Source organism: Lysinibacillus sp. JNUCC 51 (assembly GCF_015999525.1).
Classification (GTDB): Bacteria; Bacillota; Bacilli; order Bacillales_A; family Planococcaceae; genus Lysinibacillus; species Lysinibacillus xylanilyticus.
This window is the reverse complement of the sequence record NZ_CP065545.1, coordinates 4,045,867-4,102,773: the sequence shown is the minus strand read 5'-3', so window position 1 is coordinate 4,102,773 and position 56,907 is coordinate 4,045,867. Positions and strand designations below refer to the sequence as shown.

At 35.7% G+C, this 56,907-nt stretch carries 69 protein-coding genes and 1 riboswitch (2 of these 70 cut by a window edge); of the genes, 12 read left to right on the top strand and 57 right to left on the bottom strand.

Annotation, left to right across the window (positions count from 1 at the left end):
- From JNUCC51_RS19785 to ccpN, 13 genes are all read right to left on the bottom strand, one after another.
- A protein-coding gene (locus JNUCC51_RS19785) for a PhzF family phenazine biosynthesis isomerase (RefSeq protein ID WP_337989413.1) crosses the window boundary here: on the bottom strand, positions 1-572 show its 5' portion. It extends 319 nt beyond the left edge of the window; the window shows 572 of its 891 coding nt (coding positions 1-572); the start codon lies at positions 570-572; the stop codon falls past the left edge of the window.
- A gap of 60 nt (positions 573-632) precedes the next feature.
- The gene (lepB, locus tag JNUCC51_RS19780; RefSeq protein ID WP_337989412.1) at positions 633-1,199 is read right to left on the bottom strand and encodes a signal peptidase I; all 567 of its coding nucleotides are present in this window, start codon (positions 1,197-1,199) and stop codon (positions 633-635) included.
- A 291-nt stretch (positions 1,200-1,490) separates the two neighbouring features.
- A complete protein-coding gene (locus tag JNUCC51_RS19775; protein ID WP_337989411.1) occupies positions 1,491-2,027 on the bottom strand; it encodes an NADPH-dependent FMN reductase in 537 nt (178 codons plus the stop codon).
- A 216-nt stretch (positions 2,028-2,243) separates the two neighbouring features.
- Entirely contained in the window at positions 2,244-2,492 is a 249-nt protein-coding gene (locus JNUCC51_RS19770) for a DUF2164 domain-containing protein (RefSeq protein WP_100545980.1), read from the bottom strand.
- Positions 2,493-3,053: 561 nt separating this feature from the next.
- Positions 3,054-3,278: a hypothetical protein gene (locus tag JNUCC51_RS19765; RefSeq protein WP_100545974.1), complete on the bottom strand. Its 225-nt coding sequence runs from the start codon at positions 3,276-3,278 to the stop codon at positions 3,054-3,056.
- A gap of 15 nt (positions 3,279-3,293) precedes the next feature.
- Positions 3,294-4,415: a Nif3-like dinuclear metal center hexameric protein gene (locus JNUCC51_RS19760; RefSeq protein ID WP_337989410.1), complete on the bottom strand. Its 1,122-nt coding sequence runs from the start codon at positions 4,413-4,415 to the stop codon at positions 3,294-3,296.
- Position 4,416: 1 nt separating this feature from the next.
- Positions 4,417-5,109: a tRNA (adenine(22)-N(1))-methyltransferase gene (locus JNUCC51_RS19755; protein ID WP_337989409.1), complete on the bottom strand. Its 693-nt coding sequence runs from the start codon at positions 5,107-5,109 to the stop codon at positions 4,417-4,419.
- A 180-nt stretch (positions 5,110-5,289) separates the two neighbouring features.
- Positions 5,290-5,637: a c-type cytochrome gene (locus JNUCC51_RS19750; RefSeq protein WP_100545971.1), complete on the bottom strand. Its 348-nt coding sequence runs from the start codon at positions 5,635-5,637 to the stop codon at positions 5,290-5,292.
- A gap of 445 nt (positions 5,638-6,082) precedes the next feature.
- Positions 6,083-6,646 carry a hypothetical protein gene (locus JNUCC51_RS19745; protein WP_337989408.1) on the bottom strand — a complete coding sequence of 188 codons (564 nt, stop codon included), beginning with the start codon at positions 6,644-6,646 and terminating at the stop codon, positions 6,083-6,085.
- Between the two features lie 303 nt (positions 6,647-6,949).
- Complete coding sequence (gene rpoD / locus JNUCC51_RS19740; RefSeq protein ID WP_049663796.1) at positions 6,950-8,077, bottom strand: RNA polymerase sigma factor RpoD; 1,128 nt, start codon at positions 8,075-8,077, stop codon at positions 6,950-6,952.
- Positions 8,078-8,109: 32 nt separating this feature from the next.
- Positions 8,110-9,945 (bottom strand): DNA primase, encoded by a 1,836-nt coding sequence (gene dnaG / locus JNUCC51_RS19735; protein ID WP_337992265.1) that lies wholly within the window; start codon positions 9,943-9,945, stop codon positions 8,110-8,112.
- A 206-nt stretch (positions 9,946-10,151) separates the two neighbouring features.
- Positions 10,152-10,964: a pyruvate, water dikinase regulatory protein gene (locus JNUCC51_RS19730; RefSeq protein ID WP_337989407.1), complete on the bottom strand. Its 813-nt coding sequence runs from the start codon at positions 10,962-10,964 to the stop codon at positions 10,152-10,154.
- Positions 10,965-10,983: 19 nt separating this feature from the next.
- Complete coding sequence (gene ccpN, locus JNUCC51_RS19725; RefSeq protein ID WP_337989406.1) at positions 10,984-11,616, bottom strand: transcriptional regulator CcpN; 633 nt, start codon at positions 11,614-11,616, stop codon at positions 10,984-10,986.
- Between the two features lie 625 nt (positions 11,617-12,241).
- On the opposite strand from ccpN, the gene JNUCC51_RS19720 reads away from it, so the two are divergent.
- The gene (locus JNUCC51_RS19720; protein ID WP_100545967.1) at positions 12,242-13,627 is read left to right on the top strand and encodes a glycine--tRNA ligase; all 1,386 of its coding nucleotides are present in this window, start codon (positions 12,242-12,244) and stop codon (positions 13,625-13,627) included.
- Positions 13,628-13,677: 50 nt separating this feature from the next.
- Here the strand turns inward: JNUCC51_RS19720 and JNUCC51_RS19715 are convergent, their stop codons facing one another.
- The 14 genes from JNUCC51_RS19715 to rpsU all read right to left on the bottom strand — a co-directional run bounded on the left by JNUCC51_RS19715 (position 13,678) and on the right by rpsU (position 27,490).
- A complete protein-coding gene (locus tag JNUCC51_RS19715; RefSeq protein WP_337989405.1) occupies positions 13,678-15,423 on the bottom strand; it encodes an HD-GYP domain-containing protein in 1,746 nt (581 codons plus the stop codon).
- A 753-nt stretch (positions 15,424-16,176) separates the two neighbouring features.
- Positions 16,177-16,971 (bottom strand): DNA repair protein RecO, encoded by a 795-nt coding sequence (gene recO / locus JNUCC51_RS19710; protein WP_268636913.1) that lies wholly within the window; start codon positions 16,969-16,971, stop codon positions 16,177-16,179.
- Positions 16,972-17,102: 131 nt separating this feature from the next.
- Positions 17,103-18,020, bottom strand: a complete 918-nt coding sequence (gene era, locus JNUCC51_RS19705; protein WP_337989404.1) for a GTPase Era — start codon at positions 18,018-18,020, stop codon at positions 17,103-17,105.
- Positions 18,007-18,420 (bottom strand): cytidine deaminase, encoded by a 414-nt coding sequence (locus JNUCC51_RS19700; RefSeq protein WP_337989403.1) that lies wholly within the window; start codon positions 18,418-18,420, stop codon positions 18,007-18,009. Before JNUCC51_RS19700 ends, era begins: the two co-directional genes overlap by 14 nt.
- A 107-nt stretch (positions 18,421-18,527) precedes the next feature.
- The gene (locus JNUCC51_RS19695; protein WP_049663782.1) at positions 18,528-18,878 is read right to left on the bottom strand and encodes a diacylglycerol kinase family protein; all 351 of its coding nucleotides are present in this window, start codon (positions 18,876-18,878) and stop codon (positions 18,528-18,530) included.
- Positions 18,879-19,352, bottom strand: a complete 474-nt coding sequence (gene ybeY / locus JNUCC51_RS19690) for an rRNA maturation RNase YbeY (protein WP_337989402.1) — start codon at positions 19,350-19,352, stop codon at positions 18,879-18,881.
- Positions 19,353-19,360: 8 nt separating this feature from the next.
- The gene (locus JNUCC51_RS19685; protein WP_337989401.1) at positions 19,361-21,481 is read right to left on the bottom strand and encodes an HD family phosphohydrolase; all 2,121 of its coding nucleotides are present in this window, start codon (positions 21,479-21,481) and stop codon (positions 19,361-19,363) included.
- Positions 21,482-21,795: 314 nt separating this feature from the next.
- Positions 21,796-22,752 (bottom strand): PhoH family protein, encoded by a 957-nt coding sequence (locus tag JNUCC51_RS19680; RefSeq protein ID WP_337989400.1) that lies wholly within the window; start codon positions 22,750-22,752, stop codon positions 21,796-21,798.
- Between the two features lie 2 nt (positions 22,753-22,754).
- Positions 22,755-23,873: a sporulation protein YqfD gene (locus JNUCC51_RS19675; protein WP_337989399.1), complete on the bottom strand. Its 1,119-nt coding sequence runs from the start codon at positions 23,871-23,873 to the stop codon at positions 22,755-22,757.
- Positions 23,863-24,123 carry a hypothetical protein gene (locus JNUCC51_RS19670; protein WP_337989398.1) on the bottom strand — a complete coding sequence of 87 codons (261 nt, stop codon included), beginning with the start codon at positions 24,121-24,123 and terminating at the stop codon, positions 23,863-23,865. The genes JNUCC51_RS19675 and JNUCC51_RS19670 overlap by 11 nt, the downstream gene beginning before the upstream one ends.
- Positions 24,124-24,177: 54 nt before the next feature.
- Positions 24,178-24,654 carry a YqfB family membrane protein gene (locus tag JNUCC51_RS19665; RefSeq protein ID WP_337989397.1) on the bottom strand — a complete coding sequence of 159 codons (477 nt, stop codon included), beginning with the start codon at positions 24,652-24,654 and terminating at the stop codon, positions 24,178-24,180.
- Positions 24,655-24,680: 26 nt separating this feature from the next.
- A complete protein-coding gene (floA, locus tag JNUCC51_RS19660) occupies positions 24,681-25,685 on the bottom strand; it encodes a flotillin-like protein FloA (RefSeq protein WP_337989396.1) in 1,005 nt (334 codons plus the stop codon).
- A 3-nt stretch (positions 25,686-25,688) separates the two neighbouring features.
- Positions 25,689-27,017, bottom strand: a complete 1,329-nt coding sequence (locus JNUCC51_RS19655; protein ID WP_337989395.1) for an NfeD family protein — start codon at positions 27,015-27,017, stop codon at positions 25,689-25,691.
- Positions 27,018-27,316: 299 nt separating this feature from the next.
- Complete coding sequence (gene rpsU / locus JNUCC51_RS19650) at positions 27,317-27,490, bottom strand: 30S ribosomal protein S21 (RefSeq protein ID WP_004227078.1); 174 nt, start codon at positions 27,488-27,490, stop codon at positions 27,317-27,319.
- 245 nt (positions 27,491-27,735) lie between these two features.
- Positions 27,736-27,878, top strand: a riboswitch (cyclic di-AMP (ydaO/yuaA leader).
- A 142-nt stretch (positions 27,879-28,020) separates the two neighbouring features.
- Here rpsU and JNUCC51_RS19645 point away from each other — a divergent pair.
- Together JNUCC51_RS19645 and JNUCC51_RS19640 are read left to right on the top strand one after the other, a co-directional pair.
- Positions 28,021-29,358: a TrkH family potassium uptake protein gene (locus tag JNUCC51_RS19645; RefSeq protein WP_337989394.1), complete on the top strand. Its 1,338-nt coding sequence runs from the start codon at positions 28,021-28,023 to the stop codon at positions 29,356-29,358.
- Positions 29,359-29,382: 24 nt separating this feature from the next.
- Positions 29,383-30,042, top strand: a complete 660-nt coding sequence (locus JNUCC51_RS19640) for a potassium channel family protein (protein WP_337989393.1) — start codon at positions 29,383-29,385, stop codon at positions 30,040-30,042.
- Positions 30,043-30,090: 48 nt separating this feature from the next.
- On the opposite strand, the gene JNUCC51_RS19635 is transcribed toward JNUCC51_RS19640, so the two are convergent.
- The 4 genes from JNUCC51_RS19635 to JNUCC51_RS19620 all read right to left on the bottom strand — a co-directional run bounded on the left by JNUCC51_RS19635 (position 30,091) and on the right by JNUCC51_RS19620 (position 31,898).
- Positions 30,091-30,660 (bottom strand): manganese catalase family protein, encoded by a 570-nt coding sequence (locus JNUCC51_RS19635; RefSeq protein ID WP_100545952.1) that lies wholly within the window; start codon positions 30,658-30,660, stop codon positions 30,091-30,093.
- A 100-nt stretch (positions 30,661-30,760) separates the two neighbouring features.
- Positions 30,761-31,024 (bottom strand): spore coat protein CotJB, encoded by a 264-nt coding sequence (locus JNUCC51_RS19630; protein ID WP_049663760.1) that lies wholly within the window; start codon positions 31,022-31,024, stop codon positions 30,761-30,763.
- On the bottom strand, positions 31,017-31,244 hold the full coding sequence (locus JNUCC51_RS19625; protein ID WP_337989392.1) for a spore coat associated protein CotJA: 228 nt from the start codon (positions 31,242-31,244) through the stop codon (positions 31,017-31,019). The genes JNUCC51_RS19630 and JNUCC51_RS19625 overlap by 8 nt, the downstream gene beginning before the upstream one ends.
- A gap of 168 nt (positions 31,245-31,412) precedes the next feature.
- The gene (locus tag JNUCC51_RS19620) at positions 31,413-31,898 is read right to left on the bottom strand and encodes a DedA family protein (RefSeq protein WP_337989391.1); all 486 of its coding nucleotides are present in this window, start codon (positions 31,896-31,898) and stop codon (positions 31,413-31,415) included.
- Between the two features lie 579 nt (positions 31,899-32,477).
- Here JNUCC51_RS19620 and JNUCC51_RS19615 point away from each other — a divergent pair.
- The 4 genes from JNUCC51_RS19615 (at position 32,478) to JNUCC51_RS19600 (ending at position 36,266) form a co-directional block, all read left to right on the top strand.
- Positions 32,478-32,690, top strand: coding sequence for a helix-turn-helix domain-containing protein (locus JNUCC51_RS19615; protein ID WP_337989390.1), 213 nt, complete (start codon positions 32,478-32,480; stop codon positions 32,688-32,690).
- A gap of 560 nt (positions 32,691-33,250) precedes the next feature.
- Positions 33,251-34,960, top strand: coding sequence for a methyl-accepting chemotaxis protein (locus tag JNUCC51_RS19610; protein ID WP_337989389.1), 1,710 nt, complete (start codon positions 33,251-33,253; stop codon positions 34,958-34,960).
- A gap of 515 nt (positions 34,961-35,475) precedes the next feature.
- Positions 35,476-35,964: a tyrosine-type recombinase/integrase gene (locus tag JNUCC51_RS19605; RefSeq protein WP_337989388.1), complete on the top strand. Its 489-nt coding sequence runs from the start codon at positions 35,476-35,478 to the stop codon at positions 35,962-35,964.
- Positions 35,961-36,266, top strand: coding sequence for a tyrosine-type recombinase/integrase (locus tag JNUCC51_RS19600; protein WP_337989387.1), 306 nt, complete (start codon positions 35,961-35,963; stop codon positions 36,264-36,266). The genes JNUCC51_RS19605 and JNUCC51_RS19600 overlap by 4 nt, the downstream gene beginning before the upstream one ends.
- 400 nt (positions 36,267-36,666) lie before the next feature.
- On the opposite strand, the gene JNUCC51_RS19595 is transcribed toward JNUCC51_RS19600, so the two are convergent.
- From JNUCC51_RS19595 to JNUCC51_RS19560, 8 genes are all read right to left on the bottom strand, one after another.
- A complete protein-coding gene (locus JNUCC51_RS19595; RefSeq protein WP_337989386.1) occupies positions 36,667-37,752 on the bottom strand; it encodes a hypothetical protein in 1,086 nt (361 codons plus the stop codon).
- Positions 37,721-39,016, bottom strand: a complete 1,296-nt coding sequence (locus tag JNUCC51_RS19590) for a hypothetical protein (protein ID WP_337989385.1) — start codon at positions 39,014-39,016, stop codon at positions 37,721-37,723. Before JNUCC51_RS19590 ends, JNUCC51_RS19595 begins: the two co-directional genes overlap by 32 nt.
- Positions 39,017-39,250: 234 nt before the next feature.
- Entirely contained in the window at positions 39,251-39,358 is a 108-nt protein-coding gene (locus tag JNUCC51_RS19585) for a terminase small subunit (RefSeq protein WP_337989384.1), read from the bottom strand.
- 152 nt (positions 39,359-39,510) lie between these two features.
- Positions 39,511-40,005, bottom strand: coding sequence for a hypothetical protein (locus JNUCC51_RS19580; protein ID WP_337989383.1), 495 nt, complete (start codon positions 40,003-40,005; stop codon positions 39,511-39,513).
- Positions 40,006-40,156: 151 nt separating this feature from the next.
- Positions 40,157-40,444, bottom strand: a complete 288-nt coding sequence (locus tag JNUCC51_RS19575; RefSeq protein WP_337989382.1) for a YjcQ family protein — start codon at positions 40,442-40,444, stop codon at positions 40,157-40,159.
- A 177-nt stretch (positions 40,445-40,621) separates the two neighbouring features.
- Positions 40,622-40,993: a hypothetical protein gene (locus tag JNUCC51_RS19570; protein WP_337989381.1), complete on the bottom strand. Its 372-nt coding sequence runs from the start codon at positions 40,991-40,993 to the stop codon at positions 40,622-40,624.
- Positions 40,994-41,132: 139 nt separating this feature from the next.
- On the bottom strand, positions 41,133-41,444 hold the full coding sequence (locus JNUCC51_RS19565) for a S24/S26 family peptidase (RefSeq protein WP_337989380.1): 312 nt from the start codon (positions 41,442-41,444) through the stop codon (positions 41,133-41,135).
- Positions 41,445-41,458: 14 nt separating this feature from the next.
- Positions 41,459-41,737, bottom strand: coding sequence for a hypothetical protein (locus JNUCC51_RS19560; RefSeq protein WP_337989379.1), 279 nt, complete (start codon positions 41,735-41,737; stop codon positions 41,459-41,461).
- A gap of 473 nt (positions 41,738-42,210) precedes the next feature.
- Between JNUCC51_RS19560 and JNUCC51_RS19555 the strand changes: the two genes are divergently transcribed.
- A complete protein-coding gene (locus JNUCC51_RS19555; RefSeq protein ID WP_337989378.1) occupies positions 42,211-42,423 on the top strand; it encodes a helix-turn-helix domain-containing protein in 213 nt (70 codons plus the stop codon).
- Between the two features lie 102 nt (positions 42,424-42,525).
- Here JNUCC51_RS19555 and JNUCC51_RS19550 read toward each other — a convergent pair whose 3' ends face one another.
- Positions 42,526-43,104: a GIY-YIG nuclease family protein gene (locus JNUCC51_RS19550; protein ID WP_337989377.1), complete on the bottom strand. Its 579-nt coding sequence runs from the start codon at positions 43,102-43,104 to the stop codon at positions 42,526-42,528.
- A 597-nt stretch (positions 43,105-43,701) separates the two neighbouring features.
- Here JNUCC51_RS19550 and JNUCC51_RS19545 point away from each other — a divergent pair.
- Positions 43,702-44,349, top strand: a complete 648-nt coding sequence (locus tag JNUCC51_RS19545; RefSeq protein WP_337989376.1) for a hypothetical protein — start codon at positions 43,702-43,704, stop codon at positions 44,347-44,349.
- Positions 44,350-44,610: 261 nt separating this feature from the next.
- On the opposite strand, the gene JNUCC51_RS19540 is transcribed toward JNUCC51_RS19545, so the two are convergent.
- The 9 genes from JNUCC51_RS19540 to JNUCC51_RS19500 form a co-directional block, all read right to left on the bottom strand.
- Positions 44,611-44,904 carry a hypothetical protein gene (locus JNUCC51_RS19540; protein ID WP_337989375.1) on the bottom strand — a complete coding sequence of 98 codons (294 nt, stop codon included), beginning with the start codon at positions 44,902-44,904 and terminating at the stop codon, positions 44,611-44,613.
- Between the two features lie 58 nt (positions 44,905-44,962).
- On the bottom strand, positions 44,963-45,391 hold the full coding sequence (locus JNUCC51_RS19535; protein ID WP_337989374.1) for a hypothetical protein: 429 nt from the start codon (positions 45,389-45,391) through the stop codon (positions 44,963-44,965).
- Positions 45,369-45,587: a terminase small subunit gene (locus tag JNUCC51_RS19530; protein ID WP_337989373.1), complete on the bottom strand. Its 219-nt coding sequence runs from the start codon at positions 45,585-45,587 to the stop codon at positions 45,369-45,371. The genes JNUCC51_RS19535 and JNUCC51_RS19530 overlap by 23 nt, the downstream gene beginning before the upstream one ends.
- A gap of 67 nt (positions 45,588-45,654) precedes the next feature.
- Positions 45,655-46,212, bottom strand: a complete 558-nt coding sequence (locus JNUCC51_RS19525) for a YfbU family protein (RefSeq protein WP_337989372.1) — start codon at positions 46,210-46,212, stop codon at positions 45,655-45,657.
- Between the two features lie 194 nt (positions 46,213-46,406).
- Positions 46,407-47,225 (bottom strand): hypothetical protein, encoded by an 819-nt coding sequence (locus tag JNUCC51_RS19520; RefSeq protein WP_337989371.1) that lies wholly within the window; start codon positions 47,223-47,225, stop codon positions 46,407-46,409.
- A gap of 55 nt (positions 47,226-47,280) precedes the next feature.
- Positions 47,281-47,907, bottom strand: a complete 627-nt coding sequence (locus JNUCC51_RS19515) for a hypothetical protein (protein WP_337989370.1) — start codon at positions 47,905-47,907, stop codon at positions 47,281-47,283.
- 7 nt (positions 47,908-47,914) lie between these two features.
- Entirely contained in the window at positions 47,915-48,346 is a 432-nt protein-coding gene (locus JNUCC51_RS19510; protein ID WP_337989369.1) for a hypothetical protein, read from the bottom strand.
- A gap of 249 nt (positions 48,347-48,595) precedes the next feature.
- Entirely contained in the window at positions 48,596-49,204 is a 609-nt protein-coding gene (locus tag JNUCC51_RS19505; protein ID WP_337989368.1) for a BRO-N domain-containing protein, read from the bottom strand.
- Positions 49,205-49,578: 374 nt separating this feature from the next.
- Positions 49,579-49,872: a hypothetical protein gene (locus JNUCC51_RS19500; protein WP_337989367.1), complete on the bottom strand. Its 294-nt coding sequence runs from the start codon at positions 49,870-49,872 to the stop codon at positions 49,579-49,581.
- 180 nt (positions 49,873-50,052) lie between these two features.
- Here JNUCC51_RS19500 and JNUCC51_RS19495 point away from each other — a divergent pair, with 180 nt between their 5' ends.
- A complete protein-coding gene (locus tag JNUCC51_RS19495) occupies positions 50,053-50,331 on the top strand; it encodes a group-specific protein (protein WP_337989366.1) in 279 nt (92 codons plus the stop codon).
- Positions 50,332-50,424: 93 nt separating this feature from the next.
- Here JNUCC51_RS19495 and JNUCC51_RS19490 read toward each other — a convergent pair whose 3' ends face one another.
- The 6 genes from JNUCC51_RS19490 to JNUCC51_RS19465 all read right to left on the bottom strand — a co-directional run bounded on the left by JNUCC51_RS19490 (position 50,425) and on the right by JNUCC51_RS19465 (position 53,143).
- Positions 50,425-50,946 carry an ERCC4 domain-containing protein gene (locus JNUCC51_RS19490; protein WP_337989365.1) on the bottom strand — a complete coding sequence of 174 codons (522 nt, stop codon included), beginning with the start codon at positions 50,944-50,946 and terminating at the stop codon, positions 50,425-50,427.
- Complete coding sequence (locus JNUCC51_RS19485; RefSeq protein WP_337989364.1) at positions 50,947-51,198, bottom strand: hypothetical protein; 252 nt, start codon at positions 51,196-51,198, stop codon at positions 50,947-50,949.
- A gap of 126 nt (positions 51,199-51,324) precedes the next feature.
- Positions 51,325-52,224, bottom strand: coding sequence for a hypothetical protein (locus JNUCC51_RS19480; protein ID WP_337989363.1), 900 nt, complete (start codon positions 52,222-52,224; stop codon positions 51,325-51,327).
- 65 nt (positions 52,225-52,289) lie between these two features.
- Positions 52,290-52,607, bottom strand: a complete 318-nt coding sequence (locus tag JNUCC51_RS19475; protein ID WP_337989362.1) for a hypothetical protein — start codon at positions 52,605-52,607, stop codon at positions 52,290-52,292.
- A 59-nt stretch (positions 52,608-52,666) separates the two neighbouring features.
- Positions 52,667-52,936: a hypothetical protein gene (locus JNUCC51_RS19470; protein WP_337989361.1), complete on the bottom strand. Its 270-nt coding sequence runs from the start codon at positions 52,934-52,936 to the stop codon at positions 52,667-52,669.
- Positions 52,937-53,143 (bottom strand): helix-turn-helix domain-containing protein, encoded by a 207-nt coding sequence (locus JNUCC51_RS19465; protein ID WP_337989360.1) that lies wholly within the window; start codon positions 53,141-53,143, stop codon positions 52,937-52,939.
- 223 nt (positions 53,144-53,366) lie between these two features.
- On the opposite strand from JNUCC51_RS19465, the gene JNUCC51_RS19460 reads away from it, so the two are divergent.
- Positions 53,367-54,023, top strand: coding sequence for a helix-turn-helix domain-containing protein (locus tag JNUCC51_RS19460; RefSeq protein WP_337989359.1), 657 nt, complete (start codon positions 53,367-53,369; stop codon positions 54,021-54,023).
- A gap of 73 nt (positions 54,024-54,096) precedes the next feature.
- A complete protein-coding gene (locus JNUCC51_RS19455) occupies positions 54,097-55,317 on the top strand; it encodes a site-specific integrase (RefSeq protein ID WP_490356151.1) in 1,221 nt (406 codons plus the stop codon).
- A 44-nt stretch (positions 55,318-55,361) separates the two neighbouring features.
- Here the strand turns inward: JNUCC51_RS19455 and deoC are convergent, their stop codons facing one another.
- A complete protein-coding gene (gene deoC / locus JNUCC51_RS19450) occupies positions 55,362-56,033 on the bottom strand; it encodes a deoxyribose-phosphate aldolase (RefSeq protein WP_337989357.1) in 672 nt (223 codons plus the stop codon).
- Positions 56,034-56,235: 202 nt separating this feature from the next.
- Positions 56,236-56,907, bottom strand: the 3' portion of a protein-coding gene (gene mtaB, locus JNUCC51_RS19445; RefSeq protein WP_337989356.1) for a tRNA (N(6)-L-threonylcarbamoyladenosine(37)-C(2))-methylthiotransferase MtaB. The gene runs 678 nt beyond the window's last position; only the last 672 of its 1,350 coding nucleotides appear in the window; its start codon lies beyond the right edge, outside the window — the gene reads right to left on this strand; the stop codon is at positions 56,236-56,238.

The window sequence follows — 56,907 nt, the reverse complement described above, 5'->3', positions numbered from 1 at the left end:
ATTTCGTCAAGGACATCCGGAAAATTTGCAGTTTGCGGAGTCATTTTTTCAAAGTATGATAAATTTTTTATAGGTACTATCAATGTCCAAATTCCTGTACTTCCATAGACTATCGGTAATTCAGGATGTATCGCTTCCTCTGTTAGTCCAATAGATTGTGCAAGCTTAGTTTTTGAACCGTTAAAGGCTTTAAATTGGGGTGTTGCATGTTGCATAGTAATATGAATTTTTCCTTTCTGTTCCTTTATCTCAATTGGGAGAATTTCTGCTTTCGTTTCAATAGTCAGTTTTGACTTATCTTCTAGTAAACCTTTTGTTTTAAGAGCATAAATCGTTGCCATTGTTGCATGTCCGCACAAATCCATCTCATGCCCTGGCGTGAAATAACGTATACGTAAATCTGCTTTATCAGATTTTTGCGCAAAGGCTGTTTCATTGAAGCCCACCTGCTTAGCAATAGCCTGCATTTCTATTTCACTATATTGATCTCCCTCTACGACGACACCTGCTGGATTCCCCATATTAGGTATCGTACTAAACGCATCATAATGATGGACGGTAACAATTTTCATTTACTTTTCCCTTCCTTTTATAAAGTCTAATGTAAGCCATGTACATAAAAGCTAATTTAACTAGCGTGTACTACCAAGCCTTTCGAATGGCCACAATACAAAGCCTGCAGTTCCTAAAATTTTATTCTGCGAAACAAATCCAACATCTGGACTCCTACTATCTATGCTTCGTCGACGATTATCCCCAAGAACGAAAAAATGCCCCTCTGGTACAGTTATTTCTCCTAATTGTTCCTCTAGTGTGAAATCATATGTAAAATCACCTTTATCAAGTAATTCTTCTTTATACTCAGTTAAATAAGGCTCATCAAAAGCCTTCCCGTTTATATATAAAACGTCATCTTTATAGGCTATATGATCTCCTGGTAAACCGATGATTCTTTTAATATAATTTTTATCTTCTTTTGTTTCAAAGACAATAACATCGAAGCGGTTATAATCGGAAATTCGCGGTCCCACTTTATTCACAATGACTTTATCTCCATTTTCAAAAGTCGGCTCCATTGAAGCACCTTTTACAACTACAGGAGATAGAATAAAATAACGTACACCCATTGTAAAAATGATTGCTAGCCCAATTGCTTTAAACCATGCCCAAAATTCACTCTTAGTTTGTTTTTGCGTCACACTTTACGCTCCCATCCTTCTTCTCTAATATCAATCTCCCTTACATTAATACATACGAACCAATACCAGAAAAGTTCCATAATTAAGAATCCTATTTATTATTTTGAATTATTTTCTCTATCATAAAAAGAATTAGCACAGAGAGTTTTTCAACAATAGAGAATATTAGAAAATCAACACTCTATTAAATATCATCTATTTAAATTCAGGGAAACAACTACCCAGCCATACGTCTCTATATGCATAAAAAGAGCAATATGCACTTTTTACTGTACATATTGCTTAAGGTCTTTATCGAATTGTTTTTAATGCAGTTGCCCAAGGGATAAGTTGATCTAGCATTTGATTTACTGAATCTGCTTGCACTTCCTTTGGTTTAAATACTGTGCCGTTTTCGAAATCTGTAAATAAGGATAAAGCAGGATGGACGCGAACATCAGCTACTAATAATTCACCAAGAATTCCACGTAAATGTTCAGCCGCTCTTGCACCGCCAACAGAACCGTAAGAAACAATACCTGCCGCCTTATTATTCCATTCCACGCGTAAGAAATCTAATGCATTCTTTAATGCCCCAGTAATAGAATGATTATATTCCCCAACGATAAATACAAAACCATCACATGCAGCAACTTTTTGTGACCATGTAGCTGCTCCTGAAGCATCTCCACCTGGCTCACCTAGAAGTGGTAATTTAAAATCTGCGATATCAATAATTTCATATTCTGCATCACCGCGTTTTTCAGCTACTGCCTTTACCCATTCGCCAACTTGTGGGCTTAAACGACCCTCACGCGTACTACCTAATATTACCCCTATTTTCAACATGTTGTTCCTCCTTCACTCATCCCTCAAATTGTGACCAAATCTTTCATTTGAACTAAAAGTGGTTCTCTTAGCCATGATGTACAGGAATCCATTTCTTAATTCCATACATGGATGGTTAATGAAACCATTGTTTTTACTTCGAATTAAATTATCTTTAATCCAAGATAAAAATATCATATATTTTTAAAAATTTCCAATAATTTAATTCAGATTAAATTATTTTATTTTAATCGGTCTTTCTAATGCTGCAAGTTCATCCTCAATCGATGCATATTGTCTTTCTACAACATATTTTGCATCCGAGATAGCCGCATTATAAATATGTGGAGCAATATTTTCCTTTACAAAGTCTAATACTCTTTCTGCTTCGAATTCCGTTATATCCTCATCACGATTATTATAGAAAAATCGTTGAATATCAGCTATTATTGTTTCTTGTTGTTCTTTTGTTAATCGAATAAACAATCCAAAACTCTCCTCTCATAGCAATTTATACTCACCTATCATAACATTCTAAAATTAATCCATGCATACACAAAAAGACTGAATTATATTTCACGATGTTGAAGTACTAATATGTCAATGAAGTTAAGGTGTCTTATTATATATAGCTCAATGGCAAAACGAGGGGCTGATTTCCGTTCCGACTTGGCGCTTTCCTGGGGGCGTCCGATGAGCCGCTTCACTCGCGTTGCTCGCTCCAGGGTCTCATCTGTGACGCTAATCCCCAAGGAGTCGCCAAGCCTCCACTCCAATCAACTACTTCACATAGCATAAATTTTCTAGCATGTCTCTCTTATTTATAGTGATAAAACTAAACCTTAGCAATAGGGTTATATCTGTGCGAAAGCAACAACAAAAGCAAAGGAAGCCACTCGACGCTCGCTCACAGGAGAGCAAGTAGCCCGGAACGGAAATCGCCCTTATTTAAAAGCACAACATTCACCAAGGTTTCCTTGAACATATTGTTTTTTTACATTAAAAAGACTGAATTATATTTAATACTATAATTCAGTCTTGTTATAATTACTGCTTACATTTAAATGAATAGTTTGTTGATAGAAAACTCTTTTCCTTTGACACTATGGCTTCTCCACCGTCTGATTCACATTGCTCGGTCATAGCATCAATTTTTTTGGCATTCATCGTATTTGTCATAAATGTCATCCCTACCCCAAACACAGCAATCAGCAAACCAATCATTATCCATAACTTGCCGGCTTTATTGCCAGCAGGTCTTTCACTTGCCACAACTATTCCCCTCTCTTACACGAATAAAAACGGTTCTGTATGAATAGTAGATTGTACAAAATCAACAGAATATTTTTTATCCTCACACATTCTTGCCATCTTTTTAGCTACTCCTGCAATCATCACTTTCTCCACATGATGTCCTGGATCTACGATTTGTAGACCAATTGCTTGAGCATCCTGGGCAGTATGGAAATACATATCTCCTGTTAAAAATACATCTGCCCCAGCACGTTTCGCAGAATAGATATATTTATTGCCGTCGCCACCAACAAGCGCAACTTTTTTCACCTTCGATTGTAAATCACCAACAACGCGGACAGCAGGCACGTCTAGCTGCTGTTTCACGAATTGCGTAAATTCATGAAGAGTCATTTCTTGTGGTAAATAACCAACTCGTCCTAAGCCCATTACATTTGTTTGCTGGTCTAAACGGATGATATCATAGGCAGGTTCTTCATATGGATGTGCATTTAACATTGCCTTTAACACACGATTTTTTATAGATTCCGGAAATACTACTTCTACCTTTACTTCTTCTTCAACATGTAATTCACCAATAGAACCTACATGTGGATTTGCACCTTCTAGTGCACGGAAACGTCCTTCTCCCAATGTAGTATAGCTACACGCTTCATAATCTCCAATGCGGCCAGCTCCTGCCTTTGCTAATGCCTCCCGTAAATCATTGGCATTTGCAGTCGGTATAAAAACTGCCAGCTTCAACATATTTTCCGCATATGTTTCTTCTAAAATAGAACGGTTTTCAAGCTGTAGAGCATCTGCTAGTAAGTCGTTAACACCGCCTTCAGCCACATCTAGATTCGTATGCGCTGCATAAACGGCAATATCATTTTTTATAAGTTTTTCATATAAACGCCCGGCTGGATTGTCAGTACGAATATTGGAAAGGCGTCTAAAAATAGGTGGATGATGCGCTATTATTAGCTCGCATCCTTGAGCAATAGCCTCGTCTGCTACTGCTTCATTAACATCTAATGTGACTAATACTTTACTTACAGGTTTATTTAATGTGCCGATTGCTAGACCAATTGGGTCATTTTCCATACAGGCTAGCTTTTTAGGCGACCATGATTCGAACAATTGTATAACTTCTTGACCGTTAACTACTTTCATCTCACAGAACCCCTTCCACTAAATTGAGTAGAGCTACTAATTCTGCACGTTTTTCTTCAATTTCAGGTGTTTGATCTGCCCCTTCAATGGACTTTAATACACGTTGCCAATTTTCTTTTTCACGCGACCATTTTTTAATAAATGCTGCTGATTTTCGTTGCATTAATTTCGGCCCAAATAAAATATCCGATTCCGTTAACGTCATTGTGCTTCTTTGCAATACAAGAATTTCATAAATTTTTTCGTCTTCCTCTAAAATCTCTTCATCCTGTATTGCCCAATTATGTGCTAACGCCCATTCGCGAATCACTTTTGCATGAATATTAGGCTGCAAAATAAGCCTTGTTACACCATTTAATTTTTCTGGATGCTTCTCTAAAATGGAGACAATAAGAGGTCCACCCATTCCAGCTATAGTAACAGTATCTACATGATCAGCTTCTTCAACAGCCGCTAAACCATTCGCAAGTCTTACTGTAATTTTTTCTGTTAAGCCTTCCTTTTGCACTTGTCCAACTGCTGATTCAAATGGTCCTTTCACAACTTCCCCTGCTATTGCATATGAAGCAATACCTTTATGAATTAAGTAGCATGGTAAATATGCATGGTCGCTGCCAATATCGGCTACAACCGCACCAGTGGGAATAAATTTTGCTACTGTTTCTAATCGTTTTGATAATTTTTGTGCATTCATTTTTTTACCGCCTGTCTAAAATAGTGTCCATCCTTAGTATGTATGATGTCGTGAAAAAAAACAAATGGAGTTGTCTCAAAAATTTTGAGCAACTCCATTTTTCATTTACTGAATGAAGATAAATAAATTGTAGCTGTACCGATTACGATTAAACGCTTTCAGTACAGCTATTTTTTCAGACTATTTTAGAGTTGAAATGTACTTAGCGATTGCTTTAGCTTCCGCTTCGTTTTTCATGCCAGGCTCCATTGGAGTTCCTGGGATCCCGTTTGTTAAAACATCTACGATACGCGCTTCATCTAAGCCGTGTAGATTAGGACCAAAAGCACCACTTAAGTCAGCACCGTGACAACTAATACAAGTTTGTACTAATGCAGAATCATCGGTAGCTTCTGTTTTTTCGCCACCACCCTCTTTTTCAGCAGCGATTTCCTTTTTGTTCTCTGCGCCTGTTAAAGACATGAAGAAAATAAGACCAATACCAAATGCTAAAATTAGAATGTAAGGAACGACTGGATTGTTTTTCATATGTTTCCCCTCCTCATTTAAATCTACTTCTATGATAATATAGAATCAGTCAACATCTAATATTGTACTTCATTAACCATGAAACGAAAAGCATATTCGCTAAGTTTTCCTTTGTTTGTAACAATTTCGACATTTCTGTAACTACTGGATAAAATATGTCTTGAAATCCCCAATATTTGCACATTCCAGTATTTTTTTAATAATTACATCCTTACTCGCTGTTATCTTTCCACTCTTTGCGCATTCATATACCAAGGAAATCAAAATATCTTTTTTTATATGTGTAGCTAAAAAGCTATACGATTATAGTCTTCACTAATAGAGCGTTTAAGTTAATGTTAGATAAATTACAGACACATTTTGATACAAAAAAAGAATCTGTTAGCTAATTGAAAGCAAACAGATTCTTATCATTGTTAGCGAAACTTTTTTACAAAATAAATTCTTATAATAAGTTTATGATATAATAGCTAATCAGTGCCAGTAAACCTAGGACACCTGAGACCGTGAAATAAAGTAGCTTCATTTTTAAACCTGACCAAAGCCAAACCCCACAGTTTGCTGCAATCAAGCAAAACAATGCAATATTATTTCCATTAAAATATGTAGTGTAAATTCGAATAGACATACTAAACAACAGAATAGCACCCAATAGATGGAAAATAGGGGCTAATAAATCATTTTTACGTGCCATTCTAAACGCCGTCAGAAATAATATCACAGCAGCTATTCCAACGACAACAGTTAAAATTATCATTAAGGATGATATTGTAAAATAAATAGACAGCAGTGTAATCATTGCAATACATATACTTGCAATTACAAGTAATTGCCTTCTCTTTTCTGCAGGCAAAATAGCCTGTTTATGATGCACCGGTTCTAACTCTTCTACATCTGACCCCTCTGCATATAGAGCCGCTAAAAAATCACAGTAATGCTCTGGTAATAGCTTATTCTGCTTCCAAAACAATATCTCATTCAAGATTATTTTTTTCCGAGGATTTGTCATAGTGTATACTCCAAACATTGCTTAATAATGGTTGTTATTACAATTTTATCTTAAAATCGTTCATAACACATCTGTATAAAGTAGCAAAAATAATACTGTCTCATTCTAATTACTCGATATAACATTTATCGAAATAATATCTACTATGTTTAGTATGACCCAGGGAAAAAAATGAAAAATTTTGTGTCGATATTAACTTCGCTCTCACAGGTATTCTCCTATTTCATATGAAATATAATAGGAGCCAGAAAAAAGGGCTATCCAATTAGTCATCACTAATTAGATAGCCCCAATTTTTTATCTTTATTCTAGGAAGTCTTTTAAACGTTTGCTACGAGAAGGATGACGGAGCTTTCTAAGCGCCTTAGCTTCAATTTGGCGAATTCGTTCACGTGTTACACCAAATACCTTCCCTACCTCTTCTAAAGTACGCGTGCGACCATCATCTAAACCGAAACGTAAGCGAAGGACATTTTCTTCACGGTCAGTTAATGTATCTAACACATCCTCTAATTGCTCTTTTAATAATTCATAAGCTGCATGGTCAGATGGAGATTGAGCTTCAGAATCCTCAATAAAGTCCCCTAAATGTGAATCATCTTCTTCTCCAATTGGTGTTTCAAGAGATACTGGTTCTTGTGCAATTTTTAAAATTTCACGTACTTTTTCTGGTGTTAAATCCATTTCCTCGCCAATTTCTTCTGGAGATGGCTCACGACCTAAGTCTTGTAGTAATTGGCGCTGTACGCGAATTAATTTATTAATTGTTTCTACCATGTGCACTGGAATACGAATTGTACGTGCTTGGTCCGCAATTGCACGCGTAATCGCTTGGCGAATCCACCATGTTGCATAAGTGGAGAATTTAAAGCCTTTACGGTAGTCAAATTTCTCAACAGCCTTGATAAGCCCCATATTCCCCTCTTGAATTAAGTCAAGGAATAGCATTCCACGACCAACATATCGCTTTGCAATAGATACAACAAGACGTAAGTTCGCTTCTGCTAGGCGTTTACGTGCTTCTTCGTCACCTTGCTCAATACGCTCAGCTAATGCAATCTCTTGCTCGGCAGAAAGTAAATCAACTCGACCAATTTCTTTTAAATACATACGAACAGGGTCATTAATTTTAACGCCTGGTGGTACACTCAAATCATTTAAATCGAAAGTCTCTTCGTTAGCTTCTTCTTTCATTAAGCTTTCTTCTTCAAACTCTTCTTTTCCAATGATTTGAATGTCTTTAGCCTTTTCAAGATCCTCAGCAAAGTGGAAAATCTCTTCGTTCTCCAATTCATAAGGCGCTAGTTTCTCTGAAATTTCTTTCATTGAAATTTCACCTTCTGTTTTTGCTTTTTCTTGTAGTATTTTTTTTGCTTCATCTAATGTAATTTCTACTTCTACCTCTTTTGAACGTTCTGACTTGTCCGCCATAAACCTTCCTCCTTCTAAACAACCGAATCGGGTTAAATCGCCGATAACGATTTTCTTAAATGAATAATCTGTTGGGCGATTTCAAGTGCACGCGTATACTCATGCATCTTCTCCGCTTCCTTTGACTCATGCATCTTTTGTTGAATTTCTTGCTCAATTCTATATTTTTGCAGCTGACGTATTGAATCTGTGACCTCTGCCTCTGCTTGGTCGGGATCCCGTTCCGCTAAAGCCGCTTCCATTACAATCTTGCGTAATTCAGAGTCATCTAATATCTCAACAAAACGCTGATAATCAGGATGACCATATTCCTCATAAAATCCTACTAAGCGAACAAAAACTGCCATATAGGCATCTCGTACAAATGGATCTTTTTGCTCACTACGTAATACCCTGTCCACTACATCTATATTATGAAGCATATGAGCCAGTAATAAACGTTCGGCGCGTTCAGCTGCGTCCATAGGCTTATGTTGTTGCTGAGTGACCGGCATCGAAGGCGTTTGAACAGGCACTTCTACTTTTGCAGAACGAACCTGATTTGCCTCTAGCTTTCGGAATTGAGCATAAATCGCTTCTTCCGAGATGTTTGTTTCATTCGATAGCTGTCTTATATACAAATCTCGCTCAACAGGTGAGGATCTACCTACCAGTTGCTCAAGAACTTCTTGAATATATTGAAGCGTATCATTTTCAAACTGAAAGTTTTTATTTCGTCTAGCATGCATCATCATAAAAGCAATATACGCATGAGGGTTTTCCAAAATTTGTTCTTTAAATGCTTGTCCACCTAGACTACGAATGTATTCATCGGGATCGAGCTTATCTGGTAACACCGCAATATCGACTTTCATGCGTTCCGTTTGAAGTAACTGTGCTGCTCTTTTCGCCGCATCAAACCCAGCATTATCACCGTCATAGCAAATCGTAATTTGCTCTACTAAGCGCTTTAGCTTTGTGATATGCTGATTCGTAAGCGAAGTGCCCATTGTTGCTACAGCATTCGTTACACCTACAGAGGTTGCTGCTAAAACATCCATAAATCCTTCCATCAATACTACTTGACGATTTTTTCTAATCGAGGTTCGTGCTTTATCTAGGTTATATAGCACTTCACTCTTTTGAAAAATTGGTGATTCTGGACTATTTAAATATTTTGCCTCTTCTCCAGTTGATGCAAGGATTCGTCCTGAGAATGCTATGATCTTACCGTTCTCATCACGAATGGGAAACATAATACGCCCTCTAAAACGATCAAAATAGCGTTCTTCCCCTTCACGCTTGATTACTAAACCACTTTCCGCGATTTCTTGTAAGTTATAACCTTTTCTTTCAAGCAATATCGTTAATGCATCAAAGCTTGGAAGAGACCATCCAATGCTATTAGATTCTATAAGTTCCCTTGTAAATCCTCTTTCTAGCAAATAATTTAAAGGTTCTTCACCATCTTCAGTATTTAACAGTAAATGTTGAAAAAAATCTGCTGCAAAAGCGTGAGCTTCTTTCATCCTTTCTTCTGCTTTAGATACCTTTTTCGTTACTTCAGGTAAACTTGGCCCAATATCTAACTGTATGCCAACACGTTCACCAAGTTTCACAACAGCGTCAGGAAAAGAAATACCTTCTATATCCATGACAAAAGTAATAGCATTACCCCCTGCACCACAACCAAAGCAATGAAAAATCTGTTTGTCTGATGACACAGAAAAAGATGGCGTTTGTTCTCCATGAAATGGACAGAGCCCAAACCAATTGCGCCCACGCTTTGTTAGCTGCATGTATTCGCTTATGACATCAACAATCTCCGATTGTGAGCGAATCTGTTCAATCACTTCTTCAGGAATCTTCCCTGCCAAATCCATCACCATCTTTAAATTACGTTCTAAAACACAATTCGCTATCCGATTTAAAAATCCTTTATTTCTCGACAAAAAAATAGGATTTTTCTCTTAATAAATATTTTTACCACAATTTTATTATTATAAAACAAAAATTAGTTTTTATCTATACTATTTTAAAAACCGACTCAAAAAAACCGCCTCTTACAACCGAGGTGGTTTAAATAATTCTTTTCTTATTTACAGTTCGAGATATGCTCAATAATGACGTTCGCTGTTTCCTCAACAGCTTTGTTTGTTACATCAATAACCTTACAACCAATTTTAGCGACAATTTTTTCAAAATGCTGGATTTCATCTAATATTCGTTTATGCTGCGCATAGATAGCATCATCATTCAATCCAAGAGTCATTAATCTCTCTTTTCTAATTGAGTTTAATTTATCAGGAGAAATAATTAAACCAAAACATTTTTTCGGATCAATTTTCAATAATTCTTCAGGTGGCTCAACTTCTGGTACTAAAGGTACGTTCGCCACCTTATAGCGTTTATGTGCTAAATATTGTGATAACGGTGTTTTAGAGGTACGTGAAACACCAACTAACACAATATCAGCCTGTAATAGACCACGTGGATCTCTACCATCATCATATTTTACAGCAAATTCAATAGCTTCTATTTTTTTAAAATAATCATCATCTAGCTGGTGAACAATTCCTGGTGCTTCTAATGGGAATTCTTCCACAAATGTTGCCATTGTTTTTAAAGCAGGCCCTAAGATGTCGACAGCATAGACCATTTCTTTCTCACACAGTTCATGTAATAACGATCGCATCTCCTGACGAACAAGCGTATACACAATAAATGCATTCTGTTTCGCTGCAAGGCATACAATTTTCCGAATGAGCTCCTCTGATTGGATATGAGGAAAACGACGAATTACCGTGTTTTCCAAACTAGGTCGAAACTGGCTAATAACCGCTTTCGCTACTTGATCACCAGTTTCACCGACTGAATCAGATACAACAAAAACCCGTAGTCTTTTCATGCTGCTCTCCTTCAATTATTTAGACATTCTGTGCAAGTGATAAGAAAGCTCGTGTAATCGTTGTTTTTGTAAGACGACCAACGATTTTCAATCCACCTTCTTGTGGCTCGACTACTGGTAGCGAATCAACTGCTCGTTCAATTAGTTTATTCGCTGCAACAACTAAAGAATCTGATCGCTCACAATATGAAATATTTGGCATACGTGTCATAATTATATGTACAGGAATTTTATTTAAATCCTGCGTGCCAATACTTGTACGTAGTAAATCCTTACGAGATAGTACTCCTGTCAAAAACTCATTCTTATCAACGACAAAGAGTGTTCCAACATCCTCTGAAAACATGAAGCAAATCGCATCATAAACAGTCATTGTTTCTGGTACAACAACTGGTCCTGAATGAAAATCTTTCACCTTTAAATTTTGAATACTATCCGTCAATGTAACGGATGCTTTTTTACCTGAATAGAAATAGCCAACACGAGGTCTAGCATCCAAAAAGCCCGCCATTGTGAGTATTGCTAAATCTGGTCTTAAAGTTGCTCTTGTCAGATTGAGACGTTCTGCAATATGTTCGCCTGTGATTGGGCCGTTTTCTTTCACAATTTGTAAAATGTCTTCCTGACGTTTGTTGAGTTCGATTGGACTCACCGCCTCAAATCTAATAGTGTTATACTTATGCTCAATTATTATATACTATTTTAATAATTATTGCGAAGAAAAGAACTACATGCTACAATATTGACACATACGCTTGCTCTAAATGTATTTTCGAGCGATTTGCGTTATACAGGCGATGATGGGAAAAAAGTATCTGTTCAACTTTAAAGCGAGTAGAAGATGGTGAAAGTCTACATAGTAACAGAGAAAGGGCACTCCTTGAGCTAACTTTTTGAAAAGAGGTTTTAAACAACGCGTTTAAAACAATCAGGGTGGAACCGCGGGTTTTAGCACTCGTCCCTGGGCATTCTTTGTGCCCGGAGACGGGTGCTATTTTTAATTTAGTCCTTACTAAATTAAAAAATATCTCTAGTGAATTATCAATTATGCCTCGCATAATTGCGTCCGGAATCGGCTTTTACTTAGATCTACAAATGTGTTTTGCGCGAAGGCGTTGCGGCAGCGGCAGATGTGTTTTGCGCGAAAGCGTAGCGGCAGCAGCAACAACTTGATGCAGGTCAGTTAGCCTTTATCGCATGGATGCGATGATTTTTGGCAAATTCACTTAAACAAATTTATTGTTCACTCTGTGAAAACTATGAAGGAGGCTATTATTATGGCTAACAAATCAATGGAAACAATCGTATCATTAGCGAAACATCGCGGCTTTGTCTTCCCAGGTTCTGAAATCTACGGAGGCTTAGCAAACACTTGGGATTACGGTCCACTAGGTGTTGAATTAAAAAACAATGTAAAAAAAGCATGGTGGCAAAAATTTGTCCAAGAATCAGAGCACAATGTTGGAATAGATGCTGCAATTTTAATGAACCCAAAAGCTTGGGTGGCTTCTGGTCACGTTGGCAACTTTAATGACCCAATGATCGATTGTAAGGCATGTAAAGCGCGCCATCGTGCTGACAAAATCATCGAGGACGCTGCACTAGCTAAAGGCGATGAAATCATTGTCGATGGTATGACATTTGATCAAATGAAAGAAACGATGATTAAGTATGACGTAGTGTGCCCTGATTGTGGTAAAGCTGATTTTACAGATATTCGTCAATTTAATTTAATGTTTAAAACATTCCAAGGTGTAACAGAATCTTCTACTAATGAAATTTATTTACGCCCAGAAACAGCTCAAGGTATTTTCGTGAACTTTAAAAACGTACAACGTTCTATGCGTAAACGTACACCATTCGGTATTGCACAAATCGGTAAATCATTCCGTAACGAAATTACTCCAGGTAACTTCACTTTCCGTACACGTGAATTTGAACAAATGGAGCTTGAATTTTTCTGTAAACCAGGCGAGGACCTTGAATGGCACGCATACTGGAAAGAATTTTGTAAAAACTGGTTATTAAATTTAGGCATGAAAGAAGAGTCTATGCGTCTTCGTGACCATGAAGACGACGAATTGTCTCACTACTCAAACGCTACAACTGATATCGAATTTAAATTCCCATTCGGTTGGGGTGAGCTATGGGGCGTAGCAGATCGCACAGATTTCGATTTAAAACAGCATATGGAGCATTCTGGTGAAGATTTCACTTACATTGACCCAGTATCAAACGAACGTTATGTTCCATACTGTATCGAGCCTTCTTTAGGTGCAGACCGTGTTACATTAGCATTCCTTTGCGATGCTTATGACGAGGAAGAACTTGAAGGCGATGATAAGCGTACAGTTTTACGCTTCCACCCTGCTCTAGCGCCATTTAAAGCTGCAGTCCTACCACTTTCTAAAAAGCTTTCGGATGAAGCTACTAATGTTTGGGCAGAGCTTCGCAAGTCATTCCCAGTTGACTTTGACGAGTCACAATCAATTGGTAAACGTTACCGTCGTCAAGATGAAATTGGTACGCCATTCTGTATCACATACGACTTTGACACAAAAGAAGATGGTCAAGTTACAGTACGTCATCGTGATTCAATGTCTCAAGTTCGTATGCCAATTACAGAGGTTAAAGCATACATCGAAAAACATCTTCAATTCTAAAATTCATCAGTATATAAAGAGGGAGTTGCATTTTAAGCGACTCCCTCTTGTTATGTCTTTAATAATGAATACAAGCGCTCTTGCATCTTCTCCTCAAATGAAAACCTTTTCATATTCATGCCTACTAAGCTAATAAGTAATTCCTCAATATCTACAAGCGAATAAAAAAGGAATGTTCCTTCTCGCATTGGGCGAACTCTCTTATCTACTGTGGGTTCATCCTCGATAAAGTAAGCTACATTTACGTTACAATGTTCCATTAATTGCGTAATGCGCTGATCATCATCTGGATTAATAAAAAACGGTACAATTTTATCAATATACAAAATACTTTGCACAAGTTTTATGAAGAAATTTTCACGAAGTGAAGTCTCCACAACTAATATAGTTGTTTTCTCATGCTGATAATCCATATACAATACATTTAATTGCTCTTCTAATAGTTTTTTTAATATATTAATAGAATTCTTATATTTTGTAATATCCGTTTGTATTTCTCTTGTTAATAAACGTAGAATTCGAAAGGCAGGTAAAAATATTTTTATAATAATTTCTTTAGGATGTAAATGATCTATTAATTTATCAAAGTAGACTTTTAAGCTATTTTCGTCACAGCGAATTAATTGTTCTATAAATAAGTTAAAAATTTCTTCAAAGCTGTTAGCACGATAATCAATCATTTTCGAAATTTTCACACTATAATTCAAAGGTAAGATCATAGACTTTTGTTCATCCAACAACTTAACTTTAGGTAACGTTGGAAATAAATCATAGACTAGTTCTACTTGTGCACTTCGATTATCAGATAATTGAACGACCGAGTTGACAGGATAAATCCCTAGGCACTCTACAAATTTGTGCATAAATTTCTCGTTATATAAATGTCGATCACGATATAAAACAGCTAATGCATCTGTTGCAGCATATCCCGAATGATATACACGCTTTGATGTCATAGCTGAATAAACATCAATAATTTGCAGTAATTGAACTCCCTCACACATATCGTCCTCACAAAGCTGATTCGGATAACCTTTACCGGCAAAGCGTTCATGATGATCACGTGCTAAATAGGCAATATCCTCTTCCCCATTTCCCATGAGCAACTCATAACCTTTAGTCGTATGTGTTTTAACAATGTCAAACTCATCTTCTGATAATTTCCGTTTTAAATTTAATATTTCTTGTGGTATAAATACCTTCCCAATATCGTGGAACAAATAGCCCGTTGCTAGTGTTTCAATATCCGTTAAACCTAAATAACGTGCAAAAATTGTACCTAAAACGAAAACATCAAATGAATGAACAAAAGAATACTCATCCCATTCTTTTAATCGCATGAGTAATTCATAACGCTGTTTTTTTTCTAAAATTTTTTCAAAAACACCTCGTACATAAGCAGTATCTTGGATGCTTTTTAAAATTTGACCATAGCGTAATTCATGCACGACATTCTCTAATGTAGTCATAAAAAGGTTATTTACCGTATCTTTATACTCATCTACCTCATCCTTTTTATCCAAAAGTGGTGCAAATACATCCCCGTAATCCTTTGTACGTTGAACACTTAAATCATGAACAATTCGGACTGAATCAATTGGTAAATATACAGATAATTCATCTACTTTTCTAAGTTTAAGTAAGGCAATAATTCGTTCCGTTAAAACTAGATCTTTTTTAGCTAGTAAGCGATACTCTGAAAAAATATCTTCAGCTAAGATATCATTTGCTTCAACTTCTTCAATACTTAACGTCACTTTTCTTAGCATATTTTCTGCCACATACGAAATATTCAAGCATTATGTGACTTCCTCCCTCTTTCATAAGACTGCGGTACTCATCTATTATGCCTCAGCACATAATTGTGTCTGGAATCGGCTTTGTGCTTACACAAAGCACTCCATTCTCATTTTATATGCATGTCAAATTTATATAAATCGGCCAGTTTCAACAGGCACGAAACGAATAAGTAATACGAGAATAGTTTAAATATGATCATCTATAACATTTACAATATCATAGATTAAAATGCCTTTTCAACTAGTTTATGGTATTAGAATGAATAGTTAATACTATGTTTATGTTAAAAACTCTTTCGAAATTAGTAATTTATATCCAAAACAATCATTGAACAATAGCTATTAATTTTAATTTTAAAAGATAGAAAGACCTATGTTTCAGAACTTAAAAGTGTATATTTAAAAGTTAAAGTTAATTTTCTATCATAAATAATATTTCTGTAAATTATAATGGTTTACTCAATTTGTCCTAATGGTATTGACGAAAAATTAAAACCAATGTGAGAATATTAACATTTTGACAATATAACTGCTTAATATACAGTTAGAAACATTGAAGATTAATGTTTTTTCTGTATTTCTTTCTACCTTTCGTCTCATTCCAAAAGTTGGGTAGTGGCCTTTGTTATTAAGTATTTTATCGATGATCTTCACTGAAAGACCTTCAGTTGGAACGGAATTAATCTCTACACCACATCGATCCAAAATCGCTTAGTAGTGTAAAAAAAATAAAATGCCAGAAGATCAATATTAATGGTCTTCTGGCGTTTTTTCTTGATTAGGACTCGTTCTTAACTGTAATTCAGGAGTTCTTTCAAGCTGTTCTATAAATTTTTTAGTCTTAAAACGAATTCCTGTTTGTTCTTCATAAATTGTAGTAATTATTTTTTTAATAAAATATTTTGTTTCCTTTTTTAATTCTAATTTCCCAATCTGGTCAATCGGTACAGTATAGAACATCCGGATAAGCTTAAGCTGAGTCGGTGTTAATCGAATGATATAAGGATCATGCTGATAACAACGATGGCACAAAAAACCTCCCTGCACAAAAGAAAATGCAAATTCACCGTCTACTGCACCACAAGCTGCACAAGCATGTAATATAGGCTGTACGCCAGTATAGGGTAACATTTTCCATTCAACGAACAATGTAATGGCCTCCGGGTCGTAACCTTCCTCAATTGCTTGTAATGCTTGAAGGAGCACATCAAATGCAAGTGGCTCTGGTTTCCCCTCCTCTACTACACGCTCGACAAGTTCCATTATGTAACTTGCATAGGCCGTTGCCATGATATCCTCGCGAATATGTCGCATTGAATTGACATGCTCACCTTGTTGCAATGTCCCCATACCGGTATGATGCTGTACCATAAACATGCCATATGTAAATGGCTGTGTCACAGAAGCTAATCTACTAGAAGGCTTTTTTGCTCCTCGAGCCATCGTGGCAACTTTTCCTGCTTCTTTCGTTAGTAATGTTACAATTTTATTTGATTCTCCATAGGCACGCACCTTTAGGACAATTCCTTCCCATTTATGAAGCATCGATTCTCCTCCTTTCAACAAGCCTCGCATGAAAATAGAGCTCTCCAATAAATTATTGGACAGCTCCATTTAAAACTACAGCGATAAATAGGAATGTTGTAAAGTTGTTTCAAGCTTTACAGTATAGCCTATTAATATTCATCATCACGGAAACCGAAGTCACGTAAATGTGTTGATTTATTTCGCCAATCCTTTTGTACCTTTACCCAAAGCTCTAAATACACTTTTGAACCAAGAAGCATTTCAATATCTTTTCTTGCACGTATCCCTACTTCTTTTAATAGCGCACCACGTTTACCAATGACAATCCCTTTTTGAGAATCTCTTTCCACAATAATCGTTGCTGCTACACGAATTTTATCTTCATTCTCTTCATCACGGCGAATTTTATCAATAACAACAGCAATGGAATGAGGTATTTCTTCACGCGTTAAATGTAACACTTTTTCACGAATTAACTCTGAAATAATAAAACGCTCAGGATGATCTGTTACTTGATCTGCTGGGTAATATTGTGGACCCTCTGGTAAATACTTCGTTAATGTTGCTAATAAATTTTCCACATTATTCCCTTGTAATGCAGAAATCGGTACTATTTCCGCAAAGTCATAACGTTCTTTGTAGCTATCAATAATCCCCATTAATTCATCAGGATGAATTTGATCGATTTTATTAATCACTAGGAAGACAGGCGTTGGATTACCCGCCAGCATTTCAAGGATGAATTCGTCACCCTTCCCAAGTTTCTGCTCTGCATTTACCATGAACATAATAACATCCACTTCACGCAATGTATTTTTAGAAACTTTTAGCATAAAATCCCCTAGCTTATGTTTCGGCTTGTGGATTCCTGGTGTATCTATAAAAATCATTTGGCTATCATTTGTTGTTAGTACACCTTGTACTTTATTTCGTGTTGTTTGTGGTTTATCACTCATAATCGCAATTTTTTGACCAATGACACGATTTAAAAATGTTGATTTCCCTACATTTGGTCGACCGATTATGGAGATAAAACCTGACTTATAGCCATTGTTATTTTCCAGCATTCTCTAAATCCTCCGTTGTAAATGCAAACGGTAGTAATTCGCCTACAGACGTTACCGTGACATCACCTTTTAAGTTTGTTAAATATACAGGCATAGATGGTTTGCAAAATTCCATCATCACTTGTCTACAAGCTCCGCATGGCGCACATGGTCCATCCGTATCAGCTACAATAGCAATCGCCTCAAAATCATAAATACCTTCTGACACTGCTTTGAAAAATGCTGTACGTTCAGCACAGTTGGTCATACTATAGCCAGCATTTTCAATATTGCAGCCATGAATAATCGCTCCATCTTTCGTTAAAATCGCCGCGCCAACTTTAAATTTTGAATAAGGTACATAAGCCTTTTCACGCGCTGTTTTTGATTCTTCTAGTAATGCATTCATATCAATTGTCATTAATGTTCACCTCTACATAATCAATTTCGCCTTTGCGTAATTGATTAAATCATAATTTCTCAGTACAACTGCTATTACTTCATGTCCGATTAATAATTTTAGTAATATCAAAACCATTTCGGTATAAATATGAGTAATCCGATTATAGCACTGAATATCGCAAATACAAGTACTGCGCCTGCTGCAAGATCTTTTGCCTGCTTAGCTAGTGGATGGATATTAGGTGAAGCTAAATCTACTACTCGTTCGATTGCAGTATTAATCATTTCAAGTGCAAACATTAGTGCTATTAATAGCAACACAATATACCATTCAATACGTGATAATTCCGTAAAATAGCCAGCAATCAAAACTATTCCCGCACTTAGCAAGTGGGATATAAAATTTTGCTCAGTACAGGCTGTAAGAATACCTTTAAAGGCATACCCAAAAGAGCGCACAAATTTGCGAACATTCATTTACTCTCGTCCTAAGCCGAAAGATTGTAAAATCTCATCCTGCTTACCGAACATCACCTTTTCATCTTCTGGCACCATATGATCATAGCCGAGTAGATGTAAGAAACCGTGAACCGCTAAAAAGCCTAATTCTCGTTCAAATGTATGCCCATATTCCTCAGCTTGTTCTTTTGTACGATCCGTTGAAATAATAATATCTCCTAAAACTCGAGGCATTCCTTCAAACGTTACTTCCATTTCTCCTTCACCTAATTCCTCTAGGGCAAACGAGATAACATCTGTCGGTTGATCCTTATCACGATATTCTCGGTTTATTTCTTGAATCGCTTCATTTGTAACAAATGTCACTGAAACTTCCGTTTCCGGTTCAATATTCTCTAGTTTTGCAGCATGCTGTAAAAGCTTTTCAACAAGCTCCGTATGCTCAGCAGTCACTTCATTTGTTTCATCTGTAAAATCAATTGTTAAAATCATAGATCCTCCTACTTATCTGCCTTTGGATATTCAATTCGTGAGTGGAAAATTCCATTCATCGTTTCACAAAGTACTCTCTCTATACATTTTAACTCTTTTATTGAAATATCGCATTCATCAAACTGATTGTCTTGTACTCGATCATCAATAATTGCTCGTACCAACTTTTGAATTTTCTCTGCATTCGGTTCCTTCATCGATCGAACTGCTGCCTCAACGCTATCTGCAACGCTAATAATTGCCGCTTCCTTCGTTTGTGGCTTCGGACCTGGATATCTGTACTTTGTATCATCTGAACATTTTCCTTCTTCCTTCGCTTTAAAGTAGAAGAATTTTAACAAACTAGATCCGTGATGCTGCAAGGCAATATCGATAATTTCCTGTGGCATCTTATAACGTTTTAGCATTTCTGCCCCGTCAGTTGTATGCGCGATTATAATTTCCGCGCTTTTTTCTGGGGGCAATGAATCATGTGGGTTAATACCAGACATTTGATTCTCGATGAAAAACGCAGGACGCTTCGTTTTGCCAATATCATGATAATAGCATCCTACACGAGCCAGCAATCCATCCGCTCCAATTTCCTCGCATGCTGCCTCTGCTAAGTTCGCCACCATTACACTATGATGATATGTTCCCGGAGCCTCCATTAGTAATTTTTTCAACAATGGATGATTTGGGTTTGATAATTCAATTAATCGCAACGACGACAATACACTAAAGGCTGATTCAAAGAATGGTAAAAGACCCATTGTAAGAGCACCCGATAATAGAGCCGATATCATTGCCGCTATAAAGTAATACATTAACTCTGACAAACCATAAGTAGATTGTGTCATCAGTAAATAAAATGCGATAAACGAAATATTTACTAGCCCTATAACACCTACTGCATGTAAAATATGCGAACGCTTTTCCATACTATCCAAAAAGAATAAGCTCGCAAAGCCGCCAAAAATTATATACAGGGTAATTTCCATCTGCATAACGGATGAATAGCCCTCTTGAAAAATAACACCCGCAGATGCCGCTGTCATAACCGTTATAAGTGCCGCAGCACGTTCATCCACTAATAGCCGCACAAGCATTGTTGCCAATGCTGTTGGGAAAAGGAAGGCAACTGTAACATCGAAGCCACCTGAGACTAGGCTTACAATTTTCATTAGCAGGATGGATAAACTATAAACAATTACTGTAACCAACAAGGCATTATGTTTCTTGTCTACATGTGTATCCCAGCGTTCAAATAAAACAAACATGAACGTCATTTCCAAAAGTATTAAAATAATCAGCCCTGCAATCGGCTTCATTGATGCCTTATTACTCACCATACCCAGAAGCTCTAATTGACGAAACGCCTCATTATCAATGATTTGCCCTTCCTGTACGATGATTTGGCCTTGAAGAATCCGAGTGGGTTCAACCGATTCCTTCGCTTGTTCTTTTCGAATTTTCGTTTGTTCTTCGTTTATCGTCTCATTTTCGATAATACTCATACGTCCAATTAAAACTACCGTATTAAATATTTTATCTGGATAGCCTCGTTGTCCACGAATTTTTGTCTCAAAATCATTTTGACCCGCAAACACATTTTCTGATCGAATGGATTTTTGCAAATATTCCTGCACAGATTTTGATAGTTGTGCACTTGTTCTTTTTAAATCTGCTTCACTTTGTACTAACAAACCCTCTAGCTGTGAATCAGTAAAGATAATTGGCATTTGCTCTGAATCTATGGACTCGAACTTTTTGCGGAGCTTCGTCACTTGATCGGCAATCGGAATAGGTTCTTTGCTACTCTCTACATCCGTCTTTACCTCTAGAACATAGTCAAATAAAGATGTTACTATCGCAGCTCGCTGTTTAGCAACATCCGCAGAAAATTGATAGACTGGTTCAACCGCATTTGCTGCTTTATCTCGTTCTTGTTGCGTTTTATAAGTATCTTCTATCGTTTTAGTAGATCGTACTGTTTCAGGCGCTAGTTGTAATGGTTTAAAATCATATGTAACACCTTTAACATTGCCATACATTAAAGTAAATTGTAGGGCTCCTGTTAAGATGAGAACGACAATTAAAAAGTAGCGGAAGCCTATAAGTTCTGTAAATTTTTTTAATTGTTTCTCCATCTGGCACCTCCTCTTATCTATCTACTATCATACCAATTCAAAAAACTTTTTTCCCGAAAAATGTATAAGAAAGCAAAAAAACAGCTATACATTTTGTATAGCTGTCACAATTTTTTCCATTTTCCAACCATTTTCATGTTTGTTAAATTTTAGATCAGTCGAAAATCTTCGGTGCAGACTTTTTTTAAAACCCGTTGCACCTGTCGCTACGTTTCACTCCGCTTTCGGTGCAGACTTTTTTAAAACCCGTTGCACCTGCCGTTCCGTTTCACTTCACTTTCGGTGCAGACTTTAGAATTGCGCATATCGCAATTCTAAAGTTGCTGTTCTTCGTAGGCTTTGATGATTTTTGCTACGATTGGGTGGCGTACTACATCGCCTTGTTCTAAAATTTGAAAATGTATTGATTTTACATACTTTAGGGTACGCTCTGCTACGATTAACCCAGATTCCGTGTTTTTCGGTAGGTCAATTTGTGTTTTGTCGCCTGTAATGACCATTTTTGAGCCAAAGCCTAGTCGCGTTAAAAACATCTTCATTTGTTGATGTGTCGTATTTTGAGCTTCATCTAAAATAACAAAGGCGTCGTCTAATGTACGGCCTCGCATATACGCTAAAGGTGCAATTTCAATTGTGCCTCGTTCAATTAGCCTTTGAGTTTGTTCTGTACCGTAAATATCGTTTAAAGCGTCATAAAGAGGTCGTAAATAAGGATCTACCTTTTCCTTTAAGTCCCCCGGAAGAAAGCCTAGAGACTCTCCTGCCTCAACTGCAGGGCGTGTTAAAATAATTCGCTTAACGTGCCCGTTTTTTAGCGCCTGCGTTGCCATGACTACCGCTAAATACGTTTTCCCAGTACCCGCTGGACCGATACCAAAAACAACGTCTTTATGACGGATTGCTTGTATGTATTCTCGTTGACCGATTGTTTTTGCACGAATAGGCTTTCCTTTCGTCGTGCGAGCTATTTCTTCATCATAAAGTTCCGCAAAATATTCAATCGTTCCTTTTTGTGTCATTTCAATCGCAGTTGCAACATCACGCTGATCAATATTAATTCCTTTACGAATGACCTTTAGAAGAGCATGTAAAAGGAATGTCGCTTGTTCCTTTGCATCCTCTTCACCAGCAAGCTGAATTTGTTCACCACGTGTAATAATGTGGACTTTTAGAGCCTCTTCGATTAACTTCATATTTGCATCGGAAATTCCGAGTAGCATAACCGCTTCGTTTGGATTATCCACTTGTAATACAGTTAAATGTTCTGACATAATCATTCTCCTTGTAGGCCTTGTATTGGACTGGCAATGTTTTCATTGACTAAAAATAGAACTTTCCCTTCAACTGTACCACTCCCCCACTTTACCTGTAAAAGGTTTTCTTTTTTTATAACCGTTTTCGCAGGTAATGAACGTATTATCTTTTCATGAAGTAATGGTATGAGCAATGAATCTATTTTGGATTCATCAAGCTCTACTTGCATTTTTTTAGTGTACTGCTCCTCAACAATTGAAACATATGGATCGAGCCAGCTTGGTAAATCTTTCTTCTGCACATAGTCAACTTTTTCTTTTTCTTGATGAATGCCTTTCACTAATACACGCCACTGCTTCTGTTGTAGCGTTTCCATCGTTAGCTTTTTGGGAATTTTAAATGAACACTCTAGCCAATAATCAGCGTAGACCTCTCCCTTTGCTCCAACGAAAACCTGATCTTCACCACTTTCAATTACACCACTTACGAGAACATCACCTTCGTAAGCAGTATCGTTAACCGTAATTTTACGTTCTCCATTTTGAATATTAAAGTGAGTAATAACACCACTTTTTGTTGCCACTAAATGCGTCGCTAGTTTCTCATTCGTTTGTTTTGTTTGTTTCGGGGACTCTTGAGGTCGTAAAGTTACACGTCCACCATGCTTTTCAATATGCACCCATGATAGATCTCGATGCCCTTCTAATAGCTTCTGTCGAATGACAGCATCTGAGGGTAAGTCTTTTTTAGAAATGGGTGTTTCTAGTTGAAATGTATCTTGAAAGGTCTTTCCTAGACGTTCCTCCAATTCTGGCGTTGCCGCTTCAATATCAATACGCCAAATAATCTGTGCACATAGCAATGGTATCAATATCATCAACGCTAGACCGAGCAAAGTCCAAAGCTGCGCTCGAAAAACTTGAAGCTCATCTGCATAATAGACAGCCATTTTAAGTCGGAAACGTCTACGTACACGGCGTATCTTTGGTAGATAATGCATAGTTGTTTCAAAAGTAACCTCTTGCTCACGAAAGACAATCCGTTTTAATGGCACATGTTGTGCATGCAATGCTTGAATAAAAGGATGAACATTTTCATGGCGCTTTATACGTATGATAATTGGCCGATTATTCCACATTATCGCTCACACCCATATCCTTTGTCATTTTCATATGAAGCTCCTGCAAATCCTCTACAGAAAGATGTAGCATTTCTTCTTTAAGAGCATTAATTTCCACCGATTTTCCACGCACAGTAATATGATAGTCTGCATAAATAAAAGAGCATGATGAAGAATCAGCATGTAGAAAACGATATGGGCCAATGATTTTTAAAGTATCATATTGTAATAATTCAAGTAGTGGCGTTAATTGAAATAGTTTTCTCATAAAAAATGCCTCCTTCTTCGGCAATATATGCATCGAAAAAGGAGGACATGCTAGTTATTTTCTTTTTGCTTTTGGAGGACCTAAAACTTCTGCCATTACAACAGCTTGCATTAATGATTTTTTTGATTTTGGTAATTGAAAAGCTGATTGTGATTTAGCTACTCCCACAACTTTTTTCCCTGCTGCCAAACGACCAATACTTTCTCTATTCGTAGTACGACTCACTTTCTCAGTTGGGATTAACGGTGGAGCTGCGTAGCTTGGAACGTCCTTTTTCACTGTTTCTTCGACAATTTTTTTCGGCTCTTCAACTTGAGGCTGTTCATTTTTCCATTCACCTAAAAATTCACGTGCAAAATCCTCAAAACTTTGTGGTTTAGAAGTAGGACGTCGCTCTTGAGTCATCTCAACAGGAGGCTCAACATGTGAATTCTTATTAAAAGGTGGCATTGGTTTTTGTTCTTTCTTTTTTGATTTACCGAAAATAGAGCTGACTATGGCAATTATCACAACTATAATTAATTGTTCCATTTATTAGTACCGCTCCTTTCAGTTTATTATTCGTTAGATTCATTTGTTTCTGATTTATCTGAGCTTACTTTAGAAATTGAGTCTCTCATAGCTGTATCTGCTTGAATGTTGCGGTAGTTCATGTAATCCATAATACCAAGATTACCCGAACGTAGAGCTTCCGCCATCGCCTGTGGTACTTCAGCTTCTGCTTCTACTACTTTTGCCTTCATCTCTTGTACGCGTGCAATCATTTCTTGCTCGTTCGCTACAGCCATTGCACGTCGTTCTTCAGCTTTCGCTTGGGCAATGTTCTTATCTGCCTGCGCTTGTTCAATTTGTAATTCAGCACCGATGTTTTTGCCGATATCAACGTCTGCAATATCGATCGATAAGATTTCAAATGCCGTACCAGAATCTAAGCCTTTTGATAATACAGTTTGAGAAATCATATCAGGATTTTCAAGAACTGTCGTATGACTAGATGCACTACCAATTGTAGAAACGATCCCCTCACCTACACGGGCAATAACCGTTTCTTCACCGGCACCACCGACTAAACGTTCAATGTTTGCGCGCACTGTAATACGTGCCTTCGCTTTTACTTCAATACCATTCATAGCAACACCTGCAATAAATGGCGTTTCAATGACTTTCGGGTTAACAGACATTTGTACAGCCTCTAATACATCACGACCCGCTAAATCAATTGCCGCACAACGTTCAAATGTTAACTCGATATTTGCACGATGGGCTGCGATTAACGCATTGACAACTCGGTCAACATTACCACCTGCCAAATAATGACTTTCAAGTTGATTTATTGTAACAGGTAACCCTGCTTTATGTGCTTTAATTAATGGGTTCACAATTCGTGAAGGGATTACACGACGTAAACGCATACCGATTAATGTGAAAATACTAACACGGACACCTGCAGCAAGTGCAGAAATCCATAGCGCCACTGGTACAAAGGTAAAGAATACCGCGACAACAATGAATAATATGACTAGCCCTGCAATTGGACCTATTAAAGCTAAATCAAATCCCATTTGTTATTCCTCCATCTCTTTTTCTGTTTGTCTCACAACAATACGTGAGCCCTCTACTTTAATAACTTCTACATGTTTCTCAGCATCAACATAGCCACCTTCCGATACTACGTCAATGCGTTCATTACCAAATAGCATTGTACCTGCTGGACGAAGTGGTGTAATCGTTGTACCCACTTTTCCGAGTAGCTCTGTACGATTCACGTTAGATACATAGCCCTCTTCCGACGTTGTCGCATCCATCAAGACCAACTTGTTTAAAACATGCAATTTTTTACCGAAAAATTTCATCAGAATCACCATTCCTATTATCGCTACAACAAGCGCAATGAAAATCGCTATAATCATTTGCATCATGTTCGCACCTGCCAGTATTAGACTTAGTAAGATTAGTACACCACCTAAAATACCAACAATACCTCCGGGGACAAAAAATTCCGCAATAACGAGCAACAAACCTACAATAAATAAAAGTAATGTTTCATAACCTGCCAAGCCTGCGACCATATGACCGAAGAAAAATAATCCAAGTGCTGACAGCCCCATTATACCTGAAACACCAAAACCTGGCGAATATAGCTCAACTACAAGTCCCAAACTTGCAATCGACAATAAAATTGGAACTATAATCGGATTCGTAATAAAACGAGCAAGTTTTTCAGCAAAAGTAGGTTCAATTGGAACGATATCACTACCATTTAATTGCGTTACTTTTAAAAGATCTTGGAAATTCGAAACCGTCTCATTAGAATAACCAACCTTTTTTGCCTCCGAAGCAGATAAAGTTAATAAATTCCCTTCTCCCGCTCGAAATTCTGGTAAATCAACAGATGCATCAGCCATTGCTCGTGCATATTTCGGATCGCGTTTTTTCGATTCTGCAGCTGCCTCCATTTGAGCAACCCACGCACTATGAGCCTTTAAGTCCGCCGCATTTCCTGCTGAGTCAATTACTGCAGCCGCCCCGATCGTTCCATTTGGCACCATATAGATTTCATCCGCATGTAAGGCTAAAAAGGCACCTGCAGAATGCGCGTCTTTGTTAATATACGCTATCGTACGTATATCCGTTGCATCCATAAGCATTGCAATATCACCTGCTGCATTCACGAAACCACCAGGCGTATGAATGTCTAAAATAATCGCCTCTGCATCGTTTTCTTCCGCCTCTTTAAAAGCTCGTTCTAAAAATGCGTGAAGTCCTCGTTCTACTTCATTATGAATAGGTATGTGGTAGACCTTACTACTTGCAAAAGCAGATGTTAATGGAAACGCTAACAAAAATGTCACCCAAATAACTAATAAATAGCTGAGGATTCTTCGTCTCCGCATCTTCTTCCCTCCCTTCAAATCATGCTTCTCTCCTGTATATACGACTGACTATGCAAAAAGTTTCATAAATCCTAATAATTTTATTATACAGTGAATATTAATTTGCGGGGAATATAACATAAAAGCCGAATGAATCTCAGGGATCACATTCGGCTTCTCCAATATGTACGTAAATTTGAGTTTAAAGTAAAATACCTGAAATTAATCGACATGCGATTAATTCCAGGTATATCTTTGTCTGCTCAGTGAATCATACAATTGCGTGTTATGAACGTAGGGATTTTTAATGGGAAATTAAATTACCACTTACGTTTACGTGCAGCTTCTGATTTCTTTTTACGTTTAACGCTAGGTTTTTCGTAGAACTCGCGCTTTCTAACTTCTTGAATTGTACCACTTTTTGATACAGTACGTTTGAAGCGGCGAAGAGCATCTTCAAGCGATTCGTTTTTGCGAACGACAGTTTTTGACATCTCTCTTTCCCTCCCTCCGAACACACGTCAATACACAAGTAGGCAAATAACCAACTGTTGTGTACTAAAGAATTATAACGTATTGTCTAAAAATGGTCAATAGAAAGTACACGAATTAATCCAATGAATTTTTTTGTTTTATTAACTTAAGAATTTTCAGCTTGTTTTTGGACCACAATAAATATGTCTATCTAAAATTTATGGTTTACAAAAAATAGAATATGGGCGTAGAATAATCACATTCAATTATATATTCGCCAAATCTCAATCAATAATGAGAACGGAGGACCCAGTATTTTGGGGTTAATTCTGCATTTGCAGAAGGAATGTGAATCTCTTTCGCCATTCTACCCGTCAGCTAACTTCGTCGGCTAAAGCGAAGGAGGTCATGTTAGACCACCAATATTAGTATGTTTATTTTTATGCCTACATAATCCTAAAACATGCAATAAACAGTTGGTCTTTTTTTATGTCAATTTAACATTTTAAAGATAAACTCAAAATTTTTTCAAAACATTGAGGAGAGTAAGATGAAAACAGCTAAAAATAAATTAAATCCTCCTAAAATACTCGTGCTGGGCTTTGCAACTATTATCCTTATTGGAGCGTTTTTGTTAACTCTTCCTATTGCAACGGAGAATGGTGAGGGACTGTCATTCTTAAATGCCTTATTTACCGCTACTTCTGCCACGTGCGTAACTGGACTGGTTGTTGTAGATACTGGCGATACATTTTCTACATTTGGAGAACTAGTTATTTTATTTCTTATCCAAATTGGTGGATTAGGCTTTATGACATTTGCAACATTATTATTTTTACTATTAGGAAAAAAAATTTCTTTAAAAGAAAGACTTTTATTAAAAGAAGCCTTTAATAATATTACAATGGCTGGTCTTGTTCGACTGGTTAGAAGGATACTATTATTTACTGCACTAATTGAATTAATAGGTGGTTTAATTTTATCTATCCGTTTTTCGTTCGATATGCCTGTAGGTAAAGCTATATATTTTGGCTTCTTTCATTCCATCTCGAATTTTAATAACGCTGGATTTGATTTAATGGGAGGCTTTAATGGGTTGACCGAATATGTAGACGACCCGTTTATCGTTTTAACTATTTGCGCTCTCATTACAATTGGTGGATTAGGGTTTATTGTCATAAATGAACTCTATGAATATCGGGAAACAAAACGCCTTTCCGTGCATTCAAAAATTGTATTATCCACAACGCTTATTTTAACAATTGGATCTACGATTTTAATTTTCTTATTTGAATATGGAAATAGTAAAACCCTTGGACCTTTGTCTGAATGGGGCAAAGTTCTTGGTTCATTATACCAAGCAGTTACCCCAAGGACTGCAGGTTCTAATACCCTTCCTATAGGAGACTTAACACAATCTACATTATTTTTAATCATCTTGCTGATGTTCATTGGAGCAGGTTCTGGCTCCACTGCTGGGGGAATAAAAATAACAACCTTCGCGTTATTAGTTGCTACGATGTGGTCACAAATTAGAGGAAAAGAAGATGTTGTCCTTTTTAGACGTAGAATAGTTAACGAAACAATTTTAAAAGCATTAACAGTGACAATGTGTGGAATGATGATTGTTATATTCGTCACGTTTGTCTTAAGTATTATTGAGCAAGGACATAATTTTATGATGTATTTCTTTGAAGCCACCTCTGCTTTTGGTACAGTTGGACTATCGATGGGATTAACTCCTGAGCTATCACCCGGTGGTCGACTAGTCATCATACTTACAATGTTTGCAGGTAGATTAGGTCCATTAACAATTGCTTTTGCCATAGCAAAACGACGGAAATCTGAGGCATTCCGTCATCCTAAAGGAAATATTATGATTGGGTAATCACATAAAGGAGAGTTAAGTGCAATGACGATCAAACAATATGCTGTAATTGGCCTAGGTAGATTTGGAACAAGTGTAGCTCGCAGATTACATGAAGCTGGGCAGGAAGTTTTAGGAATCGATATTAATGAGGAAAGAGTCGAAGATGCCGAACTATATGTTACACATGCAGTAGTCGCAGATACGACAGAAGAAAAAGCTCTTACATCTTTAGGAATAGGCAATTTCGATTATGTCATCGTGGCAATAGGCAATGATATGCAATCGAGCATTTTAACCGTATCATTATTAAAAGAACTCGGAATCAAAAAAGTGATTGCAAAGGCTCTTGGAAAAAGACACGGGCAAGTTTTAGATAAAGTAGGAGCTGACTGGATTATCTATCCTGAAAGGGATATGGGAGAGCGAGTTGCCAATCAGCTTCTCTCACCTAATATGCTAAACTATATTGAATTATCAAAAGAATACAGTATAGAAGAAATTATGATTCCTTCAAAGATGGCTGGACAAAATCTTCGAGATTTAGATCTTCGTGCAAAGTATAATGTAAGTGTCATTGCCATTGTTCGAGAAGAGGACATTATTATCATTTCTCCCTCCCCTGAGCAGCTTATTGAAAAGGAAGATATATTAGTAATGATTGGTTACCAGAAAGATCTTGCTTTATTTGCAAATATTGAATAGTAATCAAATAGGCTGTGTCAAAAGGAATTTTCTTTTGACACAGCTCTTTTAAAAGACTTTCTTGCTATCCCTATCGTCTTTTAAAATCTCTACAGCCTCTCTGAAACGTAAGGAATGGACGATTTCTCGTTCGCGTAAAAACTTCAAGCTATCATTCAAATCAGTGTCATCTGATAAATCAATAATCCACTGATATGTCGCTCGAGCCTTTTCTTCAGCTGCAATATCCTCATACAAATCAGCAATCGGATCCCCTTTAGCCTGAATATAAGTTGCCGTAAACGGTGATCCAGCTGCATTCTGATAAAATAATGCCCTGTCATGATTGACATAATGCTCTCCAAGACCTGCCTCTTTAAGCATCTCTGGAGTGGCATCCTTCGTAAGTTTATAAATCATCGTAGCAATCATTTCCAAGTGAGAAAATTCCTCAGTAGCTATATCTGTTAACAGACCAACCACTTTATCAGGAATAGTATAGCGCTGATTCATATATCGAAGTGCTGCTGCTAATTCTCCATCTGCACCACCATACTGCTCAATTAAATATTTAGCTAGCATTGGGTTACACGTACTCACCCTTACTGGATACTGGAGCTTCTTTTCGTAATACCACAAAAAAATTCCTCCTAGTTACTTATAATCAATTATGCAGGGGCATAATTCCGGCCGGGCTTTGCTTGCACAAAGAACCCCTCAAAAAAACTTCTGAACAAAGTTAAACTTGCCATGGCCAAGGTGTATCTACCCAATTAAAGGGATAATTTGAATAACTTCTCCCAAAATTCATAAGCGGACCAAATTTTTGCTCAAACTCAACCTTAAGTCGCATACTTATTTCAGTGTTTTCGTTAAATTGTTGAATAGCATCATAATCGTGAGGATGAGTATCTAAATAAAGATTTAATTCCACTATTACAAAATCAATGGCTTGTATTTCTTCAAGTAGTTTATAAAATTCTGGTGGCATCTTTTTACTCATTCTTCATCCCTCCTTTTTGGGGATTTGGGTAGGGGCTAAATAATTGAGGCCATAATGTGCCGGATCTGAGAGCTTCTTTAGGGGTTTGATATTGTGGTAGCCCAGGCGGTTGAAAACTCATATACAATTGTGGCGGTGTAGAAAAACTTTTAACCCTTATAGGTGGACATGGATCGAATGGGCTAATAAAAGGCTTCCAATATTTATATTGAGTAAACATTGTATCCTCCCTTCTGTATTCAATTACATCAGTGGAGTATATGAGGTAGGTGAAATTTTTATTCAGATATTTTGTCCTGTAGGAAATCGCATAACCAGAAAGGTAATCACTAGCATGCCAAGAATACATAAAATAACTCGCATTTCGAAAAATGCGAGCTGAACACTTTTATATAGTTACACCAAGAAAATACCCAATTGAAATAAAAATAATTACCCATGTCAAAGCTCCAAAACAAGCGAAAGCAAGATATGTCCTAAACCTCATCTGTGTTATTCCAGACATGTAACTTGTTACATGTCTAATACCTGGCACAAAATATCCTATAATTATTGTCCATGGTCCAAAACGATGAAACCATCGTTCAACTTTAATAAACCGTTTATTATTGAGACCAATCCATTTTCCATATTTTAATATTATAGGCTTCCCTAATTTATTACCGATTAAATAGCTAATTATCATACCAATAGATGAACCAAGAAAACTTAAGAAAATACTCAAGAAATAATTTAAATGCCCCTCTTGGCACATAAATCCTACAAACGTCATCAAGATCTCATCAGGAATGGGTAAGCCTATTATTCCTAAAGACAAGAGTAAAAATATAGCAAGATATCCATATTGACTTATAAAACTGCTTATGAATTCCACGGATAGTTTCTCCTTTTTTAATACAATTCGTTGCTTTTATCATCAAATATCATATATTCCCCCTATTTTTTTCTTAATAAACATTGGGAATGATTAATCAATTATTCTGTTACTGCCATTTCACTAAGAGAGAGGCAATTCAGATTAAAAAATAGTAATTAACGAATGATAGACCCGTTAATTTTACGTATACAAGCTTCCGATATTCTATCGGTATCGATGTTACTAAGTTATGTAAGAATTTGGTTCATATCTATACAATGTTCTTATAAAGAAAAAATTTATTAGTCCAAGAATCGAGATTTTTTCATCTAATAAAAACTTGAATATAAACCATAAAAATTATCATATTCCTCCCAGTACATTTTTGCAATTACTCTCCATAATACATCATCTACTATGAGTAAAAAAGAGGGGTATTACGGATGAACCAATGAAAATAGATCATAGTCGCTTGGTTTATTCCAAAGAAAAAACACTGCTATAAAAAAACAGTGTCTACATACATCTTTAAACAAAACTACGTTCCGTTGTCAAAAACATAATTTGATTTAATAAATTTAGGGACGAGGTGAGAAAATGCGTGCAAAGTCCACTTTAAAGGAAGTTCTCGATGAAAGAGGTCTTTCGATTAGTAAGTGTGCTGAAATGGCAGGGTTAAAAAAAGAAACCGTTCGTCGTCTGTATAATGACACTACTATGCAATACCAACGAGATACTTTAGGTGCGTTGTGTAAGGCCTTAGATGTCGAAATTTCTGACATACTTATTTTGGTAGAAAACGAGGAATAACAGCACAAAAAAGCCATCTACTCTTCTGGAGCGGATGCTTTTTTGTGTGTATATGGTTATATGTTATAACTTCCTATAGTGAGGATCAATAAGAGCGGGATTTCAATAGCCAGCCTTGATATAGGCAATCCACTAGTATCTACTAACGACTTCGAAACATTCGAAGCGGTGAAACTTAGCTATGAAGAAAGTTCAGCCGTGCATCCCTATGCGCAATTCGTATTCGCTAACAATAATTTTGCGATCAGTAGCAGCCTACAATTTTTCAGAGTCCCAAATAGATGCTTTATCTAACGAACCTCAAAATTTATGGTTCGTGTCTTGTATAGTTTTTCATTACTCTCAATAAAGGATTCTTTCCGTCAGTAAACTCGATTGCAATAAGCTTTTACCCTTTATTTTTCGTGATAAAAATTTCATAATTCTCTCTTTTCTTATTGGAGACTTAGTCATGGTATATTATTACAAAAAATAAATTACTCAATATATCCAAAGTTATTAGTAAATACCACTATTATTACAATACTTTTAAAGATAGTTGAGCCAACGGAGGAAGTATTTTGAAAAACTTATCAATTAAAAGGAAAATTCTAACACTCATCACATCCGCTGTTATATTTTTGCTGATTATCTCAAGTTGTAGTTTTTATTACATCAACGATATGGCAAAAAAATCTAATGCTATGTATAATGAATCACTTTTACCAATTCAATATATCGGTCAACTTCGAACTGACATTCGTGCGATGGATTCTTTCGTTTTAGAACTCATGATTATTACTACAGAAGTAACCCGTATTGCCGATCTACAGACAAACATCTCAAAGAGAACTGAAAGTATTAAAGACTCAATCGTGAAATTCGAAGCCTCCTACAATGGAAATGTAGAAGAACGAAAACTGTTAGAATCTCTAAAACCTAATATCGATGGTTATTTTAACGCCATGACAGATGTTATTGATTTGGCTAGTCAGAACAAAAACACCGAAGCCTATTCTATGTATATAACAACTTTAGCTGATTTCCGTGAGAATATGGCAAATGATGCCCGCGACCTTATGACTCTTTGCTCTGAACATGCCAATGAGCTGAATAATATAAATGAGCAAAATAAATTCACTACTTTGCTTATTTCGATTACTCTCTCTGTTGTGGCCATTATTTTCTTTATTACATTGGCAACATGGGTTGTACGTTTAATTGTAAATCCAATTAAAGAGTTGCAGGCTAATATGTTAAAGGCAGGCGATGGTGATTTGACTGTGCAGGGTACCTATTCATCCACAGATGAAATCGGTCAATTAACTCAATCATTTAATTCGATGATTAATAATATTCGTAATACGGTAACTAAAGTCACTGAAACTGCTAATCATGTAGCCGCAGCATCTGAAGAACTGAATGCTAATGCAGCTGAAACTACGAAAGCAACAGAGATGGTTGCAAATACGATGGAAACTATCGCTCATGGTTCAGTAGAGCAACTAAACAATGTCTCTAGCACCGTCAATACTGTCAATGAGCTTTCAACAGGTGTACAACAAGTAGCTGGTAATGCTCAAGCTGTAACCGAACTTTCAGGTGATTCTTTATCCCTGGTGATAAATGGTATAAATGCCGCAAATCAAATGAATCAACAAATGATGGACATCACAGAAAGAGTAAATGGCTTATCCGAAGTTGTCGACGTGTTAGGAAAACGTTCTAATGAAATCGGTCAAATTATTGATTCAATTACAGCAATTGCTGAACAAACAAATCTCCTTTCCCTGAACGCCGCAATTGAAGCCGCACGAGCTGGCGAGCATGGAAAAGGCTTTGCTGTCGTTGCAGATGAGGTTAGAAAATTAGCAGAACAGTCCGCTATTTCTTCAAACCAAATTGAAGTGTTGATTTCAGAGACACAGAAAGATACTCAAAAGGCTGTTGAATCAATGAAGTTAGTAACAACGGGCGTTAATGAAGGGATTAAAACAACAGAAAATACACGTACAACTTTTGCTACAATTCAAGGTGCCATTCAAAGTGTTACAATGCAGGTGGAAGAAGTATCTGCAGCGGTTGAGCAAATGGCCGCAGGAACTGAAGAAATTGTTGGTAGTATGAATACAATCCATTCCATAACTAAATCTACTACAGCTGGTACAGAGAGTATTTCTGCTACAACTGAAGAACAAATGGCATCTATGGAGGAAATTTCATCATCTGCTTATGCACTGGCAAACTTGGCAGAAGAGTTAAGAGACATGGCAGCTCAATTCCGAGTTTAATATAATTATCATTGGCAGCACCACTTTTTTAACATTTAAATATGACTTTACACATTTTCCAAGGAATAACAACATCATCATTCATATAAAAAAGAAGCGGCTAGATCATTTTAGATCGAAACCGCTTCTTCTACTTATAACCCACACTGTTCTTTTAATTTTGTTAAAAACTTCATCTTGCTACCATCGTCACCACAAGCATCGGGATGAAACTTCTAGGATGCCATACGATAGATTTCTTTTAACATCATTTTTTCATTTTCGTTGTAGTTACTACCCTACTAGAAGTGAAGGCCGCAACGCTGCGCGGTGAAATTAAACATATTGAAAATGAAAATTTAACTATTAATAATTATGTAGATCTATGGTTTGAGAAGAACTGTAAAAAGAAAAAATGGAGCGCTAATTCAGTTCTGATTCGTGAGAAAGCTATACGTCTTCATTTTAAGCCACCGCTAGGACGCTATAAGCTCTAAAACCTTGATAATGTTATCTATCAAGAAAACTTTATAGACGTGTTAGCGCAGCAGTACAAGCCTAGTACAGTACATCAAGCTCATAATGTCTTTAAAACAATTATTAATGCGACCATTAAAGAAAGAATATTGCTTCATAATCCACTTGTTGATATTGTGCTAACAACTAATTCAAAGCGAGATGAGACGGGTAAGAAACACGAAAATTACCTCACTCCAGTCGAACTAGTAACTTTTTTGAATGATGCTAAAAAAAATGAAAACATCACAAATTACAATTTTTTACTTACAATTGCATATACAGGAATGCGCTGCGGTGAAGCATGCGGATTACAGTGGAAAAATATTAATTTTAAAGAAAATACAATAACAATTGAACGATCTAGGGATTATGGTGGCACCCATAAGCCTAAAACACTTAACAGCTATAGAACCATTCTAGTGGAAGAAGCTGTTATGAAGCAATTAGAAACATATAAAAAATGGTGTAAGCAAAAATTGTTGTCGTATGAACTAAAACTGATATGAAAATGAATACGAGAATGATGATACATTGGTCATGGGAACCTATAGCACCGAACAACACAGCTAAAATCATGTATAAGATTATCCAAAGAACCAGGCTTCCCCAAATAACTTTACATGGCTTAAGACACACGCATTGCACTATTTTATTGAATCGTGGTCTGAATGTGAAGGTCATAGCAGAACGTTTAGGAAACACTCCTAAAATGATTTACGAAATATATGGTCATGTTCTTAAAGAAGCGGAAGAGGCATCTGTAGTGGTATTTAGACAAAGTTTAAATGAAAGGGGGGCTAGTTCATAAAGAACAGCCCCGTAACATTTGCTATATAAGGTTTTTCATTACTATTAATAATTAGAATCTGTAGTTTTACTTCATTGCAAACTCAATAGATAATGGGTTGTAATCCCTTTATTTCAAAGCTTTATACCTTCTTTATGTATTTTTTAATAATGCAAAGTAAAGCATAAAATTGTATTGCTTTGGGGCTAAGTGGGGCTAGATTGGGGCTATCAAAAATTGGCGGGCGTGTGTATAGGAATGTGCGAGTAAGAAACAGGAGTAACATTGCAAATGATTGTTAAAAACCCAGGATATTGCACAATTTGTGTTTTATTTAAATACCTTCATATATTTGTTCAATCTCGTTGGATAGAGTAAAAATAAAAAGAGCGGTAAAACATAAAATGCTTTACCGCTCTTTTTATGAACCTTTTCGACTAATACGCATTTCTAGTTCTTCAAATTTTTCACTAAGAAAATAATATAAATTCACTTTATTTTCGTGAATAAATTTAAAATCGTCAGTATTAATATTAATAATATATTTTTTGAGACGCGCATGCTCAAGTTGACTGGCTCTTGCAAATTTATAGTCGTCCCCTGAAAACTTTTTATTAGAAAAAAGAATTCCTGACTTTGTATTATCCATTTTATCAATAACTGCCGCTAATTTATCTACCCATTTACTGGGCATATTACCATCTTCGTTTTTACATTCACCAATAAGTCTATTATTTATTACCCTTAATAACGGGATTTCAATATCTTTTAGATAAGGTTTTATACTAATAGTTACATCTAATTGATTAGTAACCGTACTTATAGTGGAATCTACTTTAAAGAAGGTTATAAACGATAATAAGAGACAACTTAGTTCTTCCAAAGCTTTGCCCTTTTCTTCGGTACTAATTCCTTTTGCTGTAGAATCAAGAAATCTTTGATAGTGTTTGTCATATTCATTCCAGTTGGGTCTAAATAAAGCTCGGTCAATCTCTTCTCTATACAAAGGGGCATTTACTTGCATATCTTTATAAGAATAATTGCTTACACTTTTAGATTTTCTAGCCACAGGCTTAAGCTTGTTAAAGCTTTTTGGTGTTATTTTTAACTTAATATATTTTGGACTATCTGGATCCGGAGAAACAATTAAATCAAAAGAGATTTTTATGAATTCCTGGTATTCAAAAGGGTCAAATACTTGCCCACAATCTTCACATTTTATTAATTCTGGAATATCGTCTATATTTCCAAATATCCCAACTAACACTGTCTCTTCATCAGGACAATAAACTTCATAATTTATCTCTAATATACCTGTTTCAAGCATAACTAAAGAAAACAGTTCATTAGATGTATTAAAATCTACGCCTGTATCAACTGCAAATCTAGCTGGTCTAATTCGTCTTTTTTTTCTACCACTTAAGTTCCCTAACCATGTATCCAGAGTATCTATAAGAGTAGCATTAACCCCATGTCTACTTAAATGATTCAATGAGGGAAAGTACATGTTCATACTCCTCCTTTATTAAATATCTATTGAATTCTACTTTATAGAAGCCAGTATAAGTACCTAGCTTAGTTTTTATTCTTATAACCTTTTTTTCATCTTCTTCCTTTGGTTCAACAGATAACATAGTTTCTCCATCTACTTCATCATCAAAATCTAATTCACTTTGAACTGCTTCTGTAGATGCTGATACTTCTTTAAACCACACTACCCATAAATTATCAAGTAATTTTACTTCACTAATGGTTTCTCTTGTATCAAAGAAGATATCAGATGTTTGTATAGGAGTACCTCTTTCTTCACTTCTTGCGTTGATTCTCCCTCCTCTATCATCCCTAAAATCAAACATATTTACATAACCTTTTTTACCTACTACATATACACTTATAATGTCTTCATCTTTCATTATTAATGCACGCTCTAATAAGCCAACAATTCTATCTGTTAAATTAATTGGGTTATTATTACTCGGTAGTTTTAAATTCCCGGCTATTTGTTGAGTAAATCCTTCTATTAATTCGAGATGGTTTTCTACTTCAGGTTTAAACAGTAGTTCAACAAAGTTAGTTAATTCTTGCTCAATTCTATACATTACGCTTTTCATTTCTTCTGTAGCACCATCCAGAAACTCTAACTCAAACTCGTCCTTCATTCTCTCTAAGTATTTTTTAGCTAAATAGTTCGAAGAAATTACTTGCGATTTCATATTTTCATCTTCTTTTATAGAGGCCTGAGATCTAGTTCGTAATGTTAAGATATTTTTTATAAAATCCATTTCTATACATATATACGTATTTACAGGGTCAAATAGTGACTGCTTTTCTTCAAAAAACATTAAGTAGTTTTTTTCTATATACCCTAAATATACCTTTGTTACTATATCATCATCTTCTTCAGATGTTTCATATTCAAAACGTGATAAAGTCGGTGATGCAGGTTGGTTAATCCTATCTATATTATTAAAGGGATGTATACCCCTATCCTCGAAATACCCTAGTAATTTTTCCTTGGATATAAATTCTTCAAAAGTCTCTGGATCAATTTCTATAAAGAAATTATGCTTATTTTTCCCATACCATAATTCGTTACGCAAAAAATCCCTGACAACATCTACTTCCAGACTCCCAGCATTAACTGCATTTTCTATATTTTTGAAAATAACTTCTTTGTTACCTTTACTATCTACACCGTTGTCTTTAGCAAATTGTCTTACAACCGCACTATGTACTAATTCTACAATATCTTCTCTAATTTTAAATTCCACATCAAAACCTCCTATAATCATTATCTATTCTTCTTAATTCTATTCTTTCGAGTAGAACAAAGTATATAAGATAAATTTGATATTAAGAATGTTCAAATTCCATTCACTACTTTTTTGTATATTTAAGACTGTTTTTCTGTTATAGAGTAGATATTTTTGCTAATTTATATTTTATCTCATAACCTTATTTTCAAAAATAACATATTAGTAACCACCTCTTGGTATTTTCTATTTTTAAGCACACCTTGCTATTCTTTGTGATTTTAATTCTTCCATCCGTTTTTCAATATAGGATTTTATTTCAGGTTTCCCCAGGTTCTCATCGCCGATTCTATATGCCATCTTTTGACTGTATCCAGCCTTAATAGCTACTTGAGTAGCATTTTCAAACAATAATAATCTGTGTTTGCAAATCAACTAGCATAATGGTGGATGTTAATGATTGAACGTAAATCAAATTCAAAAATAACAAAAAGAATCCCCTTTCAGGAATTCTAATTAATTTCATTATTCACTATTTTACTTAATTCTGGGCCGTCAATAATTTTTTCTAGTATTAAGTAATCTGTATCAAACCACCAAGTACACTCAACAAACCAGAAAAAGAAATTAGATCGTCTAGTATTATAGTTGTATTCCTTAGCACATAAATTCAAATATTCTTGATCTAAGTGAAGACAGTGAAAATCTTTGGCTACTTCATTATAATCAGATTTATAGAAAGACTTAAAATGCTGCTCATCTCTAAAATCATTTATACTAAATATCTTCACACCCTCTTTTACTGTATATAAATAACCTTGATAAACATGTGCGTATGGTTTATGCACCTTCTTTTGTAACCATTCGCTGCCATATCCTTTAATGTACGATGAAGTCCAAAATCCACCTATCCTGTCGCCACCTAGAACAGGTTCTTCATAATATTTTTTTACTTTACTAAAATCTACAGTGTCACTATTTAGTCTGACATGTAATTGTTTTTGCATTATTTCACCCCCTTTCCATCATAGAATAAAGGCGTATACAAAACTTCAATAACTTTTTGACCTCAAAAGCAAGTACCTATTTATCAAAGGAAGGGAAATCTGCTCGACACTCGCTTTTGAGAGCAAAATAAAAACACCCCCCGAGGGATGTTTATAATTTAAACCATTCTCTAACTTCTTTAATGCCTTTGTAAGTTTTAGCTAGAACACTATTTTCACGTAGATAAGTTTCTCCCTTTTCAGTTAGAGAAGGTCCTATTTTGTGTAAATGAGCTCTATCATCTGCCCAAAAAACTCCGGATAGATAGTTTTCTCTAGACAAAAAACCTAGAGCTGCATCAAAATCATCTTCTGATACACCAAAATCATTTTCCGTTAAAGGTAAATTATTTGAATCTATTTCTTTTAAAATCGCATATCTTAATTTATCCTTATTCATATTATCCCCTCCAAACTCTATAATACGTTAGAGGACGGAAATCATGTAATATAAATTTGATACAATAAAAGCCTTACATCGTGCTATAAGACTCATCTAATTGGCATAATACAGCTGAGGATAAACTACGCCCTCACTTCAAAGGTCATAAATCGATGGGCTGTAGATCTACGAACGCTACAAAGCTTCTCTATTAGTAACATATATACCCAAACGCTCATTCATATAAAGAGTATTTTTGCTTTTCCATTCAAATACTTTATCCCGTGGATAACGAGCTGAAATTGCATGACACTTAGGAAATCCTTCCATGCGAATTATCTTTTCGACAGTTGATAATTCACATTGGAATATTTGAGCTACATGTTCTTTTTTCAGATTTGAAGGGAGAGTTAATTCGAATTTCATATTTTCTCTACAATCTTCCATCCCCTTTTTATAGGCCTCTATAACTACTTTTTCTACTTTCGCCCTGATTAACTCTAACTCAAGTTCATTTATTTTTATTTCTAAATTAATACTATGTTCCATTTCCTTTTGCACTTTCATAATATTGGCTCCTTTAGTTAAAATATATTTTCATCAATACCATTAACTCTATAATGTCCAATCTTGAAGAAAAGAAAAAGAAGCGGTTAAATTGTTAATCCAAGCCGCTTCATATATGTTATTATATTTATGATTTATTTCAGTTTACCAACTGGATTTTTGAAGCTGTCGTTGCCGCGACGGCTTTTTCATTTCCTAATGTTCCACCAATCACCTTGCCAATAACCTTCACCTGATGTTCTCGTACTACTTGTATACTTTCACCTAACAATAAGATTTGATTACCGAAGCGAGTGAAGGGACTAATAAAACGTTCTCCGGCCGCTTCAAATACCGCTAAATCCTTTCCGTTGCTTCGAGGCTGTTCTGTTGAAACTAGCACCTCATCGCCTTCTAAAAGCCCTAATCCAATACAATCATTCATTACTTCTAATTTAAATTCTGATTCCATTTTGAAAACCTCCCTTAGTTATCTTGTAAAGCTATTTTGACTGTACTAAATAGGTCTCTTAGCAGTGCTTCAGCATGATAAACGTTGTCGCTTACTATTCTGTTGAAAACTCCATAACGATGGTAATCATGAACAATGCCAATCTGCACATCGCGCTCATCGACATTACAACGACCGAAAAATTTTTCTTCAACTAGCTGTTGAACATAATGCGCATTTTCTAAAATCTCTAGAATATCCGCTAGTGCATCTACTGTATTTACTAAGCTAAATGTTACTGTTGTTTTTTCCATGTTTTTTAGCTCCTATCTGCTATGTTTTATAGTGTGATTTAATTAAATGATCCGATACCTTAGCGATTTGTTGCTACTGCATTCAAAAGTAATTGCTTGTTGCGGTCTGACATGGCACACCACTCTTTAACTGTTACTTTCATTTGGATGCCCCCCCCTTTTTAAATAGAAAAAACTTCGTCCCCCACAAATTAATTATTGATCTGTTGTGTGAGCAACTTCATATAGCTTTTAATCAAAGCACGAACTATTCGCTGGCTTTCTAACTCTGATAGTCGATTCATATATTCACCTACCTCTTTTAGTATGTCGGTTATTTCTAGTCCATTCACCGACTGAATGTTGACAGCTTGCATAACTACGTTCCGTTGTCGTAAATTCATATTACAACAACTACAAAACGTTGTCAACTACGTTCCGTTGTCAAACACTTTATAATTTGATATTATTAATTTTGGGACGAGGTGAAAAAAATGCGTGCAAAGTCCACTTTAAAGAATGTTCTTGATGAAAGAGGCCTTTCGATTAGTAAGTGTGCTGAAATGGCAGGGTTAAAAAAAGAAACTGTTCGTCGTCTGTATAATGACACTACTATGCAATACCAACGAGATACTTTAGGGGCGTTATGTAAAGCTTTGGATGTCGAAATTTCCGACATACTCACTTTAGTAGAAAATGATGAATAGCAGCAAAAAGCATCTACTCTACTGGAGCGGATGCTTTTTGTATGTGCAGCTTGTCTCTTCAATACATAATAAAAAGCCACACCTTGTTGGATGTGACATGACTTAAAAGTTATTTAAAATGATTCCATGCTCTCTCCTATATAATTTGTCAGCATATTGTTTTCCCTCACTGATAAAACATGCCATTTGTCGTTCATGAATTAAATTAGCCGGAAACTTTTTTAGGTACTCTAAGTAGTCATCTATTATTCTCCAAAACCTCTCCTTCATTTCCATAGAAGTAGATTGCATTTCTAACACAGCGAGATTAATTAATTTTTCTAAAACAATTATTTCTTCTTTATCAAGATTATAATTTTCACTTTTAAGAAAATTTCGCATGGATTTGATTTTACCGTACTGCTTATCTTGGATTTTAAGTTTCTCAATGTATTTTATTATTTTTATGTTAGGGAAAAACCATTCATCCCTTTTATTATATTTTCTAAACTTTTCATGAAGATAAAATTCGAATCTTTTGCCACCAGTAGTACAGTGAAGTAAAGTTAATTCTTCTGGATTGGCAGTTTGGAGTTCTTTTAATCTTCTTTGTACACTTGTTCCAGAACCCATTTTTATTGGTCCATCATTCGCCGATTGAATAAAATAAACATCATCTGAATTACTCAAAGTAAAATACAATATCCATCACTCCTCAATATTTTAAAGTCTGATCGCCATATTTGATGGGCAGCTGGTATGTTCTTTTTTTGATAAGCTGATGCTCAATTTCTGGTCTCTAATATTATTTTCGCCACTCGTGGCGAAAAATATGCTGTAATGCTCTATTACTCCATTAACAATTTCAAGGTTAGTAACAACTTTGCTCTAAGCAAAAATAAGTTTACTGGATTATCTCACTTCACAATTTTGGAAGGTCCTATTTTTCTACTTACAAGAAAAAGAAATCAGCAGAAACAAAGGTTTCTATAGTTACCCACACTTTTGTGGTCACCTTTTCTCAGTATGTAAACATTGTTTACTACCTTCTTTAACACAAGACCAAAATTAGACAAACTAATCATCCCTCAAAAGTGGACTCACCAATTTCGATCAGACTGGCCCAACTTTACTTTATCCTATCTTTTTATATCAGTCAGTGTTCCACTAAATGACTTGGAAGACATCTTTTGGATTTCTTGCTCTAGCAATAGCTTATGAACACCCCACCAATCTCTTAAAAAAATAGTATAAATAATCTATAATAACCTTATTATTACTTAAAGGTAGGTTATTAAAATGTATATTAAAATTAAGAAACAAAAACAAAGTAAAAGTAATTTCTTTTTTAGTTTACTAATTTACAGTTTGATTTTTTTCGTTATTTCATTTGCTGTAGCCGTAGGAATTCACCAAAGAATTATTGGTGAATATATTAATGACTTAAACGGAGCCTTTTTTGTTTTTCTAGCTCCAGCGATTTCTACAATTATTTGTACATACCTTGTCCTCGCTTATTCATTTTCAAAAAAATACATAAATAAAAGATACCTTTCTACTTTTAAAGACACACTTGCACAATTAAGTGTATTCTTCACTATTATTGTTAATGCAGTCGTAAAGTTTTATGTTCCAAATAATGAAACTGATAATACAGTAAACAAATCTGATTTCATTTTATTTAAAGAGTTTACAGAATTCCTTGTTACAATCACTCAACCAATAAACTATATATACACTTTACCTTTGTATTTGAGTATGATGACTTTAATAATTCTCGCTTTAGAGCATTCTAAGTTTGTTAGTAATCCAATAAAAAAGAGGAAACTTATCCCCTCAACTAAAGTTACAACAAAAACTGCTAATATGGAAAAATTAGAACAAATCCTTATCGAAATAGAACAAAACATTACAATTGCAAGAAATCTTTTGAATAATAATAATTGAAATCTATTACTTGATTTCAACTTCATTTATATAGGAAGTCCTGAAATCCTTTGACATTTGAAATATTTTTTTATCGTAAATCATCCATAAAATAAGGCAGCCTCTCCAATTGCGTTAGTTTACCTCACGTGTAGTGGTTGCCTTCTCTTCGATTCGTTGCACCTTCATTGATGATTCCTTTACTGGGCAATAAACACAAATATAAAAAGCCGAGTTTCCTCGACTTTTCATTATCTCCTCAACACACCTGCCCGTGTGATTTTATATTCCCCATTCATGGGTTACTATGTATTCTATCGTTTCCACCGTAGGCTTGTAAATCCAGAATCTTTTTCCTTTAGGTCCTCTGCGGCGTTGATATTGTCTCACTCTTGGATCATGAAGAAAAAAATCCTCTAAGTATGATTTACTCATACAAGTTAAACGAACCAACTCATCTATATCACAAAGAATAAGATCTTGTCTTACATATTCATCAATCTGTTTTTTAACTTCTTGCTTAATGGTAGTCATAGCCTCGTCATCCAGCGTTATCTTAACATCAATATTTTTCATTTTTATTTATAAACCCCTTTTCTAAATAAGGTATTTTTTTATATCCAAAAATTCCGATTTATCTAGAGTTTAAATTTATTGAATTATTTTTTATCCATTCAAATACCTCATCTCGTGGATATCTCGCTTTCATATATGGGAATTTCGGAAAGCCGAAAATATTTTTCAATTGATGTATTACTGTATCACTACACTGAAATATTTCCTTTAAATCCGAATTGGTTAACAAAGGTGGCCATTTATGCTGTTGTTTTCCATACTCTACTCCTTGTAAAAAAGCCTCTTCCGCTACTTGCTCAATTTTTAATTTAACTAATTCTAGTTCGAGTTCAGTTATTTTAACCTCAATATTAACCTGGTTTATTTCGTTTTTTTTAGCCACAACCATACCTCCACTATTATTTGATTTATCAAATATTTTACAATAGGCACTAACTCCAGTAAAACATTGGCCAATACCCACTCTATGTTTTAGCAACTCTCTCATATATTAATTCTTCCATACGATTTTCTATATAAGATTTCAGGTTAACATTAGTTAACATTCTGCTTGCAGCTGCCTTCGCCGTACTTTCCTTCTTCACGTTCGAATATGCCTTCAAATAAGCTTCTGTGGCATTTCCCAGTTCAATATAATAATCAGCAAAAGCTTGTTGCTTCACCGTTAACTTTTGTTCAATCAATGGCATCGCCTCATTATGCTAATTGCTTTGTAAAATAAAAAAGCACCCAAGAATGGATGCTAGAAAATTATATATTTAATATTTCTTTAATTTCTTCAAATGTTAAATCGTCAGAACTTCTAAAGCCTTTAGAAGTTTTAATTTCATTGTGTTTCTGTATCATTGTCTTTAAAGTGTTCATACTTGGCCCGAAACCGTGAGAATTAAAGTCTTCAATTTTCCCTTCTTGCATGAACTCTTTAATTTCACTATATTGATCTAGTTGTTCGACTAAGAATTTATAGAAGCTAAAATATTTCACTTCAACATCATCATTTAAATCAAAACCTTTAAATAACACTTCATCTTCGTCGATTATCTTTCGAGCTTCTTCATTACGAGACCATGAAAAATACAAATCTCTATATAAATTCAACACTTCAACCACAAATTTACATTCTACTGGGTTAACCTCTTCAGAAAACCATTCTGTAGCTAAAGAATAGTATTTAGAATATCCAGAAACAAAAATATCTCTTAAATTTTCATATTGTCTCTTTTCGTAATCATCATTAGTTAATCTCGAAAGAATTTCATATTGATTCGCAATCATTAATCTATCTTTCATACTTAAAGTGTCTTCCATCCTTATCACCTCCAGCCCAATCGTAACCTAATATTAGATAATTATGTAATAACATTTTGATACAATTATTTAACTCTCAAAAGCAAGTACAACCGATCAAAGTGTAAGAAACTTAGCTCGATACTCACTTTTAAGGGCAAAACAAAAGCACCTATCGGCCATTGAGCGTAGATGCTTGTTTACTGCTATTTTGTTTATAATCCCCATTGCTTTTTCAATTTCGTTAAAAACTTCATCTTACTACCATCATCCCCACAAGCATCTGGATGAAACTTCTTGGAACCCAATCGGTAAAGTTCGTGCAGTATCTTCTTTTCATCATCATTGTAGTTACTAGATTCATTACTTAAGTAACTACTACCGTTTTCACCCGAATAATTGTTGTAGTTACGCTTGAAACTTTCCTCGTAACTACGCTTTGCATATTCTTCACGTGCTTTTTTGTCAGCAATTACTTTTTCTAAGTATTCAGGATTCCTCAACTCTCCAAAAACGTCATAGCAATGTCTATATGTGTCTTCACCATATAAATCCTCGAAAGCCTTTTGTACTTTTCTATGAGTTTCTAATATTGCATCGTGCTTCTTCTTTACCTTATATTCTTCAGTCTGTTGAAACTCCAATTCAATCTGTTCGACAAGTGGTCCCAATTTAGCATTAATCATTTCATGAAAGGTATCTTCATCAATACCCATTTCATTTAATTTCCCCTCTAAGACACGACTAACATAACGATCACCATACCAGGAATCGATAAAATCATAGTATCCCATTGTGCAAATAACCCATTGTTTCTTTTTTACTTTACCATTCTCTCGGTAGCTGTGATGTATACTAATTTTATAAGCATCTAATATCGGCCTTTCAAATCGTTCATCGCTGTATGTGTAACCGTATGACTTCTTAGGTTCCTCACCGACAAAGCCAAATGTTGTCTCAGTAACAATGATTTCTTTATGTGTGCCATACGGATCTGGCTTCTTCTTTTGTACTTTCTGAATGACACAAAACATGTACTCTGCTCCTTTCCATGTAGTTACTTTTCGATTACATAAAGTACCTACACGACTAATAACACGCTACTGCCTTTTGGAAGCGGCCTTTAACAGTAAATCTATTCCCATAGTTCTGTAACGCGCTTTCCGATAATTCAACCCGGCCATACTGTTTTTCTTTTTCCCGTCTTTTCATAATGTCCTGATCGAATGAACCATTCCTATCCCAGTAATCTGAAAACAGTTCTTCATCATCCATCGCCTCTATCTGTGCATCCCATTCAGTCACTGACATTTCGCGAGCACTTTCTTTAATTTGCTCACGCTCTAAAACGTAATTCAAGCACTCTTTCAGCGTTTTTAATACATCAGGGTATAAATCAACAGAATTTGCTTTCCAAGCCTCATACTGTGCTCGCTCGTTATCATAGAGAAGGGAAACTGCTTCTTCCAATACTTCAACACGCTTTTTTACTTTATCCATTCGCTGAATTCGTTTTTCATAAAGCTCTACCAGGTAACTAGCATAATCTTCAACGTGACAAGCCAATTTGTAGATACGGCCACTACCATAATCGAAACCAGTTGTCGTAGGAGCAATACCTTCATAAGCTTCTTGTCGCTCCGCTTGATATATTCGTTCGATTTCTTCTATTTCTCGCTGTGCATGTAAGTACGCCCAAAATTGGCTATCTGTCATCACGCTATCACCCTTTCATTCGTTGTTCTCTTGCTTTTAAGCGGTCAACCATACTTTGTTGGCTAGTGTTTGAAACATCCTCTATATGGACTTCCTGATTATTTAAAAGCTTAAGTAGTCTTTTGTACGCTAAATTCTCTAATGCTTTTAAATTTTTTATAGCCCTTGTGGGTTCGATATTTACATAATCAAAGAAAATTACGGCTGTACGTTCTCTTGGCACATTCTCGGCCCTATGAGCTAGGATAAGCTCATCCTTAAATTTCAGATCGTCACCGCAACTATCGAGAATATCTTGTGCCCTTTCAATCACCTCAATAGCGCTGGATATTTTATAACGCTTTACCTCACCCTCTGGCATGGCCTCCGCTTCTTTTAATGATTCGTACGCAGCTGGTATTTGCTTTCTAAAAAGGCGTTTTAGTTCATCTAAAGTCAATGTCTCTCACCATCCCGTATATGCAATGCACTCATATTTGCAAACATTTAAAAAAACCGGTTGCCGACAAAAGCCAACATCTTCGAAGCGGTTATTAGCCTCCTACAAGCAACATATCTTAGTATTTCTTGCATCCTAAATACGAAAAATGTTAGCAAAAGTTAGCATAGTTGCATTCTAGATGCACACTATTTATGTTTGAATTCATGTATTAGTTTTTAATCACATATTAATCAGCTTTACTGCCTGTTAATGCACATACTTTTCATACACTTTCTTACTGACTGACAAGTCAAGTCGGAATTTCTCTTTTGCGATCATTAAATCAACTGTATCGGCTAAGATTGGCTCTCGTTCAATTAACATCTCAGGTGTCATCTGATTTTTCTTTAGAGATTTCACGTGTCCATAACGACTAGAAACTGCTTTGTTAGCAATTGTGTTTGCTTTTATAAAGTTTACCTTTGTTGGTTTCAACAATGATTGATGTAACTTATCCATTGTTTCCTTTTGATGCTCTTTATCTAGCATCCTAAAGATTTTGAAACCTTCTAATCCACTAGACTGACGGAGTGTTTTAACTACTTCAAATAGCCAATCTTCAAATGCTTCTGCCTCAGGCCTTTGTGAACGAGTTACTGCTTTGTAAATCCCTTGTTCACTGATCAATGTCACCTTTTGGTTCATATCATCCAATCTGGATGATGTAAGATACTTCTTTTTCAAGTGCTTTGTCATAGCTTGCGTTTGACTATAACCCAGAGCATCTGCAATATCTTTAGCAATACCCCACCACTCACCTTCAATTTCCACGAAACGAATTTCATAATCGAGCCAATTCTCTGTTTTGATTTTCACTAGATTACTCCACCTTTCATTTTTCAAAAATTGCAACCGTCGCAAGAAAAGGTTGCATCCTTTTTAGTTTGGTATGCACACTTTTGGATGGATACTCTTTCTGTTCTGCAGCACTGTAGTACTACGAAGAATTGTCGTAGTTGATTGAAGTACTGCAATGGAGTACTCCGTAAAAGTGTTGGGTTTTGCAAGGCTTTAACATCATAAATACCTTACGTTTTCATACTGTCCTGTTCCGTTTGGAAATTGAATTGAGTTCCGTTTTGGAAAGTTGCAACCTTAACATTTCTCAACATGTCCAGTGCATGCATCGAAAGCGTAATGTATCTTAGCTTTTGTAGCCTTTCATAAGGTAAGTTGTTTGTTTCGTAACGTTACCATTCATCGAACCGTTTCATTTCTTCCAACTTCTCATAATCTCGATGTGCTAGTGAAACAGCCAATTTCAAATATTGTTCTTGATGTGCAACACTCGGAAAGTACTCGATTAATTCAGCACATCGACATATAGCAACGTTGCCTATCCAGTTTTCTTTCGCTGCTACTCTTCTAACAGTTTGGTAAGGTACGCCAAAGAGCTCGGAAACGTCCTTTAACGATGTATGGCTATTTAATTGGGAGCGTGCGTAATATTCCCTCATCCAATCCCAATCGAATTTAAGATTCAAAATAGACACTCCTTCACTGAAAACGTATAAAATTACTTTCCTGGCTTTATGTGTACCCATTGAGAATGTACTGATTGCAATGTTTGGCAACCTTTTAATGTAGTACTACATTAAAAGTACTCCCTTTTCACAGCCTAATTATCGACTGTGAGAATTTACTACCAAAGGAGAGATATAATTATGAACTCAATAATCACCGTTTCTATCGATAAAGCTGAAATGGAACGTCTTGTACAGAAAGAAATCAAAGCACAAATTCAAGAAATTAATGCAGATCTAATCTTCTGGGACTTAAAGGAGCTATGCCGTCGAACATGTATGAGCAGATCGTTCATTCTCGAGCGGTTCTTTTATCATCCAGATTTCCCTAAATATAAAGTCGGTACTAAGTGGCTTATGCCGCCTAAAGAAACAGAAGAATTTCTAAGCAATTGGTTGAAACGACAACTACGCTCTTAGATAGTCGCTTTTCTTTTTAAGGTGTCTTATTTGTCCAATTACTACTTTTTAGTGAGGCCCAAATTTGACACCCCATGTTCAGAACTTAATTTTCTATCCTTTCAACGCAGCTCGAACATGATAATAAAGATGGTTGTATATCCAGTTACCACTTAATTGCCTATCATTCATAAAGGTTGTAGGGAAACAGTAACGTGCCTCAAACGTTTTGATTCGTGCAAGTAATGCTTTGGCATTGTATTGGCTTCTGTAGTTACCGTGTACCAAGTCCGAGTAACTACCTTCGACCAATAGAGAAAAGTTTGATTTCTGCGATTGGATCAATTCATGTTCGAACCTCTCCTCTTTGATGCTGCTGGCTAATTCGTCGATGCTGTTCTTACGTTCCACAGTGAATGGAAAGTAGGTGTCTCGGTATATACCCAGCTCGAAATTTTGCGGAATCATAGCACTATAATCCCCTGTATCTAGCTTTATAGCTGTATATGGGATATTATTGACTTGGAAAAAGTTTATAATATGCTGATTCACTTGCTCCCTCGTATCAATGAGTATCACCATTGACGAGAGGAGCTTTTTTAGTTCAGTGTCTGTATATTTGAATTTAGTAATCATCTATAGATCACCTTCATTCCCTTGATACTCGTTAAATTCATAGCCCATGCTAAAGCCCTGTATAAATGCTCCTGCTTCCGCTTCTTTCACATGTTTCACCATTAGCTCAACTAATTTATTGTTCTCGTCATGACTCAAAGGTAAAGCTTTTAAGAATGCACTTAATTCGTTCGCTGTCTGTATAAAAGCCTCTGTACGTTCAATTTGAATACATACGTTTTCTAAATCAGGAAAATTTATTACGTCTCCCATGTCCCTATCACCCTTTCTAGTATGGTTTAATAGCCCTAGAAGTAGTTTTCACTTTCATCCTTATCACTTATCAAAATTAATGCTAAAACACTTCTAAGAGTTTGCTATACACCTTTTCAACCTACTTTACCCACTCATTGCTGTAGAGCTTTGCTTTTTTCTCTCATTCAACATGTTCAATATATGACTACTTAGCTTCTTAGGAATTTCCTCAAGCTGTGCTGTCTCTTGCAAAACCGTCATGATTGAATCGTAATCAGAATATACAAGCCACCCAGGTATTTCTTTATAGACTTGCTCGTCAACATTATCGAATGTGAATTGTATTGCTTTTTCAATACTTACAATTTGCTCATTTCGAGAAAGAGACCGACCGACGACTGTTTTTTCTTTTTTCTTTGCTTTTTTTTCTCTATTTACGCTATTAGATATACTAGAGGCGGGAAAAGATTGTCTGTCTGTCTTTTCTGTTCTAAAATCTTTTGAAGTAATATCTGTTGTATTTTCTGAAGTAATATCTTGTAGTAATTTATGGTTATTGGTGTGATCATTTTGAGCATTCTGATTGCTCATTACCAGCAACTCATCTGCTCGTTCTGAACAACTGGTTTGCTTATCTTGAACACATGGATTGCTCATTTCGAGCATATCGTCTGTGCAATTTGAGCAACTCGATTGCTCATTTTGAGCAGTCATGATATTTGTTAGATTTTCGTAATTAATCCGATACCATTTTGTTTTATCGATACCCATTTTGTTATATTCACTCGTACTGACTAAGAAATCTTGTTTTTCCAAACTACTGATTACTCTGCGAATAGTAGCATTAGACCAAAATGGCAACTCTTGTTGCCACTCTAAATACGTCTTATATACCCACACAAAACCGTCACGTTCATTCTTCGACCTTTGCTTCCAATAGTGAAGTTGATTCAAAAAGACGGCTTCATTTAAACCGATTATTTTAGCTAAAACAGGTGAAAAACCTAAAAATGCCCCTTCTACTAGCCGTTCTTCAATTTCCAAAACTATTCACCTCGATTCTTAGAAGCTGTCATAAAACACACCTCCTACCTTTGTTATTATTAAGATTAAAAAATCGTTTCTGCAGCTCCCCTCATAGCTTCAATGATTTTCTTATGTGTGGCTATATAAAGCTCTTTATCATGTAAGTAAGATGCAAGTTCATCTCTATTTCGTGCTAACCAGTAGCCTGAATGATTTCCGCTCTTAATACTTACTACTGGAACACCTTTCAAACGCAAATCAAATATAAGCTGATGAAAGTAACGTCGATCTTTAATCATTAATCGCTCCATAATTTGTGAGCCTGTTAAACTCTCTGATTCTCTCAACCCTTCTAAAATGTGATAGACACGTAATTCGTCGTTTGTCAGATTTTCATACATTTCTTTGGCCTCCATTCTCCTTCATCTATTCCATACACACGCCGCCAAGCTGTGTAGCTTCACCATTCATTTGTAATTTCACTTATAATTTCAAAGGCTTGTCGATATGGCCACCAGCGCTTTCGGTTCTTTTTAATCTCAATAGCTCGCATACGCATATCACAAGTAATTACATCCTCTAACCACCGCTTCGACATACAAGTTAGATCAGCCATTTTATCTAAATCTATCAGCCACAAAGTCTCTCTAATTTCCTCATCAAGTCGCCTTTCGATGTACTGACGCACTGCTGTTTTATCAATGTTCACTTCAATTTGTGCCGGTAACATTTAAACAACCTCCTTCGGAATTACGATTAAATCGTTTGGAGTACATTCAAAATAATTACAAATAACAGTAATTGTCTTTATATCCATACGAGTAGTTTTTTCATGATAAATGCTAGCAATTGTATTTCGTGATATTCCTGTTGCCCCTGAGAGTTGTGTAATATTTATGTGTTTCTGAGCCATTAACAAACGCAGGTTATTTTTCACCCATACCCCTCCTTTTATTCTTTACAGAATGACAACTAAACTATACATTTCAATAAAGTTCATAAAATATATTTATCAAAACGCTAACTTTCCTTGTCGTTTAACTTTTAACGAATTCTACCATACAAATTTTAAATATACAAGTTTGATTGTCGCATAGCTAAGTTAACTTGTCATTTTGCTTTAATACTGATATATTTCATATATGGAAGGTGGTTTAAAAATGATTAGAAATCGTTTAGCTGCATTGATGGCAGAAAGAGGATTAAAAATAACGCGTGTTGCAAAAGATACAGGAATATCGAGGAATACAATTACTTCAATTTCTCAAAATGATAGTGAAATGATGCGTATGGAAACTATTAACACCCTATGCAAATACCTCGGTGTTACACCATGTGAATTTTATGAATATGAACCTATTGATTTCGAATTTTCTGTTTTTCTAAACAGTTTTAACTATTATTTAGATAGAGATTTTGTCTATTCGTATATCAATGTAAACAATATAGATATTGAAGTAATTTTAGATGTTGATAAATTGCCACAAAAACAAAGTTTCGACTTAAAATGTTCACTGTTTACATCTAAAAAAATGGCTCTAGATGAACCCGATTCACCGATTCAAGTAAACATTGAATTTGAAGACTATACAGAGAAAAACACTTTTATAAATGAAATTTATAACAAAATAAATAACTCTTTCCGTCAAGATATTTATAAAAACCTTAAGAATGTTTTAGTAAATGAATTAAAAGAAAGAATATTACAAGAGATAGGAAATACTGCATTCAGCATAAACGAAAAACAAGAACTTGAAAAAAGTATCAAAAACAGTTTTAGACTAGAAATACTTTCTGATGTATTTGCACCATTTTAAGATTATCAATTAAACATCTCATTACTCGCCTATTCCTGTACACACGCCGCCAAGCATGAAAGGAATGAACAAGGTGAAGTTATATAAATCAGCAAAAGAACCTGAAATTTATCACTATTTCAATGCGAATAAAGAAAAATTATGGATGTTTCGCCATAAGTATTATGATGCTGCTGGGAAGCGGAGAGAGAAGAAGAAAAGTGGCTTTAAAACAGAAAAAGCAGCATTGAAAGCCCTTCTGGAAGTGAAGGCTGCAACGCTGCGTGGTGAAACAAAACATATTGAAAATGAAAATTTAACTATTAATAATTATGTAGATCTATGGTTTGAGAAGAACTGTAAAAAGAAAAAATGGAGCGCTAATTCAGTTCTGATTCGTGAGAAAGCTATACGTCTTCATTTTAAGCCACTGCTAGGACGCTATAAGCTCCAAAGCCTTGATGATGTTATCTATCAAGAATACTTTATAGACGTGTTAGCGAAACAGTACAAGCCTAGTACAGTGCATCAAGCTCACAATGTCTTTAAAACGATTATTAATGCGGCTATTAAAGAAAGAATATTGCTCCACAATCCTCTCGTTGACATTGTACTACCTGCTAATACTAAAAGGGATGAGACCGGTAAGAAACAAGAAAATTATCTCACTCCTACTGAATTAGTAACTTTTTTGAATGACGCTAAAAAAAATGAAAATATCACAAATTACACTTTTTTACTCGTAATTGCATATACAGGGATGCGTTGCGGCGAAGCATGTGGATTACAGTGGAAAAATATTAATTTTAAAGAGAATACAATAACAATTGAACGTTCCAGGGATTATGGCGGCACCCATACGCCTAAAACACTTAATAGTTATAGAACCATTCTAGTGGAAGAAGCTGTTATGAAGCAATTAGAAACCTATAAAAAATGGTGTAAGCAAAAATTGTTGTCGTATGGCCTAAAACTGAAGGATGAAGATGAATACGAGAATGATGATACATTTATTTTTATCTCACATTTATCAGGAGATCCTATCGCATCAAACAACACAGCTAAAATCATGTACAAGATTATTCAAAGAACCGAGCTACCAAAAATAACTTTGCATGGTTTACGACACACGCATTGTACTATTTTATTGAATCGTGGGTTAAATGTGAAGGTCATTGCAGAACGTTTAGGAAACACTCCTAAAATGATTTATGAAATATATGGTCATGTTCTTAAAGAAATGGAAGAGGCATCCGTAGCGGCATTTAGTCAAAGTTTAAATGAAATTGGGGCTAAAAGTGGGGCTAGTTCGTAAAGAACAGCCCCGTAATACTTACTATATAAGGATTTTCATTACTATTAATAATTAGAATCTGCAATTAATCCGTTCATAATAGCAACACCCGAGCTTGCTCCAATACGAGTTGCTCCAGCCTCAACCATCTTTTTCATATCCTCTAAGCTTCGTACACCGCCAGAGGCTTTTACACCTAAATCTGGGCCTACTGTTTTACGCATTAAGGCAATATCTTCTGCTGTTGCGCCTCCAGTAGAAAAACCAGTTGATGTTTTCACATAATCTGCACCTGCTGCCACAGCTAGCTCGCATGCTTTTACTTTTTCTTCGTCAGTTAGAAGGCAAGATTCAATAATTACTTTTACAAGTGCATTGCCTTTTGCCGCTTCAACAACTGCAGCAATATCTGCTTGTACAAGGTCATAGTTTTTATCTTTTAATGCACCGATATTAATAACCATGTCTACCTCTTGAGCACCATTAGCAATCGCATCTTTCGCTTCGAATGCTTTAACAGCTGGCGTGTTAGCACCTAAAGGGAAGCCAATTACAGTACAAACCAAAACATCTGAGCCTTGTAAAAGTTCGCTACTTTTTTTTACCCAAGTTGGATTTACACAAACAGAAGCAAAGTTAAATTGTTTTGCCTCTGCACACAGTTTTTCGATTTGCTCTTTTGTTGCTTCAGCCTTTAATAACGTGTGATCAATCATACGCGCGAAGTTTTGTTCCATTTTTATTAAACTCTCCTCTATCAACAAGTTGTACGTACCTCTTGAAATCATAACATTTTTTAACGTTGCCGTCTAATTTCTTTCTAGTTAGGTGAATTCAATAAAAGTACTTAGAAGATAAATATGTGATATCTTTAAACAAAAATATAGCAAAACACCGTCCAAAATTTGAACGGTGTTTTGCTTCATAGTTACTCTATTTTTATTTTACAGTTTCTAAAACACGAACAAATTGTCCTTTAGAATGAGGATATCCAGCTTGAGTAATTTTCACCTTCACAAGCTGACCGATTAGGCTTTCAGGGCCTTCAAAGACTACTTTTAAGTAGTTATCTGTATAACCCGTTAAAAGCCCTTCCTCTTCGCTTCCATCATGCACGAATTCTTCAGGAATTACTTCTAGTACTCGATCTTCAAAGCGAGAAGCATATTCCTTTGCTAATTGGTCATTTAAAGCGATTAATCGGTGAACACGTTCGTTTTTAATATCCTCGTCAATTTGATCCTCCATACGCGCAGCTGGAGTACCTGTACGTGGAGAGAACGGGAATACGTGTAATTCAGAAAACTTATGATCACGAATAAAATTATATGTTTCCATAAACTCTTCCTCAGTTTCTCCTGGGAAACCTACGATTACGTCAGAAGTGACAGCCAAGTCTGGTAAAGCTTCATGTAGTTTAGTTAAGCGTTCACCAAAGAACTCCATTGTATACTTACGACGCATACGTTTTAAAACTGTATCAGAGCCAGATTGGATTGGAATGTGTAAGTGATTAACAACGATTTTTGATTCACGTAAAACTTCAATCACTTCATCTGTTAATTGACTTGCCTCAATCGAAGAAATACGAAGACGTTTTAAGCCCTTCAC

What these genes read in the sequence shown, in the direction of transcription:
- JNUCC51_RS19775 (WP_337989411.1), bottom strand. Translation starts at nt 2,027, where the DNA reads ATGTTGAAAATAGGGGTAATATTAGGTAGTACGCGTGAGGGTCGTTTA.
- JNUCC51_RS19760 (WP_337989410.1), bottom strand. Translation starts at nt 4,415, where the DNA reads ATGAAAGTAGTTAACGGTCAAGAAGTTATACAATTGTTCGAATCATGG.
- JNUCC51_RS19755 (WP_337989409.1), bottom strand. Translation starts at nt 5,109, where the DNA reads ATGAATGCACAAAAATTATCAAAACGATTAGAAACAGTAGCAAAATTT.
- JNUCC51_RS19750 (WP_100545971.1), bottom strand. Translation starts at nt 5,637, where the DNA reads ATGAAAAACAATCCAGTCGTTCCTTACATTCTAATTTTAGCATTTGGT.
- JNUCC51_RS19745 (WP_337989408.1), bottom strand. Translation starts at nt 6,646, where the DNA reads ATGACAAATCCTCGGAAAAAAATAATCTTGAATGAGATATTGTTTTGG.
- rpoD (WP_049663796.1), bottom strand. Translation starts at nt 8,077, where the DNA reads ATGGCGGACAAGTCAGAACGTTCAAAAGAGGTAGAAGTAGAAATTACA.
- dnaG (WP_337992265.1), bottom strand. Translation starts at nt 9,945, where the DNA reads ATGGTGATGGATTTGGCAGGGAAGATTCCTGAAGAAGTGATTGAACAG.
- JNUCC51_RS19730 (WP_337989407.1), bottom strand. Translation starts at nt 10,964, where the DNA reads ATGAAAAGACTACGGGTTTTTGTTGTATCTGATTCAGTCGGTGAAACT.
- JNUCC51_RS19720 (WP_100545967.1), top strand. Translation starts at nt 12,242, where the DNA reads ATGGCTAACAAATCAATGGAAACAATCGTATCATTAGCGAAACATCGC.
- recO (WP_268636913.1), bottom strand. Translation starts at nt 16,971, where the DNA reads ATGCTTCATAAATGGGAAGGAATTGTCCTAAAGGTGCGTGCCTATGGA.
- era (WP_337989404.1), bottom strand. Translation starts at nt 18,020, where the DNA reads ATGCTGGAAAATAACAATGGCTATAAGTCAGGTTTTATCTCCATAATC.
- JNUCC51_RS19700 (WP_337989403.1), bottom strand. Translation starts at nt 18,420, where the DNA reads ATGACAATTGATATGAATGCATTACTAGAAGAATCAAAAACAGCGCGT.
- JNUCC51_RS19695 (WP_049663782.1), bottom strand. Translation starts at nt 18,878, where the DNA reads ATGAATGTTCGCAAATTTGTGCGCTCTTTTGGGTATGCCTTTAAAGGT.
- ybeY (WP_337989402.1), bottom strand. Translation starts at nt 19,352, where the DNA reads ATGATTTTAACAATTGATTTTACAGATGAAACAAATGAAGTGACTGCT.
- JNUCC51_RS19685 (WP_337989401.1), bottom strand. Translation starts at nt 21,481, where the DNA reads ATGGAGAAACAATTAAAAAAATTTACAGAACTTATAGGCTTCCGCTAC.
- JNUCC51_RS19680 (WP_337989400.1), bottom strand. Translation starts at nt 22,752, where the DNA reads ATGTCAGAACATTTAACTGTATTACAAGTGGATAATCCAAACGAAGCG.
- JNUCC51_RS19675 (WP_337989399.1), bottom strand. Translation starts at nt 23,873, where the DNA reads ATGTGGAATAATCGGCCAATTATCATACGTATAAAGCGCCATGAAAAT.
- JNUCC51_RS19670 (WP_337989398.1), bottom strand. Translation starts at nt 24,123, where the DNA reads ATGAGAAAACTATTTCAATTAACGCCACTACTTGAATTATTACAATAT.
- JNUCC51_RS19665 (WP_337989397.1), bottom strand. Translation starts at nt 24,654, where the DNA reads ATGGAACAATTAATTATAGTTGTGATAATTGCCATAGTCAGCTCTATT.
- floA (WP_337989396.1), bottom strand. Translation starts at nt 25,685, where the DNA reads ATGGGATTTGATTTAGCTTTAATAGGTCCAATTGCAGGGCTAGTCATA.
- JNUCC51_RS19655 (WP_337989395.1), bottom strand. Translation starts at nt 27,017, where the DNA reads ATGCGGAGACGAAGAATCCTCAGCTATTTATTAGTTATTTGGGTGACA.
- rpsU (WP_004227078.1), bottom strand. Translation starts at nt 27,490, where the DNA reads ATGTCAAAAACTGTCGTTCGCAAAAACGAATCGCTTGAAGATGCTCTT.
- JNUCC51_RS19645 (WP_337989394.1), top strand. Translation starts at nt 28,021, where the DNA reads ATGAAAACAGCTAAAAATAAATTAAATCCTCCTAAAATACTCGTGCTG.
- JNUCC51_RS19640 (WP_337989393.1), top strand. Translation starts at nt 29,383, where the DNA reads ATGACGATCAAACAATATGCTGTAATTGGCCTAGGTAGATTTGGAACA.
- JNUCC51_RS19630 (WP_049663760.1), bottom strand. Translation starts at nt 31,024, where the DNA reads ATGAGTAAAAAGATGCCACCAGAATTTTATAAACTACTTGAAGAAATA.
- JNUCC51_RS19625 (WP_337989392.1), bottom strand. Translation starts at nt 31,244, where the DNA reads ATGTTTACTCAATATAAATATTGGAAGCCTTTTATTAGCCCATTCGAT.
- JNUCC51_RS19615 (WP_337989390.1), top strand. Translation starts at nt 32,478, where the DNA reads ATGCGTGCAAAGTCCACTTTAAAGGAAGTTCTCGATGAAAGAGGTCTT.
- JNUCC51_RS19600 (WP_337989387.1), top strand. Translation starts at nt 35,961, where the DNA reads ATGAAAATGAATACGAGAATGATGATACATTGGTCATGGGAACCTATA.
- JNUCC51_RS19595 (WP_337989386.1), bottom strand. Translation starts at nt 37,752, where the DNA reads ATGTACTTTCCCTCATTGAATCATTTAAGTAGACATGGGGTTAATGCT.
- JNUCC51_RS19585 (WP_337989384.1), bottom strand. Translation starts at nt 39,358, where the DNA reads ATGGCATATAGAATCGGCGATGAGAACCTGGGGAAACCTGAAATAAAA.
- JNUCC51_RS19580 (WP_337989383.1), bottom strand. Translation starts at nt 40,005, where the DNA reads ATGCAAAAACAATTACATGTCAGACTAAATAGTGACACTGTAGATTTT.
- JNUCC51_RS19575 (WP_337989382.1), bottom strand. Translation starts at nt 40,444, where the DNA reads ATGAATAAGGATAAATTAAGATATGCGATTTTAAAAGAAATAGATTCA.
- JNUCC51_RS19570 (WP_337989381.1), bottom strand. Translation starts at nt 40,993, where the DNA reads ATGAAAGTGCAAAAGGAAATGGAACATAGTATTAATTTAGAAATAAAA.
- JNUCC51_RS19565 (WP_337989380.1), bottom strand. Translation starts at nt 41,444, where the DNA reads ATGGAATCAGAATTTAAATTAGAAGTAATGAATGATTGTATTGGATTA.
- JNUCC51_RS19560 (WP_337989379.1), bottom strand. Translation starts at nt 41,737, where the DNA reads ATGGAAAAAACAACAGTAACATTTAGCTTAGTAAATACAGTAGATGCA.
- JNUCC51_RS19555 (WP_337989378.1), top strand. Translation starts at nt 42,211, where the DNA reads ATGCGTGCAAAGTCCACTTTAAAGAATGTTCTTGATGAAAGAGGCCTT.
- JNUCC51_RS19545 (WP_337989376.1), top strand. Translation starts at nt 43,702, where the DNA reads ATGTATATTAAAATTAAGAAACAAAAACAAAGTAAAAGTAATTTCTTT.
- JNUCC51_RS19540 (WP_337989375.1), bottom strand. Translation starts at nt 44,904, where the DNA reads ATGAAAAATATTGATGTTAAGATAACGCTGGATGACGAGGCTATGACT.
- JNUCC51_RS19535 (WP_337989374.1), bottom strand. Translation starts at nt 45,391, where the DNA reads ATGAGAGAGTTGCTAAAACATAGAGTGGGTATTGGCCAATGTTTTACT.
- JNUCC51_RS19525 (WP_337989372.1), bottom strand. Translation starts at nt 46,212, where the DNA reads ATGGAAGACACTTTAAGTATGAAAGATAGATTAATGATTGCGAATCAA.
- JNUCC51_RS19520 (WP_337989371.1), bottom strand. Translation starts at nt 47,225, where the DNA reads ATGTTTTGTGTCATTCAGAAAGTACAAAAGAAGAAGCCAGATCCGTAT.
- JNUCC51_RS19515 (WP_337989370.1), bottom strand. Translation starts at nt 47,907, where the DNA reads ATGACAGATAGCCAATTTTGGGCGTACTTACATGCACAGCGAGAAATA.
- JNUCC51_RS19495 (WP_337989366.1), top strand. Translation starts at nt 50,053, where the DNA reads ATGAACTCAATAATCACCGTTTCTATCGATAAAGCTGAAATGGAACGT.
- JNUCC51_RS19490 (WP_337989365.1), bottom strand. Translation starts at nt 50,946, where the DNA reads ATGATTACTAAATTCAAATATACAGACACTGAACTAAAAAAGCTCCTC.
- JNUCC51_RS19485 (WP_337989364.1), bottom strand. Translation starts at nt 51,198, where the DNA reads ATGGGAGACGTAATAAATTTTCCTGATTTAGAAAACGTATGTATTCAA.
- JNUCC51_RS19475 (WP_337989362.1), bottom strand. Translation starts at nt 52,607, where the DNA reads ATGTATGAAAATCTGACAAACGACGAATTACGTGTCTATCACATTTTA.
- JNUCC51_RS19470 (WP_337989361.1), bottom strand. Translation starts at nt 52,936, where the DNA reads ATGTTACCGGCACAAATTGAAGTGAACATTGATAAAACAGCAGTGCGT.
- JNUCC51_RS19460 (WP_337989359.1), top strand. Translation starts at nt 53,367, where the DNA reads ATGATTAGAAATCGTTTAGCTGCATTGATGGCAGAAAGAGGATTAAAA.
- deoC (WP_337989357.1), bottom strand. Translation starts at nt 56,033, where the DNA reads ATGGAACAAAACTTCGCGCGTATGATTGATCACACGTTATTAAAGGCT.